At 69.5% G+C, this 56,254-nt stretch carries 50 protein-coding genes (1 of these 50 cut by a window edge); 20 read left to right on the forward strand and 30 right to left on the reverse strand.

The annotated features are described in order from the left end of the window. Positions 1–468: 468 nt before the first annotated feature. The 10 genes from BM393_RS11410 to polA form a co-directional block, all read right to left on the reverse strand. A complete protein-coding gene (locus BM393_RS11410; RefSeq protein ID WP_091725382.1) occupies positions 469–1,977 on the reverse strand; it encodes a tripartite tricarboxylate transporter permease in 1,509 nt (502 codons plus the stop codon). A gap of 10 nt (positions 1,978–1,987) precedes the next feature. Beyond that, complete coding sequence (locus tag BM393_RS11415; protein ID WP_091725385.1) at positions 1,988–2,455, reverse strand: tripartite tricarboxylate transporter TctB family protein; 468 nt, start codon at positions 2,453–2,455, stop codon at positions 1,988–1,990. 204 nt (positions 2,456–2,659) lie between these two features. After that, complete coding sequence (locus tag BM393_RS11420; protein ID WP_091731312.1) at positions 2,660–4,498, reverse strand: GspE/PulE family protein; 1,839 nt, start codon at positions 4,496–4,498, stop codon at positions 2,660–2,662. Positions 4,499–4,575: 77 nt separating this feature from the next. Beyond that, on the reverse strand, positions 4,576–5,412 hold the full coding sequence (locus BM393_RS11425) for a spermidine synthase (protein WP_254783422.1): 837 nt from the start codon (positions 5,410–5,412) through the stop codon (positions 4,576–4,578). 43 nt (positions 5,413–5,455) lie between these two features. Next, the gene (locus BM393_RS11430) at positions 5,456–5,983 is read right to left on the reverse strand and encodes a DNA-deoxyinosine glycosylase (RefSeq protein WP_091731318.1); all 528 of its coding nucleotides are present in this window, start codon (positions 5,981–5,983) and stop codon (positions 5,456–5,458) included. Next, entirely contained in the window at positions 5,976–6,803 is an 828-nt protein-coding gene (locus tag BM393_RS11435) for a TatD family hydrolase (RefSeq protein ID WP_091725388.1), read from the reverse strand. Before BM393_RS11435 ends, BM393_RS11430 begins: the two co-directional genes overlap by 8 nt. 44 nt (positions 6,804–6,847) lie before the next feature. Beyond that, on the reverse strand, positions 6,848–7,738 hold the full coding sequence (gene purU / locus BM393_RS11440) for a formyltetrahydrofolate deformylase (RefSeq protein WP_091731323.1): 891 nt from the start codon (positions 7,736–7,738) through the stop codon (positions 6,848–6,850). 106 nt (positions 7,739–7,844) lie between these two features. Beyond that, complete coding sequence (locus BM393_RS11445) at positions 7,845–8,576, reverse strand: ABC transporter ATP-binding protein (protein ID WP_254783423.1); 732 nt, start codon at positions 8,574–8,576, stop codon at positions 7,845–7,847. A gap of 10 nt (positions 8,577–8,586) precedes the next feature. Further along, on the reverse strand, positions 8,587–9,855 hold the full coding sequence (locus tag BM393_RS11450) for a lipoprotein-releasing ABC transporter permease subunit (RefSeq protein ID WP_091725391.1): 1,269 nt from the start codon (positions 9,853–9,855) through the stop codon (positions 8,587–8,589). A 265-nt stretch (positions 9,856–10,120) separates the two neighbouring features. Beyond that, a complete protein-coding gene (gene polA, locus BM393_RS11455) occupies positions 10,121–12,898 on the reverse strand; it encodes a DNA polymerase I (protein WP_091725393.1) in 2,778 nt (925 codons plus the stop codon). 114 nt (positions 12,899–13,012) lie between these two features. Between polA and BM393_RS11460 the strand changes: the two genes are divergently transcribed. The 4 genes from BM393_RS11460 to BM393_RS11475 all read left to right on the forward strand — a co-directional run bounded on the left by BM393_RS11460 (position 13,013) and on the right by BM393_RS11475 (position 17,574). Next, positions 13,013–13,357: a hypothetical protein gene (locus tag BM393_RS11460; protein ID WP_091725396.1), complete on the forward strand. Its 345-nt coding sequence runs from the start codon at positions 13,013–13,015 to the stop codon at positions 13,355–13,357. Between the two features lie 55 nt (positions 13,358–13,412). Then, complete coding sequence (locus tag BM393_RS11465; RefSeq protein ID WP_091725398.1) at positions 13,413–14,396, forward strand: homoserine kinase; 984 nt, start codon at positions 13,413–13,415, stop codon at positions 14,394–14,396. After that, positions 14,393–15,229, forward strand: a complete 837-nt coding sequence (locus BM393_RS11470; RefSeq protein WP_091725401.1) for a BPSS1780 family membrane protein — start codon at positions 14,393–14,395, stop codon at positions 15,227–15,229. The genes BM393_RS11465 and BM393_RS11470 overlap by 4 nt, the downstream gene beginning before the upstream one ends. Before the next feature lie 125 nt (positions 15,230–15,354). Further along, entirely contained in the window at positions 15,355–17,574 is a 2,220-nt protein-coding gene (locus BM393_RS11475) for a PhoX family phosphatase (RefSeq protein WP_091725404.1), read from the forward strand. 1 nt (position 17,575) lies between these two features. On the opposite strand, the gene BM393_RS11480 is transcribed toward BM393_RS11475, so the two are convergent. The 3 genes from BM393_RS11480 to BM393_RS11490 form a co-directional block, all read right to left on the reverse strand. Continuing rightward, positions 17,576–18,817, reverse strand: a complete 1,242-nt coding sequence (locus tag BM393_RS11480; RefSeq protein WP_175538309.1) for a HipA domain-containing protein — start codon at positions 18,815–18,817, stop codon at positions 17,576–17,578. Between the two features lie 59 nt (positions 18,818–18,876). Then, positions 18,877–19,197, reverse strand: a complete 321-nt coding sequence (locus BM393_RS11485; RefSeq protein ID WP_091725410.1) for a helix-turn-helix domain-containing protein — start codon at positions 19,195–19,197, stop codon at positions 18,877–18,879. A gap of 150 nt (positions 19,198–19,347) precedes the next feature. Then, positions 19,348–21,780, reverse strand: a complete 2,433-nt coding sequence (locus BM393_RS11490; protein WP_091725413.1) for a UvrD-helicase domain-containing protein — start codon at positions 21,778–21,780, stop codon at positions 19,348–19,350. Positions 21,781–21,860: 80 nt separating this feature from the next. Between BM393_RS11490 and BM393_RS11495 the strand changes: the two genes are divergently transcribed. Both BM393_RS11495 and BM393_RS11500 read left to right on the forward strand, forming a co-directional pair. Then, positions 21,861–22,343: a YchJ family protein gene (locus BM393_RS11495; protein WP_091725415.1), complete on the forward strand. Its 483-nt coding sequence runs from the start codon at positions 21,861–21,863 to the stop codon at positions 22,341–22,343. A 291-nt stretch (positions 22,344–22,634) separates the two neighbouring features. Then, positions 22,635–23,363: a pseudouridine synthase gene (locus BM393_RS11500; RefSeq protein ID WP_091725417.1), complete on the forward strand. Its 729-nt coding sequence runs from the start codon at positions 22,635–22,637 to the stop codon at positions 23,361–23,363. A 33-nt stretch (positions 23,364–23,396) separates the two neighbouring features. On the opposite strand, the gene BM393_RS11505 is transcribed toward BM393_RS11500, so the two are convergent. Next, positions 23,397–24,479 carry a sialidase family protein gene (locus BM393_RS11505; protein WP_091725420.1) on the reverse strand — a complete coding sequence of 361 codons (1,083 nt, stop codon included), beginning with the start codon at positions 24,477–24,479 and terminating at the stop codon, positions 23,397–23,399. An 87-nt stretch (positions 24,480–24,566) separates the two neighbouring features. After that, a complete protein-coding gene (locus tag BM393_RS11510) occupies positions 24,567–24,836 on the reverse strand; it encodes a MoaD/ThiS family protein (protein WP_091725423.1) in 270 nt (89 codons plus the stop codon). Positions 24,837–24,969: 133 nt separating this feature from the next. Here BM393_RS11510 and rarD point away from each other — a divergent pair, with 133 nt between their 5' ends. Then, complete coding sequence (gene rarD / locus BM393_RS11515; RefSeq protein ID WP_091725426.1) at positions 24,970–25,875, forward strand: EamA family transporter RarD; 906 nt, start codon at positions 24,970–24,972, stop codon at positions 25,873–25,875. Between the two features lie 79 nt (positions 25,876–25,954). Here rarD and ahpF read toward each other — a convergent pair whose 3' ends face one another. From ahpF to lysA, 3 genes are all read right to left on the reverse strand, one after another. Next, positions 25,955–27,508: an alkyl hydroperoxide reductase subunit F gene (gene ahpF, locus BM393_RS11520; RefSeq protein ID WP_091725428.1), complete on the reverse strand. Its 1,554-nt coding sequence runs from the start codon at positions 27,506–27,508 to the stop codon at positions 25,955–25,957. A 206-nt stretch (positions 27,509–27,714) separates the two neighbouring features. Then, on the reverse strand, positions 27,715–28,278 hold the full coding sequence (gene ahpC, locus BM393_RS11525) for an alkyl hydroperoxide reductase subunit C (protein WP_091725431.1): 564 nt from the start codon (positions 28,276–28,278) through the stop codon (positions 27,715–27,717). A gap of 202 nt (positions 28,279–28,480) precedes the next feature. After that, positions 28,481–29,743: a diaminopimelate decarboxylase gene (gene lysA, locus BM393_RS11530; RefSeq protein ID WP_091725433.1), complete on the reverse strand. Its 1,263-nt coding sequence runs from the start codon at positions 29,741–29,743 to the stop codon at positions 28,481–28,483. 122 nt (positions 29,744–29,865) lie between these two features. Here lysA and BM393_RS11535 point away from each other — a divergent pair, with 122 nt between their 5' ends. After that, positions 29,866–30,804, forward strand: coding sequence for a LysR family transcriptional regulator (locus BM393_RS11535; RefSeq protein WP_091725435.1), 939 nt, complete (start codon positions 29,866–29,868; stop codon positions 30,802–30,804). 83 nt (positions 30,805–30,887) lie between these two features. On the opposite strand, the gene dxs is transcribed toward BM393_RS11535, so the two are convergent. Genes dxs through xseB form a run of 3 tightly spaced genes read right to left on the reverse strand, consistent with a single transcriptional unit; the run spans position 30,888 to position 34,018 of the window. After that, on the reverse strand, positions 30,888–32,846 hold the full coding sequence (gene dxs / locus BM393_RS11540) for a 1-deoxy-D-xylulose-5-phosphate synthase (RefSeq protein ID WP_091725438.1): 1,959 nt from the start codon (positions 32,844–32,846) through the stop codon (positions 30,888–30,890). Between the two features lie 23 nt (positions 32,847–32,869). Next, complete coding sequence (locus BM393_RS11545; protein ID WP_091725440.1) at positions 32,870–33,757, reverse strand: polyprenyl synthetase family protein; 888 nt, start codon at positions 33,755–33,757, stop codon at positions 32,870–32,872. Further along, positions 33,758–34,018 (reverse strand): exodeoxyribonuclease VII small subunit, encoded by a 261-nt coding sequence (gene xseB, locus BM393_RS11550; protein WP_091725443.1) that lies wholly within the window; start codon positions 34,016–34,018, stop codon positions 33,758–33,760. A gap of 390 nt (positions 34,019–34,408) precedes the next feature. Between xseB and BM393_RS11555 the strand changes: the two genes are divergently transcribed. From BM393_RS11555 to BM393_RS11570, 4 genes are all read left to right on the forward strand, one after another. Next, a complete protein-coding gene (locus tag BM393_RS11555) occupies positions 34,409–35,527 on the forward strand; it encodes an aromatic ring-hydroxylating dioxygenase subunit alpha (RefSeq protein WP_091725445.1) in 1,119 nt (372 codons plus the stop codon). Between the two features lie 127 nt (positions 35,528–35,654). Continuing rightward, a complete protein-coding gene (locus BM393_RS11560) occupies positions 35,655–36,551 on the forward strand; it encodes a DMT family transporter (RefSeq protein WP_175538310.1) in 897 nt (298 codons plus the stop codon). Positions 36,552–36,557: 6 nt separating this feature from the next. After that, positions 36,558–37,466, forward strand: coding sequence for a sulfurtransferase (locus BM393_RS11565; protein WP_091725449.1), 909 nt, complete (start codon positions 36,558–36,560; stop codon positions 37,464–37,466). Between the two features lie 131 nt (positions 37,467–37,597). Further along, entirely contained in the window at positions 37,598–38,056 is a 459-nt protein-coding gene (locus BM393_RS11570) for a universal stress protein (protein WP_091725452.1), read from the forward strand. A 57-nt stretch (positions 38,057–38,113) separates the two neighbouring features. Here BM393_RS11570 and BM393_RS11575 read toward each other — a convergent pair whose 3' ends face one another. Beyond that, complete coding sequence (locus tag BM393_RS11575) at positions 38,114–38,890, reverse strand: ZIP family metal transporter (RefSeq protein ID WP_091725455.1); 777 nt, start codon at positions 38,888–38,890, stop codon at positions 38,114–38,116. A gap of 89 nt (positions 38,891–38,979) precedes the next feature. Further along, positions 38,980–39,906, reverse strand: coding sequence for a dienelactone hydrolase family protein (locus tag BM393_RS11580; RefSeq protein WP_091725457.1), 927 nt, complete (start codon positions 39,904–39,906; stop codon positions 38,980–38,982). Positions 39,907–40,074: 168 nt separating this feature from the next. Here BM393_RS11580 and BM393_RS11585 point away from each other — a divergent pair, with 168 nt between their 5' ends. Next, positions 40,075–41,589: a Ppx/GppA phosphatase family protein gene (locus tag BM393_RS11585; protein WP_091725460.1), complete on the forward strand. Its 1,515-nt coding sequence runs from the start codon at positions 40,075–40,077 to the stop codon at positions 41,587–41,589. Positions 41,590–41,815: 226 nt separating this feature from the next. On the opposite strand, the gene ppk1 is transcribed toward BM393_RS11585, so the two are convergent. Both ppk1 and BM393_RS11595 read right to left on the reverse strand, forming a co-directional pair. Then, complete coding sequence (gene ppk1 / locus BM393_RS11590) at positions 41,816–43,876, reverse strand: polyphosphate kinase 1 (RefSeq protein WP_091725462.1); 2,061 nt, start codon at positions 43,874–43,876, stop codon at positions 41,816–41,818. Positions 43,877–44,030: 154 nt separating this feature from the next. Then, a complete protein-coding gene (locus BM393_RS11595; protein ID WP_404932608.1) occupies positions 44,031–44,987 on the reverse strand; it encodes a UDP-2,3-diacylglucosamine diphosphatase in 957 nt (318 codons plus the stop codon). On the opposite strand from BM393_RS11595, the gene BM393_RS11600 reads away from it, so the two are divergent. Together BM393_RS11600 and recJ are read left to right on the forward strand one after the other, a co-directional pair. Then, complete coding sequence (locus BM393_RS11600; protein ID WP_091725467.1) at positions 44,986–45,918, forward strand: hypothetical protein; 933 nt, start codon at positions 44,986–44,988, stop codon at positions 45,916–45,918. The genes BM393_RS11595 and BM393_RS11600 overlap by 2 nt on opposite strands. Then, on the forward strand, positions 45,915–47,663 hold the full coding sequence (gene recJ / locus BM393_RS11605; protein ID WP_091725471.1) for a single-stranded-DNA-specific exonuclease RecJ: 1,749 nt from the start codon (positions 45,915–45,917) through the stop codon (positions 47,661–47,663). Before BM393_RS11600 ends, recJ begins: the two co-directional genes overlap by 4 nt. A 28-nt stretch (positions 47,664–47,691) precedes the next feature. On the opposite strand, the gene trxC is transcribed toward recJ, so the two are convergent. After that, the gene (trxC, locus tag BM393_RS11610; protein ID WP_175538311.1) at positions 47,692–48,150 is read right to left on the reverse strand and encodes a thioredoxin TrxC; all 459 of its coding nucleotides are present in this window, start codon (positions 48,148–48,150) and stop codon (positions 47,692–47,694) included. A gap of 177 nt (positions 48,151–48,327) precedes the next feature. On the opposite strand from trxC, the gene BM393_RS11615 reads away from it, so the two are divergent. From BM393_RS11615 to BM393_RS11630, 4 genes are all read left to right on the forward strand, one after another. Next, complete coding sequence (locus BM393_RS11615; protein ID WP_091725475.1) at positions 48,328–48,789, forward strand: host attachment protein; 462 nt, start codon at positions 48,328–48,330, stop codon at positions 48,787–48,789. A gap of 145 nt (positions 48,790–48,934) precedes the next feature. Beyond that, on the forward strand, positions 48,935–50,773 hold the full coding sequence (locus tag BM393_RS11620) for a bifunctional diguanylate cyclase/phosphodiesterase (protein WP_175538312.1): 1,839 nt from the start codon (positions 48,935–48,937) through the stop codon (positions 50,771–50,773). An 89-nt stretch (positions 50,774–50,862) separates the two neighbouring features. After that, complete coding sequence (locus tag BM393_RS11625) at positions 50,863–51,729, forward strand: 3',5'-nucleoside bisphosphate phosphatase (RefSeq protein ID WP_091731333.1); 867 nt, start codon at positions 50,863–50,865, stop codon at positions 51,727–51,729. A gap of 41 nt (positions 51,730–51,770) precedes the next feature. Next, positions 51,771–52,421: an L-threonylcarbamoyladenylate synthase gene (locus BM393_RS11630; protein WP_091725483.1), complete on the forward strand. Its 651-nt coding sequence runs from the start codon at positions 51,771–51,773 to the stop codon at positions 52,419–52,421. Positions 52,422–52,502: 81 nt separating this feature from the next. On the opposite strand, the gene BM393_RS11635 is transcribed toward BM393_RS11630, so the two are convergent. Genes BM393_RS11635 through BM393_RS11645 form a run of 3 tightly spaced genes read right to left on the reverse strand, consistent with a single transcriptional unit; the run spans position 52,503 to position 54,076 of the window. Further along, complete coding sequence (locus BM393_RS11635; RefSeq protein WP_091725488.1) at positions 52,503–52,853, reverse strand: RidA family protein; 351 nt, start codon at positions 52,851–52,853, stop codon at positions 52,503–52,505. Further along, entirely contained in the window at positions 52,850–53,566 is a 717-nt protein-coding gene (gene plsY, locus BM393_RS11640) for a glycerol-3-phosphate 1-O-acyltransferase PlsY (protein WP_091725492.1), read from the reverse strand. The genes BM393_RS11635 and plsY overlap by 4 nt, the downstream gene beginning before the upstream one ends. A 6-nt stretch (positions 53,567–53,572) precedes the next feature. Then, the gene (locus tag BM393_RS11645) at positions 53,573–54,076 is read right to left on the reverse strand and encodes an aminoacyl-tRNA deacylase (RefSeq protein ID WP_091725496.1); all 504 of its coding nucleotides are present in this window, start codon (positions 54,074–54,076) and stop codon (positions 53,573–53,575) included. A gap of 200 nt (positions 54,077–54,276) precedes the next feature. Between BM393_RS11645 and BM393_RS11650 the strand changes: the two genes are divergently transcribed. Then, positions 54,277–55,389 (forward strand): hypothetical protein, encoded by a 1,113-nt coding sequence (locus BM393_RS11650; RefSeq protein ID WP_091725500.1) that lies wholly within the window; start codon positions 54,277–54,279, stop codon positions 55,387–55,389. Positions 55,390–55,419: 30 nt separating this feature from the next. On the opposite strand, the gene BM393_RS11655 is transcribed toward BM393_RS11650, so the two are convergent. Next, positions 55,420–56,254, reverse strand: partial view of an aldo/keto reductase gene (locus tag BM393_RS11655; protein WP_091725504.1) — the 3' portion only. The gene runs 224 nt beyond the window's last position; 835 of the gene's 1,059 nt are visible here — the last part of the coding sequence; its start codon lies off the right edge, out of view — the gene reads right to left on this strand; its stop codon occupies positions 55,420–55,422.

Consider the following 56,254-nt stretch of genomic DNA (forward strand, 5'->3'; position numbering starts at 1 on the left):
AGGTCGCTCGTTCAGACGCCCACGCTTATCGGCTGTAAATTCTTAAAGAACATCGAAGCCGCTTTCGCCAACTTCGTCGCGTCGCTGATTTGTCGCCAGCAGCGCAGAAGCGAGATTATGAACGATTCTTTTTGAATCCGTCAAGCAGTCTGCGAAATTATTTTCAGCGTCGACTGCGAGAATCTCGCCGCCAAATGAAAACCGGGACAAGCCCGGCCATTCATCCGACATCCCCAGCAGTTCCTCCGGGGGATTCGCTGCGAGACAGATGTCTGTGCAGCGAAGACCGCGACTGTAGCACAGCAAAAGAACGGCTCACAAGGACTACAAAGGAAAGTTGTTGACGATTGGCCGCGTCTCGCACGAATCGCCGCCAAGTCCTTGTCGCACCGTGCCGAGCCCTCACCGCTCAATGAAAAAGACCCGCCGAAGCGGGTCTTTCCAAGGAGGCAATGTCGGAAGCGGAACTCAGTCCGCGTCCTGGAACGCTTCCTCGCGCTTGTTCTTGATGGAAGGCAGCATCACGACGACCACCATCAACGCCGCCGCGATCAGCAGGCCGGCGGACAGCGGCCGGGACAGGAAGGTGCTCCAGTCGCCCCGCGACAGCAGCAGCGCGCGGCGCAGGTTCTCTTCCATCATCGGGCCGAGGATGAAGCCCAGCAGCAGCGGCGCGGGTTCGCAGCTCAGCTTGTAGAAGATGTAGCCCACCACCGCGAAGGCCGCCGTCATGAACACGTCGAAGTTGTTGTTGTTCAGCGTGTAGGTGCCGATGCAGCAGAAAACGACGATGGCCGGGAACAGGAAGCGGTAGGGCACCGTCAGCAGCTTGATCCAGATGCCGATCAGCGGCAGGTTCAGGATCACCAGCATCAGGTTGCCGACCCACATCGAAGCGATCAGGCCCCAGAACAGTTCCGGGTTGCTGGTCATGACCTGCGGGCCGGGCTGGATGCCCTTGATGGTCATCGCGCCCACCATCAGCGCCATCACGGCGTTGGGCGGGATGCCCAGCGTCAGCATGGGGATGAAGGAGGTCTGCGCGCCGGCGTTGTTCGCCGACTCCGGACCCGCCACGCCCTGGATGGCGCCCTTGCCGAACTTCTCCGGGTGCTTGGAAAGCTTCTTCTCCAGCGTGTAGGCCGCGAACGAGGACAGCAGCGCGCCGCCACCGGGCAGCACGCCCAGCACCGAGCCCAGCGTGGTGCCGCGCAGCACCGCCGGCCAGGCGTCGTGGAAGTCCTGCTTGGTGGGCCACAGGCCCTTCACGCTCTTGGTGAAGACCTCGCGATGCTCGGCCGGTTGGCCCAGGTTCGCGATGATCTCGCCGAAGCCGAAGATGCCCATGGCGATCACGACGAAGTTGATGCCGTCGGTCAGCTCGGGGATGTCGAACGAGAAGCGCGGCGTGCCGGAAATGACGTCGGTGTTGATCTGTCCGAGCAGCAGGCCCAGCAGGATCATCGCGATCGCCTTGACCAGCGAGCCCGAAGCCAGCACGACCGCACCGATCAGGCCCAGCACCATCAGCGAGAAGTACTCGGCGGGACCGAACTTGAAGGCCAGCTCGGTCAGCGGCGGCGCGAAGGCCGCGATGACCACCGTGCCCACGCAGCCGGCGAAAAACGACCCCAGGCCGGCGGCCGCCAGCGCGGCGCCCGCCCGGCCCTGGCGGGCCATCTGGTAGCCGTCGATCGCGGTCACCACGGACGACGATTCGCCGGGCACGTTGATCAGGATCGCGGTGGTGGAGCCGCCGTACTGCGCGCCGTAGTAGATGCCGGCAAGCATGATCAGCGCCGGCGTCGCGTCCAGCGAATAGATCGAGGGCAGCAGCATCGCGATCGTCGCGACCGGGCCGAGGCCGGGCAGCACGCCGATCAGCGTGCCCAGCACCGCGCCGCCAAAGGCATAAAGCAGGTTCTGCAGCGTGAACGCGGTGCCGAACCCCAGTATCAGGTTGTTGATCAGATCCATGTGGGTCTCCTCAGCCGCCCAGGAAGGTGGGCCAGACAGGGATCACCAGGTTCAGACCCCAAACAAAGATGCCCCAGCTGCCGATGGTCAGGACCACGCTGCTGAGCAGCGCGTCGCGCCAGTGGAATTCATCGCTGGCCAAGGAGACGCAGGTGATGAGCAGCGGCAGCGTGACGACCATGCCCAGCCGCGGCAGCGCGAAGCCGAACAGCACGATCGAGCCCACCACGATCAGCAGCGGCTTCCAGGCGAAGGCGCCGACCGGCTGGCCGCCCTCCGACTCGATCGTCAGCGCCTTGAACAGCACCACCGCGCCAAGCAGCGCGAGCAGGATGCCCAATCCGAACGGGAAGTAGGCGGGCCCGGGGCGGGCCGAGGAGCCAAAGCTGTAGTTCACTGCCGAGCCCCACGCGAACGCGACGCCAACGACCACGAACATCAGCCCTGACCAGAAGTCGCGTTGACTCTTGATCTTCATCGAGGGAACCTCTAGCGGCATGAATGGCGGCGATTCTAGGAATCGAGCCCCCTCCAGGCTCTGTGGTTATCACGTAATGGACCACACCGCCCCTCGCCCCGCCCATGCGGGGAGCTTCACACCCCCGTAGGCATGGGGCCCGCGCGCTGTCTGCGGGGACTTACCCGCCCCATGAGCGAGGGGCGTCCGCGCGACGTCCGCCGCTCAGTTTTCCCAGGTGGGCGTGCTGCGCAGGACCTCTTCCATCGTGGTGAGGCCTTCCGCGACCTTCATGGCGCCGGCCAGGCGCAGCGGACGCAGGCCTTCCTGGAGCGCCTGCCGGCGCAGCGCCGACATGTCGGTATTGGGGTGCAGATGCTTGCGCACGCTGTCGGACATCAGCAGCAGCTCGTACAGGCCGGCGCGGCCGCGGTAGCCGGTGTTGCGGCAATCCAGGCAGCCGACCGGCCGGTACGGCTTGACGCCGCCGTTCAGGCGCCACGGCTTGAGCATCTCGTTGAGCGACTCCCGCGTGACCTCGGGATCCGGCGCCTTGCAGCTGGGGCACAGGGTACGCACCAGGCGCTGGGCCAGCACGCCGATCACCGTCGCGTCGATCAGGTAGTTCGGCACGCCCAGGTCCACCATCCGGGTGATGGCCGACGCGGAATCGTTGGTGTGCAGCGTCGAGAACACCAGGTGGCCGGTCAGCGAAGCCTGGATCGCCATCTCGGCCGTCTCCAGGTCGCGGATCTCGCCGACCATGATGATGTCCGGATCCTGGCGCATCAGCGCGCGCAGGCCCTCGGCGAAATTGAAATCGATGGCGGGCTGCACCTGCGACTGGTTGAACGCCGGCTCGATCATCTCGATCGGGTCCTCGACGGTGCAGACGTTGACCTCCTCGGTGGCCAGGCGCTTGAGCGTCGAATACAGCGTCGAGGTCTTGCCGCTGCCCGTCGGGCCGGTGACCAGGATGATCCCGTGCGGACGCGCCGTCAGGCGGGTCCAGCGCTCGGCGTCGTGGCCGGAGAACCCGAGCTGGGCCAAATCCTTGACCGCCGTGTCGGGGTCGAAGATCCGCATCACCATCTTTTCGCCGAAGGCGGTGGGCAGGGTCGACAGCCGCATTTCCACTTCCTCGCCGGCCGGATTGCGCGTCTTGATGCGGCCGTCGAGCGGGCGGCGCTTCTCCACCACGTCCATGCGGCCGAGCAGCTTGATGCGCGCGGTCATCGCGCTCATCACCGAGGGCGGCAGCTGGTAGACGGTGTGCAGCACGCCGTCGATGCGGAAGCGGATCACGCCCATCTCGCGGCGCGGTTCCAGGTGGATGTCGCTGGCGCGCTGGTCGAAGGCGTACTGCCAGAGCCAGTCCACCACCTGCACCACGCCCTGGTCGTTGGCGTCGAGCTGGCGATTGCTGCGGCCCAGCTCGACCAACTGCTCGAAGCTGGCCGGCTGGTTGACCTCCCCGCTCTTCGTCGCCGCGCGCACCGACCGGGCCAGCGTGAAGAACTCGGTCGTGAAGCGCGCAATCTCCTGCGGATTGGCCAGCACCAGCTTTACCCGCTTGCGGGTGTGGGACTCGATCTGCGGCACCCAGCCGGCCTCCAGCGGCTCCGCGGTGGCGATGGTCACGTCGGTCAGGCCGACCAGGATGGGCAGGCAGCGCCGGGCCTCGGCGTAGCTGGCGGACATCACGTCGGCGACGCGGCCCACGTCGACCTTGAGCGGGTCGATGCGGACATACGGCAGCTTCAGGCGGCCGGCCAGCCATTCGGTGAGCGCCTCGATGTCCAGCGGCCGGCCGTTGGCCGCGCGGGTCAGGCCGGCGTTGCCCAGCCGGATCAGCGGATGCTGCGCGCTGTGGCTCGCGCCGAAGCGGGCCTCGGTGCGCTGGACCTGCTCGGCGTCGATGACGCCATCCTCCGCGAGCCAGTGCAGCAGCTGGCGCCACTCGAGGCGCTGGCCGCCGCCCTCGGCGGCCTTGGGCTTGGCGGGCCCGGGGGCGCTCGCCGGCGGGCGCGGCACGCTCGTTGGCGCGCTTGTTGTCGCAGTCATTGGCGCGGTGGATGGCGCCGGGCTGGCGGCCGGCGCGCCCTTGTCCTTGGCGCTGGTCGACGGGGTGTGCTTCATGGTCACTCGCCGGAGTCCGCGGCGGCGGAAGCCGCGTGGAGTTGCTGGATCACGTTCATCGGCAGCGGCCGCACCAGCTTCAGCCATTTGCGCGCCGGCAGCTCGTGTCTGGCCTCGATGTGGTCGGCGCGCTGCTCGAGCACCTCGCGGGTCGGCACCTCGACGCCGCGCGCGGCCACGACGATGGTGTTGCCCTCACGGGTCGGCGTCAGGTGCCAGACCTGGTCGGTGCCGAACACCTTGGCGATCCGCGCCGCGCTGCGCGCGAAGCTGGCGCTGCGGCCGAACAGGTTCACCGTCATGAGCCCGCCGTCGGCCAGCACGCGACGGCAGTCCGCGTAGAAGGCTTCATCGTCCAGCACCGGCGCCGCCGCCTCGTGGTCGTAGAGGTCGACGTTCAGCACCTGCGCCATGCCCCAGTTCGCCGCGTCGGCCACCCACTGGCCGGCGTCCTCGTTGAGCACCCGCAGCCGCTCGTCGTCGTCGGGCAGGTGGAACCAGTGCCGGTTGGCGCTGATGACGGTCGGGTTGATCTCGACCGCGGTGGTCTTCATCTTCAGCTGCTTGCGGCAGAAGCGCGTCAGCGCGCCGGCGCCCAGGCCCAGCTGCACCGCCTGGCCCTGGGTCATCTCGCGGGTGTCGCGCCAGAGCATCCAGGCCATCATGCGCTGGACGTATTCCAGCTCCAGCTTCTCCGGCTTCTTGACCCGCATCGCGCCCTGGACCCAGATCGAGTCCAGATGCAGGAAGCGCACGCCGTCGAATTCGCTCAGCGTCGCCTCGACCCACTCGGTCTTTCTGCCGCCCTTGTTGTTCTTCGAGTCCCGGTGCTTGCTCACGGCTGTCGTTCCCATGCCGGGTCCTCGGGGGCCCGCGCTGTGCTCAGGTGTCGTTCGAAGGCCCGGCGAGTTCCCGCCAGGCGCGAAGCTTGTCATCGTAGGGCATCGTGTAGGCGGGGCTGGAGCTGGGCAGCCCCAGAACGCGGTAACGGGCTGCAAGCGGACCGAGCTGCCGGAGCCCGAAACGCAACGCGGTGCCGCCATTGAAGCCGATCGTGCGCAGCGCCGGCAGTTGCGCGATCAGTCGCCCCAGGTCGCTGGCGAAGGGATTGCGGATCGCGCTGTCGAGGCTGCCGGCGCGCTCGGTCTCGGTGATGACGTCCCAGACGGCGATGCGATGCGCGCGCAGCGCGGCCAGGCGTTCCGCGTAGCCCATGGCGACGAGGTCGACGCCGAAGACCTCGCCGACCAGGCGCCAGAACTGGTTGCGCGGATGGCCGTAGTACTGCTGCGCGCGCAGCGAGGCCACGCCGGGAAAGCTGCCCAGCAGCAGCCATTCGGCGTCGGGCGCATGCACCGGCGCCAGGCCCTGCCAGCGTGTCGCGTCGAAGGCGGCGCCCGCGTCAGCCATTGGATGGCAGAAGCGCGGCCAGCCGCGGCAGCGCGGCGTGCGCATTGCGCGTGGTGATCGCGGCGGCCTGCGCGGGCGTCCAGCCGCGCAAGCCGGCCAGGCACGCGCCGATGCGCGGCAGCTCGCCCGGCTCGTTGCGCGAGCTCGCACCGGCGGCGCGCTCCTCGGCGGTGCGATACAGCCAGTGCGGCGGGATGTCGGGCGCGTCGGTCTCGACGACGAGCGCCTCTTCCGGCAGCTCGGCCGCCAGGCGGCGGATCTGCAGCGAGCGGTCGAAGGTCACCGTGCCGCCGAAGCCCAGCTTGAAGCCCAGCGCGAGGAAGGCGTCCGCCTGCTGCCGGCTGCCGTTGAAGGCATGGCCGATGCCGCCGGTCTCCAGGCCGATGCGGCGCAAGCCGGCAAGCAGCGGGTCCGCGCTGCGGCGCACATGCAGGATGACCGGCAGCCCGTGGCGCTTCGCGAGCTTCAGCTGCTCCAGGTAGAAGAACCGCTGCCTGGCCTCGTCCAGGTCCTTGACGAAGAAGTCCAGCCCGATCTCGCCGATGCCGACCAGCCGCGGATCGTCGCGGCACTCGGCGAGCATCCGGTCGAGCCGCCCGAGGTCGTCCTCGCGCGCCTGCATCACGTAGAGCGGATGGATCCCGAGCGCGTAGCTGAACCCCTGCGCGTGCGCCAACGCCCTCACCCGCTCGAAGTTGCCGGCGACCACCGCCGGGATCACGATCTGCGACACCCCGGCCGCGCGGGCGCGCGCCACGACGGCGTCACGATCCGCGTCGAACTCCGACGCGTCGAGGTGGCAATGGGTGTCGGTCCACATGGGTCCGCGGGGCTCCACCGACGGCGGCGCGGTCCGGGGACCGCTCAGCGGAAGACCACCGTGCGGTGGCCGTTGAGCAGCACGCGGTGTTCGGCATGCCACTGGATCGCTCGGGCGAGCGTCACGCATTCGGTGTCGCGGCCGATGGCCACCAGCTGGTCCGGCGTCATCGAGTGGTCGATGCGGGCCACGTCCTGCTCGATGATCGGGCCCTCGTCGAGGTCGGAGGTCACGTAGTGCGCGGTCGCGCCGATCAGCTTGACGCCGCGCTCATGGGCCTGGTGGTACGGGCGCGCGCCCTTGAAGCTGGGCAGGAAGCTGTGATGGATGTTGATCGCCCGGCCTTCCAGGAAGCGGCACATCTCCGGCGACAGGATCTGCATGTAGCGCGCCAGCACGACCAGGTCGATCTGCTGCTCCTCGATCAGATCGCGGATCTTGCGCTCCTGGGCCTGCTTCTGCTCGTCGGTCGCGTGCAGCAGCGGCAGGTGGTGGAAGGGGATGTCGTGCGAGGCGGCCAGCTGATAGAAGTCGCGATGGTTGGAGACGATGGCCGGGATCTCGATCGCCAGGTGGCCGGTCTGCACGCGGAACAGCAGGTCGTTCAGGCAGTGTCCGAGCTTGGACACCAGCAGCAGCACGCGCGTCTTGCGCTGCGCGTCGACCAGTTCCCAGTCCATCGCCAGCCGGCCGGCCAGCGGGGCGAAGGCCTCGCGCAGGGCGGCGGCGGGACGGGGCGTGGCGCACTCGAACTCGATCCGCATGAAGAAGCGGCGGTGGTCGGCGTCGCCGTGCTGGGCCGAGGTCAGGATGTTGGCGCCCTGCTCCAGCAGGACGCCGGTGACGGCGTGGACGATGCCGGCCTGGTCGGGGCAACTGAGCTTCAGGATGAAGCGGGTGGACGGGGCGTCAGGGGAATGCGTCGAGGCGGTCATGATGCCGCGCATCGTAATCCAGCGGCCGCCGCGGCCCGGGGCGGCCCCGGGCCGCATGCCTCGCGATCGGGCAACCCAGCCTCGATGCCGGGCTGCGTCGCCCGGCTCAGGTTGTCGTCGGCTGCAGCGGCTGCAGCGCGCCGCCCACCAGGCGGCGCTGGTGCTCGCAGCGCATCGCCAGGTCCTGGTCGTGCGTGACCATCACGAAGGCGGTGCCCAGCTCACGGGCCATCTCCAGCATCAGGTCGAAGACCGTCGCCGCGGTGCTGCGGTCCAGGTTGCCGGTGGGCTCGTCGGCCAGCACGCAGGCCGGGCCGGTGACCAGCGCGCGGGCGATGGCCACGCGCTGGCGCTCGCCGCCGGACAGTTCGCCGGGCCGGTGCTGCACCCGCGCGCCCAGGCCGACGCGCGACAGCACCCGGGCCGCCTGCTCCCGCGCCTGCTCCTGCGGCACCCGGCGGATGCGCAGCGGCATCGCGACGTTGTCCAGCGCGCTGAATTCCGGCAGCAGGTGGTGGAACTGGTAGATGAATCCCAGGTGCTGGTTGCGCCACTCGCCGCGCGCCTGCTCGCCGAGCGAGCCCAGGTCCCTCCCCATCAGCTCGACCCGGCCGGCGGACGGCTTGTCCAGCCCGCCGAGCAGGTGCAGCAGCGTGCTCTTGCCGGAGCCCGACGCGCCCAGCACCGCCAGCGTCTCGCCGGCCTTCACCGTGAGATCCAGGCCGTGGAAGACCTGCACGTCGAGCGGTCCCTCGACGAAGCGCTTGCCCAGGCCCAGGCCCTGCAGCACCACCTGCCCGGCGGGGATCCGCGCGGCGGCGGCCGCTGCCGGCTTCATGTCCTTCCCCTCATTCATAACGCAGCGCCTCCGCCGGTTGGACGCGGCTGGCGCGCCAGCTCGGGTACAGCGTCGCGACGAACGCCAGGATCAGCGAGGTCACGGTGATCGGCACGATGTCCGACCACTGCGGATCGCTCGGCATGTGGCTGATCACGTAGATGCTGGCCGGCAGGAAGGTGGTGTGCAGCAGCCGCTCGATGAAGGGGACGATCACGTCCAGGTTGTGCGCGACCACCAGGCCCAGGCCCAGGCCGCCCAGCGTGCCGATCACGCCGGCCAGCGCGCCCTGGATCATGAACACGCCCATGATCGAGCGCGGACTCGCGCCCAGCGTGCGCAGGATCGCGATGTCAGCCTGCTTGTCGGTCACCGTCATCACCAGCGTCGACACCAGGTTGAAGGCCGCGACCGCCACGATCAGGGTCAGGATGATGCCCATCATCCGCTTCTCGACCTGGACCGCGTCGTACCAGTTCGCGTTGGTGCGGGTCCAGTCGCGCACGTAGATGGCGCGGCCGTCCTGCAGCATCTGGCGCTGCAACTGGGCGCCGACCTCGCGCGCCTGCTGGACGTCGCGCAGCTTCAGCTGCACGCCGCTCGGCGTGCCGGTGCGGAAGACCTTGGCGGCGTCGGCCACATGGATCAGCGCCAGGCCGCTGTCGTACTCGTAGTGACCCGCCTCGAAGACACCCACCAGCGTGAACTGGCGCAGCGTCGGCTGCACGCCCAGCGGCGTCACCTGGCCCGAAGGAATCGCCAGCGTGATCTTGTCGCCCCGCTGCACGCCCAATTGACGCGCGAGTTCCACGCCCAGGATCACGTTCCACTGGCCAGGCACCAGGCGCGCCAGCAAACCCTCCTTCGCCAGCTCCGCCGCGATCGGCGTCACCCCCGGCTCGAAGGCCGGGTCGATGCCACGCACGATCGTCCCGCGCATGTCGGAACCGCGCGCAATCAACGCCTGGCCCGCGACGAACGGCGCGGCGGCAACCACCTCGGGATTCTTCTTTGCAGCGTCGGCGACGGAGCGCCAGTCCGGCAAACCCTCGCCGCTGTCGTTCAGCAACTCCACGTGCGCGATCACCGACAACATCCGCGAACGCACCTCCTTCTGGAAGCCGTTCATCACCGAGAGCACGATGATCAACGCAGCAACACCCAGCGCGATGCCAAACATCGACACGCCAGAAATGAAGGAGATGAAGCGGTTGCGGCGCCCCCCTCGCCCAGCTCGCGTGTAGCGCCAGCCGATCTGCAACTCATAGGGCCAATTCATAGGGGGTGGATGCTAACCGCTCCCTTTCGGCTGAGCGCTTAGGGGAGGCTGATGAGCGACGGCTTGCGGAACAGGCCCGAGGCCGTCGGCGCCGCTCGCAGGGCGCCAACTCGCTCCGCTCACCTGCGGTTCGCTTTGCTCGGACAGACGGCGCCCCAGTCAGTTCTGGAAGCTCGCAGCACCAACGGCCTCGGGCCTGTTCCGCAACCCGCGATGCACCGAGCCGCCCCCCTGCGTCGGCAGGGCGCGTCGTCAGCGCTCCCCGTCAGTGCGCCTCGTCCCAGTTGGCGCCGACACCCACTTCGGCCAGCAGCGGCACCTTCAGCGCCGCGACGCCAGCCATCAACGTCGGCACCTCGGACTTCACCCAGTCCAGTTCCTCGTCCGGCACCTCGAAGACCAGCTCGTCATGCACCTGCATCACGATGCGCGTCTTCTTCGCCTGCTCATCCAGCGCCTGCTGCACCGCGATCATCGCCAGCTTGATCAGATCCGCCGCCGTGCCCTGCATCGGCGCGTTGATCGCCTGGCGCTCGGCGCCGCTGCGCCGCGGTCCGTTGCCTGAATTGATCTCCGGCAGCCACAGCCGGCGACCGAAGACCGTCTCCACATAGCCCTTCGCCTTGGCGAATTGCTTGGTGTCGTCCATGTACTGGCGCACGCCGGCGAAACGGGTGAAGTAGCGGTCGATGTAATCCTTCGCGGCCTTCTGCTCGATGCCCAGCGATTGCGCCAGCCCGAAGGCGCCCATGCCGTAGATCAGGCCGAAATTGATCGTCTTGGCATAACGGCGCTGCTCCGGCGTGACCCCGTCCAGCCCGCCCCCGAAGACCTCCGCCGCCGTCGCCCGGTGCACGTCCTGGCCCTCCTGGAAAGCCTTGAGCAGGCCCGGGTCCTCGCTCATGTGCGCCATGATCCGCAGCTCGATCTGCGAGTAGTCCGCCGACACGATCACATGGCCCGGCGGCGCGATGAAGGCCTCGCGCACGCGACGGCCGTCCGCCGTGCGGATCGGAATGTTCTGCAGGTTGGGCTCGTTGCTCGACAGCCGCCCCGTCACCGCCACTGCCTGCGAGTAGGTCGTGTGCACCCGCCCCGTCTTCGCGTTGACCATCAGCGGCAGCTTGTCGGTGTAGGTGCTCTTGAGCTTGGACAGCGCGCGGTACTCGAGGATCTTGGCCGGCAGCGGGAAGTCCGCCGACAGCTTCTCCAGCACCTCCTCGTCGGTGGACGGCGCGCCAGTGGCGGTGCGCTTGACCACCGGCAGGCCCAGGCGGTTGAACAGGATCTCGCCGATCTGCTTGGGCGAGCCGATGTTGAAGGGCTGGCCGGCGATCTCGTAGGCCGCCTGCTCGGCGGCCACCATGCGCTGGCCCAGGTCGGCGCTCTGCGCCTGCAGCTTGGCCGCGTCGATCAGCACGCCGGTGCGCTCGATGCGCGCCAGCAGCGCCGACACCGGCATCTCGACCTGCTCGTAGATGAACTTCAGTCCCGCATCCGCCTCCAGCCGCGGCAGCAGCGTCTGGTGCACATGCAGGCACATCTCGGAGTCCTCGCAGGAATACTCCGAGGCCTTCGCCACCTCGACCTGCGCGAACGGGATCTGGTGCGCGCCCTTGCCGCACAGGTCCTCGTAGCTCAGCCCCTTGCGACCCAGCACGCGGTCGGCCAGCGCCTCCAGGCCGTGGCTGCGATGCGCCTCCAGCACATAGCTCTCGAGCATCGTGTCGTAGGCCGTGCCCTGCACGGCGATGCCGTGGTTGGCCAGCACGTGGGTGTCGTACTTGACGTTCTGGGCGACCTTCTTCTTCAGCGGATCCTCGAACCACGGCTTCAGGCGGGCGAGCACCTCGTCCATCGGCAGCTGCTCGGGCGCGTCGGGGCCTTCGTGGCGCAGCGGGATGTAGGCCGCCTCGCCCGGCTTGACGCTGAAGCTGATGCCGACGATGCGCGCCTGCATCGGGTCGAGCGAATCGGTCTCGGTGTCGAAAGCGGCCAGCTCCGCCGCGTTCAGCTGCTCGATCCAGGCGTCCAGGCGCGACAGGTCGACGATGGTCTCGTAGCGCTTGTCCACGGGGATCGCGGGATGAGCATGCTGCGCGAACGCGTCGGCCGCGGGCGCGCCGCCGAGGTCCGCCTCGGGCGCGACGCGCTTGGGCGCCTCGCCGCCGAGACGGGCTTCCAGGTCGCGCTTCCAGGTCTTGAAGCCGTTGCGCGCGTAGAACTCCAGCAGGCCCGCCTCGTCGACCGGGTTGAAGGCGAGCGCCTCCAGCGCCGGCCAGCCGGTCACGTGCAGGCACAGGTCGCAATCGACCTTGACGGTCACCAGCTTGCGGCCCATCGGCAGCCAGTCCAGCGCCTTGCGCAGGTTGTCGCCGGCCACGCCCTTGATCTTGTCGGCGTTGGCGATGACGCCGTCCAGCGAGCCATGCTCGCCGATCCACTTGGCCGCGGTCTTGGGGCCGACCTTCTCGACGCCGGGCACGTTGTCGACCGTGTCGCCCATCAGCGTCAGGTAGTCGATGATCCGGTCCGGCGGGACGCCGAACTTGGCCACGACGCCGGCCTCGTCCAGCTTCTCGTTGCTCATCGTGTTGATCAGCGAGACATCCGGCGTCACCAGCTGCGCCAGGTCCTTGTCGCCGGTCGAGATCACCACCTGGTGACCCGCCTGCGCCGCCACCCGCGACAGCGTGCCGATGCAGTCGTCCGCCTCGATGCCGGGCACGGTCAGCACCGGCCAGCCCAGCAGCTTCACCACTTCATGGATCGGGTCGATCTGCGCCCGCAGGTCGTCGGGCATCGGGGCGCGCTGGGCCTTGTACTCGGGGTACCACTCGTCGCGGAAGGTCGGGCCGGAGGCGTCGAAGACGCAGGCAGCGTGCTCGGCGCCGTAGTCGTCGCGCAGCTTCTTCAGCATCGCCACCATGCCGTGGATGGCGCCGGTGGGCTGGCCCTCGGGCCCGCGCAGGTCGGGCATGGCGTGATAGGCGCGATAGAGGTAGCTGGAACCGTCGACCAGCAGCATCAGAGGTTTGCTCATCCCGCCATTGTTGCAGGCGCGCGCCATCCGCCGTGTCAGCAGCCTGCGCCTGACGCGGCCCCTCGCCCAGGGGAACAGGGTTTTCGAGGAGGCGGGCATAGAATCGGCGCCACCATGAAAACCACCCGCCTCGCCGCCCTGTTCGCCCTCCTGGCCGCCACCGCGCTCCAGGTCCACGCGGCCGACGCGCCGCCCCCGGCCCCGGCGCCCGCCGAAACGGTGAAGTTCCGCGACGTGCCCGAGGTGAAGGTCGAGCAGCTCGTCAACGAGGACGACAAGGTCCGCATCGAGGAGACCCGGGTGCGGGGCCTGACCCAAAAGGTCGTGGTCAAGAACAAGGACAGCAAGGCGCCCGAGTACGAGATCCTGCTCGGCGACGGCGGTCGCGACATCCCCACCCGCCAGGGCGCCGACCGCGGCAACGCGGGCTCGCGGGTCTGGCGCCTCTTCAATTTCTGACCGCCCCGGCGCGACCCGCGCGGGTCGGCCCCCGGTCCGTTCCCTTTCCCCCTTCATGGCCGTATTCACCGACGTCTCGACCGAGCAGGCGCAAGCGCTGCTGGACACCCTGGCCCTGGGCGAGCTGCAGGCGCTCAAGGGCATCACCGCCGGCATCGAGAACACCAACTACTTCGTCACCACCGTCCGCGGTGGCGAGTCGCACGAGTACGTGCTGACGATCTTCGAGCGCCTGAGCTTCGAGCAGTTGCCCTTCTACCTGGAGCTGATGCGGCACCTGGCGCGCAAGGGGGTGCCGGTGCCCGCGCCGCAGCCCGACGCGCAGGACCGCATCCTGCACACGATCGCCGGCAAGCCGGCCGCGGTCGTGGACAAGCTGCGCGGCGGCCACCAGCTCGCGCCGGACCAGTTCCACTGCGAGCAGGTCGGCGCCGGCCTGGCCCGGATGCACCTGGCCGGCCAGGATTTCCCGCTGCACCAGGACAACCTGCGCGGCCTGCCCTGGTGGCGCGAGACCGTGCCGCTGGTGCTGCCGCACCTGGCGCCGGACCAGGCCGCGCTGCTCAAGGCCGAGCTCGCCTTCCAGGAACAGCTCGCGCCCAGCGCCGCGGCGCTGCCGCGCGGCCCCATCCATGCCGACCTGTTCCGCGACAACGTCATGTTCGACGGCCTGCCCGGCCGGGAGATGCTCAGCGGCTTCTTCGACTTCTACTTCGCCGGCGTCGACATCTTCCTGTTCGACCTGTGCGTCTGCCTGAACGACTGGTGCATCGACCTGGACAGCGGCCGCCTGGACGAGCAGCGCGCCACCGCCTTCGTCAAGGCCTACGAGTCGGTGCGCCCGCTGAGCGGCGCCGAGCACCGCCTGCTGCCGGGCCTGCTGCGCGCCGCCGCGCTGCGCTTCTGGATCTCCCGCCTGTGGGACTTCCATTTGCCCCGCGAGGCCAGCCTGCTCAAGCCCCACGATCCCACCCATTTCGAGCGCGTCCTGCGCGAGCGCATCGCCAAGCCGTGGCATGCGCTGGAGTCCCTCCCATGATCCTGCACCTCCAATCGGTCCCGCCGCGCAACGGCCTGCTGTGGGTGCGCCATGGACTGAAGGTGCTGCAGCGCAAGCCGATCGCGCTGATCGGCCTGTTCGGCCTGTTCGCGCTGTTCAACATCGCCATCAACTTCGTGCCGCTGATCGGGCAGGTGCTGTCGGCGGGCTCGCTGCCGCTGATGTCGCTGGGCTTCATGCTGGCCGCCCACCAGGTGCTGCAGGCGCAGACGCCCACTGCCTCGGTGTTCCTGCAGCCGCTGCGGCTCACGCCCGAGCGGCGGCGCGCCCAGCTGCTGCTGGGCCTGGCCTGCGCGCTGTCCCTGATGGCCGCCGGCGCGCTGTCGCTGCTGGTGGACGGCGGCGCGCTGCTGACGCTGCTCGAGATGCGCCAGAGCGGCCAGAGCGACGCCGCGATCGAGGCCGCCATGGCCGCCAATCCGATGCTCTTCTTCGGCGGGCTGCTGCGCATGGTCCTGCTGATGGCGGTGCTGGTGCCCTTCACCCTGGCCCCGGCGCTGATCCACTGGGGCGGCCAGGGCGTCATGCAGTCGCTGTTCTCGTCGGTGCTGGGCCTGTGGCGCAACAAGGGCGCCTATGCGCTGTTCGGCGTGGCCTGGATCGGGCTGAGCTTCGCCGGCCTGATCGTGCTGACCCTGTTCGCCGTGCTGCTGGGACAGCCCGGCCTGGCGCAGGTGCTGGCGGTGCCGCTGGTGATGGCGCTGGCCACGGCCCAGTTCTGCTCCATGTATTTCGTGTTCATCGACTGCTTCATGTTCGGCGCGCCCCGCGACCTGCCGGAGTCTCCCGGTACCCCGGGCACGCCCGGCTGACCCCCCGCCGGGCGCCCTGCGCCCGCGCGTTCCCCCGGACAGCGTCCTCACGACGATTTCACAGCATCGTCACTTGCTCTTCGCAGAATCCGCCCGCCTTTTCATTTGCAGCGGAGCCTTCAAGAATGAGCAAGCAGCACGACCTCGTGGCCAGCCAGTCCGACGTCAACGAGTACGACGAGGATGCCGTCCTCAACCCGTCCGCCAATCCCCATTTCGAGGACATCCTCGCCGCGCGCCTGTCGCGCCGCGTCGCCCTGAAGGGTGGCATCAGCACCACCGCGGCGGCGCTGCTCGGCGGCTCGCTCCTGAGCGCCTGCGGCAGCGACGATGACAGCACCCCGGCTCCTGCGCCCGCCCCGGCACCCGCTCCGGCCGCGCTGAAGATCGGCTTCACCGCGGTCGCCAAGAACAAGAACGACCTGGTGACGGTGCCCGAGGGCTACAACGTCAGCATCCTGCACGCGCTGGGCGATCCGATGCACTTCGGCGACGAGTCCTGGAAGGACGACGGCTCCGAGGCCGCCGACTCCTACAACCGCCGCATCGGTGACGGCCACGACGGCATGTACTGGTTCGGCATGAGCGACGCCGGCGCCTTCGACGCCAAACGCTCGGACCGCGGCCTGCTGGCGGTGAACCACGAGTACGTCGTCGCGCCCTACGGCCTGCACCCCGCCGGCCGCGCCGCGGGCGCCACGCGCAACGCCACCGAGGTCGAGAAGGAGATCTACGCGCACGGCGTCAGCGTCGTCGAGGTCAAGCGCGACGGCGCCAACACGACGATGGTGCGCGGCTCGCGCTACAACCGCCGCGTGACCTCGGCCACGACGATGGACATCACCGGCCCGGCCAAGGGCCACCTGCTGCTGCAGACGCTGTTCAGCCCGACCGGCGTGCAGACCCGCGGCACCAACAACAACTGCGCCAATGGCTACACGCCGTGGGGGACCTACCTGACCTGCGAGGAGAACTACCTCAACGTGATCAGCCGGGCCGCCGGCGATGACGCGCTGCGGGCGGGCGGCGCCAAGGAGGTGTCCAGCCTCAACCGCTACGGCCTGCCGCAAAACCGCAAGAGCCCCTACCTGTGGGACACCGCGGGCACGGCCGACCTGTTTGCGCGCTGGAACTCGTCGGTGACCGGCGCCTCCGCCGCGGCCGACTACCGCAACACGATCAACACCTTCGGCTGGGTGGTGGAGATCGACCCGTTCGCGCCGGACTCGACGCCGGCCAAGCGCACCGCGCTGGGCCGCTTCAACCATGAAGGCGCCTGGCCGGCGGAAGCCGTCGCCGGCAAGCCGATCGTGATCTACATGGGCGACGACTCGCGCAACGAGTACATCTACAAGTTCGTCTCCAAGGCCAACTGGGACGCGGCCGACATCGGCAAGGGCATGGCCGCCGGCGCCAAGTACCTGGACGAAGGCACGCTGTACGTCGCCAAGTTCAATGCCGACGGCACCGGCAGCTGGGTGGAACTGAGCTTCGGCAAGAACGGCCTGGACGGGACCAACGCGACCTACGCCTTCGCCGACCAGGGCGACGTGCTGATCAACGCGCGCCTGGCGGGCGACGTCGTCGGCGCCACGAAGATGGACCGGCCGGAATGGGGCGCGGTGCATCCGACCAACGGCGAGGTCTACATGACCCTGACCAACAACAGCAACCGCGTGGCCAACACCGCGACGCCGACTGGCAGCCAGCTCAAGCCGGACGCCGCGAACCCGCGCTACTACGAGGACCTGAAGGGCGCCAGCTCGCAGAAGGGCAACCCGAACGGCCACATCATCCGCTGGAAGGAAGACGCGGCCGACGTGACCAAGATGACCTGGGACGTCTACCTGTTCGGCGCGCAGGCCGATGCGGCGGCGGACATCAACCTGTCCTCGCTCACCGATGTCAACGACTTCTCCAGCCCCGACGGCCTGTACTTCGACAAGCGCGGCATGCTGTGGATCCAGACCGACGACGGCGCCTACACCGACGTGACCAACTGCATGATGCTGGCGGCGCTGCCGGGCAAGGTCGGCGACGGCGGCGTGGCCACGGCCGCGGGCGGCACGCAGACCCGCGCCGGCGCCAAGGCCTCGGCCGACACGCTGCGCCGCTTCCTGGTCGGCCCGAAGGAGTGCGAGATCACCGGCATCGCGATGACGCCGGACCACAAGACGCTGTTCTTCAACGTGCAGCATCCGGGCGAGGAAACGACGCCGGACTGGGCGGCCAAGACCTTCGGCAGCTACTGGCCGGCCAACCAGGCCGACGCCACGGTGAAGAAGCGCCCCCGCTCCGCGACGGTCGTGATCACCCGCAAGGACGGCGGCGAGATCGGCATCTGAGCTAGCGCGCGATGTCCGGCGCGAGGGCGGCCTGGCGGTCGCCCTGCGCTTGCACCACGGCCAGGACGCTGTCGATCGCCGATCGCGACAGATCCCCGGCCGGTTCCCCGGCGAACTCCCGCGTCATCTCTTCCGCGAGGCCCTGCGCATGCACGCGCAGGGCCTCGCTCATTCGCTTGAGCTCCAGCGCGAGCGCGCGGGGGGCGATGTCGGCGTCGCGGGCGAGCGCGGCCCACTCGTCGGCGCCGAAGGCCTGGGCGTCCGGCGCCCCGCCGGTGAGCCCGTGCGCCGGCGCCAGGCGCAGCCCGCCGTGGTCGACGAGGAAGCACACGTTGTCCAGCGAGGCCGGGCCGCTGCCGATGAGCTGACGGAACACGACCCAGCGCAGCAGCGAGCGGCTGTCGACCAGCGGCGTCGGGCTGTGCCGCAGCAGCGAGAACAGCGCCGGCAAGGACACCGCCGGCTGGTCCAGCGCCTGCCGGGCGTCGATCGCGTGCAGCCGCCGCACCCGGCCGTCGTCCAGCCGCTGGCGGTCGAAGCGCTCGACCAGCAGGAGCGGCTCCGGCACGCGGTGCAGCTGCACGGCGGCAACGTCCAGGCCCGCGCGCGCGGCCAGGCGCATGCAGAAATATTCGTTGAACGGCCGATCGGGCTCGTCAGGCGGCGCCGGCTTGAGCACATGCGTCGACGCCATCTGCGGCCCATCGACGAGGTACCAGCCGCCATCCGGCTCGACGTACACCCCGAGCTTGTCGCGGCACCCCGGCAGCGCGCCGCGCACCTGCCCGTCCCACGCGGCCAGCGGCGACGCGTCCGGGTGGCGCAGGCGTTCGGACAGCTCCTCGCGCGCGATGAGCCGCTGCGATGGACCGGCGCTGCGCTCGCGCTGCGTGTCGACCAATCGGACCGCGCCCGCCAGGTCGTGCCCGAGCCGCCGCAGCGCGCCGACCCGGTCGTCCGCCGCCAGGCCGAGCGCCGTGAAGGTGGCGCGCCGGAGCGCCCCGTCCGGCAGCAGGCGGTCGAAGCAGCGCAGCACGGCGTCGTCCTGCGACTCGCTGCCCGGCCCGCCGCGCGCCGGCAAGGGCAGCGACGGCGCCAGCGGATACGCCAGGACCTCGGCGGTCCAGCGCGCCAGGTAGGCGAAGGACAAGCCCTGCGGCGAGCCCGGCTCGTCCGTTCCGACCGGGCGCAGCCACCCGATCTCATGCTCGTCGAGCCAGACCTCCAGCCCAGCCCGCCGCATGCCGACTCCCTCTCCCGCTTGCGGGAGAGGGAAGGGGTGAGGGCCAGCAGCCGTCGCGGTCATGCTCCCTCGTCAAGGTCGGAGAACTTCGAGTCGCGCGCGGTGCGGATCGCGCGCCGCACGACTTCCCGCTGCTGCGAGGGCACGGCGAAGAGGCTCACGCCCAGCGCTCTGGCGGCCTTGAGCACGGTGGACAGACTCACGCCGCCCTGGCCGGTCTCGATGTTGATCAGCGTCTGGCGCGACATGCCCAGCGCCTCGGCGGCCTCGACCAGCGGCAGGCGTGCCGTGGTCCGCGCGGCGCGCACGGCATTGCCGAGCGCGACCGCGTCTTCAATCATCGGATCGTCCGGGGGATCGATCGGTACGACAGTACGCATGGAGATTCCAGAATCAAAAACACAGTCATCGGATCTCCCTCCCGGCAATCGTGATTCCTGTTTGCTGGAATCTTTGATGCCCCGCGCATTCTGCGCTCATCCGGACAGCACGGCATCCCGCAGGGCATGCCGGCCGCCGGACGCCCCCGTTCAATCGATCGGCGTCAGCTTGGCCACGCTGAGCGCCAGCCACTTCGTGCCATGGCGGCCGAAGTTGACCTGCGCCCGCGCGTCGGGCCCGCTGCCCTCGAGCGTCAGCAGCACGCCCTCGCCGAACTTGGTGTGGAACACGCCCTTGCCCACGCGCAGGCCGCCGTGCTCGTCGCCGGTCTTCTCGGCGGCGGACTGCTTCATCGCGCTGGGCACCGGCGCCTGGGGGAAACCGCCCGGATCGACGCGGCCCGCGCCCACCATGGATTTCAGTCCTGAGCCGCGCTGCCAGGCCTGCTGATAGTCCCGCGCGAAGCCCGAACCGAAGCCCTGGTTGCGGGGCGTCAGCCACTTCAGCGTTTCCTCGGGCAGCTCCTCCATGAAGCGGCTCTTGATGTTGTAGCGGGTCTGGCCGTGCAGCATGCGCGTCTGGCAGAAGCTGATGTACAGCCGCTGCCGCGCGCGGGTGATGGCCACGTACATCAGCCGGCGCTCTTCCTCGAGACCATCCGCGTCGGACAGCGAGTTCTCATGCGGGAACAGACCCTCCTCCAGGCCGGTGATGAACACCGCGTCGAACTCCAGGCCCTTGGCCGAGTGGACCGTCATCAGCTGGATCGCGTCCTGCCCGGCCTGGGCCTGGTTGTCGCCCGCCTCCAGCGAGGCATGCGTCAGGAAGGCCGCCAGCGGCGAGATGATCTCGCCAGTCTCGGCGTCGGGCGTGGCCGGCGCGGCCGGCGCCACGGCGGCCGGCAGCCCGTCGGCGATGGCGCCCGGGGAATGCTCGTCCACCGGCAGCGCCACCGCGTCCTTGCCGAAGCCCTCCTGCGTCACGAAGGCCTCGGCGGCGTTGACCAGTTCGCCCAGGTTCTCCAGCCGCTCCTCGCCTTCCTTCTCGGCGCGATAGAACTCGGCCAGGCCGGAATGCTCGATGACGTGCTCGATGATCTCGCGCAGCGTCAGCCCGGTGGTGGCCTCGCGCAGCGCGTCGATCAGCGCGACGAAGTTGCCCAGGCTCGCGCCGCCGCGGCCGCCGACGGCGCCCACGCTCTGCACCAGCGAGCGCCCGCTCGGCCGCGCGGCGTCCTGCAGCTGCTCGATGGTGCGCGCGCCGATGCCGCGCGCCGGGAAGTTGACGACGCGCAGGAAGCTGGTGTCGTCGTTCGGGTTCTCGAGCAGGCGCAGGTAGGCCAGCGCGTGCTTGACCTCGGCGCGCTCGAAGAAGCGCAGGCCGCCATAGACGCGGTACGGGATGCCCGCGTTGAACAGCGCCGACTCGATCACCCGCGACTGCGCGTTGCTGCGGTAGAGCACCGCGATCTCGCTGCGCGGCAGGCCCTGGCGGTGCAGCGCCTGCGCCTCCTCGAGCAGCCACTGGGCCTCGGCGAAGTCGCTGCTGGCCTCGTGGACGCGCACCGGCTCGCCGGGGCCGGCCTCGGTGCGCAGGTTCTTGCCCAGGCGCCGGCTGTTGTTGCTGATCAGCGCATTCGCGGCGTCCAGGATGTTGCCGAAGCTGCGGTAGTTCTGCTCCAGCTTGACGACCTGGCGCACGCGGTACTCGCGCTCGAAGTCGGCCATGTTGCCGACCCGCGCGCCGCGGAAGGCGTAGATGCTCTGGTCGTCGTCGCCGACGGCGAACACGCCCTGCCCGCGCCCCGGCGGCGCGAACATCTTCAGCCAGGCGTACTGCAGCTTGTTGGTGTCCTGGAACTCGTCGACCAGGACGTACTGGAAGCGGCGCTGGTAATGCTCGCGCACCGCCTGGTTGTCGCGCATCAGCTCGTAGGAGCGCAGCATCAGCTCGGCGAAGTCGACCACGCCTTCGCGGGTGCACTGGTCCTGGTAGGCCTGGTAGATGTCCACCAGCTTGCGGGTCTGCTCGTCGCGCAGGTCGATGTCCTTGGGCCGCAGGCCGTCTTCCTTGGCGCCGGCGATGAACCACGACACCTGCTTCGGAACGAAGCGCTCCTCGTCCAGGTTCATCGCCTTGATCACGCGCTTGATGGCGGAGACGGTGTCGCCCGCGTCCAGGATCTGGAAGCCCTGCGGCAGGCCGGCCAGCTTCCAGTGCGCGCGCAGGAAGCGGTTGCACAGGCCGTGGAAGGTGCCGATCCACATGCCGCGCACGTTCACCGGCAGCATCGCGGACAGGCGGGTGACCATCTCCTTGGCGGCCTTGTTGGTGAAGGTCACCGCCATCACGCCAGCGGGCGTGGTGTAGCCCTGGCTCATCAGCCAGGCGATGCGCGTGGTCAGCACGCGGGTCTTGCCCGAGCCGGCGCCCGCCAGGATCAGCGCGGGCTCCTGGCCCAGCGTCACCGCGGCGTACTGTTCGGGGTTGAGGTTGTCCAGCAGCCCGCGCGGCACGCGCGGCGTGAACAGGTCGTCTTGCGGCGGGGTCGGCCGGCCGTCGCCGAAATCCTGGGAATTCATCCAGCCATTGTAAGTTCCGGGCCGCACCGGCCGGTGACAGGAGACCGGTCCGGCCCGGAGGCTGGCATGATGCCGCCCCCATGAAGCCCGAAAAGACCAAGACCGCGGCCACCAGCGCGGCCACCAGCGCGGCCAACAGCGCGGCGATCAAGGCGGCCAGCGGCGGGATCGCCGCTACCCCGTGCCCCTGCGGCAGCGGCCGCGGCTACGACGCCTGCTGCGGCGCGCTGCACCGCACCTTCGCCGAGACCGGCGCGCTCACCGCGCCGGATGCGCAGGCGCTGATGCGCTCGCGTTACACCGCCTACACGCTCGACCTGATCGAGTACCTGCTGGCGACCTGGCACCCGGACACGCGGCCCGAGACCCTGGAGCGCGGCGAGCGCGACCTGAAGTGGCTGGGCCTGGAAGTGCGGCGGCACAGCCGCCAGGACGCGGACCACGAGACGGTGGAGTTCGTCGCGCGCAGCAAGGTCGGCGGCCGCGCGCACCGGATGCACGAGATCAGCCGTTTCGTGCGGGTGCACGGCGCCTGGCTCTACCTGGACGGGCAGATCGACTGACGACCCGGACCGCCGGCGCGCGACGCACCACGCCGCCCAGCGCCAGCAGCAACCGGTCCAGGAGGGAACGGTGACCGACGTGAAACTCCTGGGGCATGGTGGACTCCTGCTGGCTGCTGCTGACCGGATGGAAGCGCGCCGACGGGGCCGGCGACGCGAAATGCCTGCTGCGATGATGGGCAGGCGGCGTGACAGGATTTTGGCCAAGCCGCCTGTTGCCAGCCGCTCCCCCGAAACGGGGAACAGCGGGCAAAAACGGCTCCATGCGTGCGCGTGCCGTCCCCTTCAGCCATGACATCCCCTGATTCCCCCCTCCCCTCGCCGCCCACCGCGCCGCTGCGGCTCCTCCATCTGGACGACCACCTCGCGGTGATCGACAAACCCGCCGGGCTGCTGGTGCATCGCACCGCGATCGACGCGCACGAGGAGGACGCCGCGCTGCAGCGCCTGCGCGACCAGCTCGGCCGACCGGTGTGGCCGGCGCACCGGCTCGATCGAGGCACCTCGGGCGTGCTCGTCTTCGCGCTCAGCGCCGCGGTGGCCAGCGCGCTGGGCCAGGCGCTCACGGAACGCCTCACGAGCAAGCGCTACCTCGCGCTGGTGCGCGGCTGGCCGACCGGCGACGCCGGCGTCGTCGACCACCCGCTCGCGCGCGATCCGGAATTGCCGTCCGCAGGCCAGCCGCACCTGGAAGCGCAGACCGCCTGGTCCTGCGAGCGCCGCCTCGAGCTGCCGGTCGCCACCGACGCCCGCTTCCCCACCACGCGCCTGGCGCTGATGGCCTGCGAGCCGGTCCAGGGCCGGCGCCACCAGATCCGGCGCCACCTGAAGCACCTCGCGCATCCGATCGTCGGCGATGCCAACCACGGCAAGGGGCCGCTGAATCGCGCGCTGGCGGCCCACTTCGGCCTGCAGCGGCTGTGGCTGCATGCGCAGCGCCTGGCGCTGACGCACCCGGTCAGCGGCGAGACGCTTCAACTGGAAGCCGAGCCCGGCCCGGAGTGGGCACCGTTCCTCTGAGGGGCGCCCAGGCGTGGGGCGCCGACTCCCCGCTCAGCCGAAGCGCACCGCGTAGATCGGCGGCAGGTGCGCCGACACCAGCTGCCAGCGGTCGCCGGCGTCCTCGGTCGCCCAGAGGTTGCCGGTCGTGCTGCCCATCAGCAGCCGCTGGCCGTCGTCATGCGCGGCCAGCCCGTGGCGGTAGATCAGGTCGTAGCAATGCGATTGCGGCAAGCCTTGCCGCAGCGTCTCGAAAGTCTTTCCGCCATCGCGCGTGCGATTGACCACCAGCGCGCCGTCCACCGGCAACCGCTTCTCATCCTTCACGCCGGGCACGAACCACGCAGTGTCGGCATCGCCCGCGTGGGCGGCGACCGCGAAGCCGAAGCCGGACAGCGGCGGCTTGATCTCCCCCCAATGCGCGCCCCCGTCCACCGAGCGCCACACCCCGTTGTGGTGCTGGCACCAGAGCACGTCCGGGTCCGCCGCGCTGGCGACGATGCGATGCGGATCCTGCGTGTTCTCCTCGCCCTGCTGCTCCGGCGGCATGAAGTCGGCGCGCATGCCCTTGGCGCTGATGCGCCAGGTCGCGCCGCCGTCCTCGCTGCGCCAGGCGCCGCCGCAGGAGATGCCCAGCAGCAGCCGCCTGGGATCGCGCGGATCGACGTTGATCGAATGGATGCCCGGTGCGTCGTAGCCGCCGCCGAACCAGCCCAGCCGCTCGGGCATGTGCCAGAGCGCGTCGATCAGTCGCCAGGTTTCGCCCTGGTCGTCGCTGACGAACAGCGCGCCCGGGATCGTGCCGGCCCAAAGCCGGCCGTCGCCGCCGCGCTCCAGCGCCCAGATCTGCTGCAGCTTCCAGGCCGGCCCCTCGGCGCCCTCGGGCTGCTCGGGAAAGGCCGGCGCGGCCAGTTCCCGCCAGGTGGCGCCGCCGTCGTCCGACGCCTGCAGCTTGCAGCCGAAATGGCCGAGGTTCAGCGCCGCGAACATGCGTCCTCCCCCGACCGGCGGGGGCAACACCATGCTGACGGGATCCCCCACGAAGCTGTGGCGCCCGATCGACCAACCGCCCAAGGCGGGGTCGTGCCGAAGTTCGAACAGGCCCTTACGCGTGGCGGCCCAGGCGGTGGTGATCATCGGTGTCTCCTTGCAATGGCTGGCGTCACCCGTGACGACGTTCGAGCGGCGCGGTTCTCGACAGCGCCGCATCCGCGGCCCCTGGGGCTATCCCCCGGACAGGGCCTGCAGCACATAGACCTTGGACTGCGCGGTCAGCGCGTCCGTCAGCCCGAGGCGGTCCTGGGCGCGGTGGCCATCGATGAAGACGGCCACATGGGTGCGCAGATGGCCCTGGTCGTCCAGGATGTAGCCGCGCAGGCGGGGATTCCGGTCGAAGGCCCGGGCCAGCGCCTCGCCCAGTGTGCGGGCGTCGCAGTCCAGCTTCGGCGTATCGACGTAGCGGTGCAGTTGGGCGGTGAATTCGACGTGGGCCATGGTCGGCGATCCTGCGACGAAGCGGGTCGCAAGAAAAGAGGGGCGACCAGGGACGACGAACGGGCGCTCGTCCCTTCGACAACGCGGGCCGGTCGGCTTGGGCAGAATCGCGGGCCCTCCCGGCCAGCCCGCCATGACCAACGACACCTCGACCGCCACCGACCGCGCCCATGCCCGCACCGGCATGCTCTACGCCGCGCTCGCCTACATCGCCTGGGGCCTGTTCCCGCTGTACTTCAAGCGCCTGAGCGAGGTGAACGCGCTCGAGGTCATCGCGCATCGGACGGTCTGGTCGCTGGTGTTCGTGGCGCTGGTGCTGGCCGGCCTGCGGCGCTGGGCATGGCTGCGACCGGTGCTGCGATCGCCGCGGCTGCTCGCGACCTGCGCGCTGTCGGCGCTGCTGCTGTCGAGCAACTGGCTGGTGTACGTGTGGGCGGTGCAGCACGGCCATGTGGTCGAGGCCAGCCTGGGCTACTTCATCAACCCGCTGGTCAACGTGATGTTGGGATTCGTGTTCCTGCGCGAGCGGCTGCGGCCGGTGCAATGGCTGGCGATCGGCCTGGCCGCGGCCGGCGTGGTCTGGCTGACGGTGACCGCAGGGCGGCTGCCGTGGATTGCGCTGGTGCTCGCGCTGAGCTTCGGTTTCTACGGGCTGATGCGCAAGACGGCGCAGCTGGGCGCGCTGGAGGGGCTGACGCTGGAGACGCTGATCCTGTCGCCCTTCGCCGCCGGGGCGCTGATCTACTGGACGGTGCAGGGCAGCAGCGCCTTTGCCAGCGGCGATGCCGGCCAGGCGGCCTGGCTGCTGCTGGCCGGACCGCTCACCGCCATCCCGCTGCTGCTGTTCGCCGCCGGCGCGCGGCGCATCACGCTGACGACCCTCGGACTGGTGCAATACCTGTCGCCGACGATCCAGTTCCTGCTGGGCGTGTGGCTCTATCACGAGCCGCTCGCGGGCGCGCGGCTGGCGGGCTTCGCGTTGATCTGGTCGGCGCTCGCGGTCTACAGCGCGGAGAGTCTGTGGCGGAGTCGGCGCTAGGCCACGGTTACTGGCTGGCTCACCCCCAAACGACTGACGCCCCGTCAGGGGCGTCAGCAGAGAGACAGCGGCTCTCTCGTCAGTTGCGGATCAGATGGTCGAACGCGCTGAGCGCGGCCTTCGCGCCGTCGCCGGCGGCGATGATGATCTGCTTGTACGGCACCGTCGTCGCATCACCCGCCGCGAACACGCCCGGCACCGAGGTCTGGCCCTTGGCGTCGACGATGATCTCGCCGTGCTTGGACAGCTCCACCGTGCCGCGCAGCCATTCGGTGTTGGGCACCAGGCCGATCTGCACGAACACGCCTTCCAGTTCGATGCGCCGGGCTTCGCCGGTGGCGCGATCGGTGTAGTTCAGGCCGTCGAGCTTGCCGGCCGTGCCGGTGAACTCGGTCGTCTGCGCCTGCGTCAGGATCACCACGTTGGGCAGGCTTTCCAGCTTCTTGACCAGCACCGCATCGGCGCGCAGCGCGTCGCCGAATTCCAGCAGCGTCACGTGGGACACGATGCCGGCCAGGTCGATCGCCGCCTCGACGCCGGAGTTGCCGCCGCCGATCACCGCCACCCGCTTGCCCTTGAACAGCGGACCGTCACAGTGCGGGCAGTAGGCCACGCCCTTGTTCTTGTATTCCTGCTCGCCGGGCACGTTGACATTGCGCCAGCGGGCGCCCGTGGAAATGATGACCGTCCTGCTCTTGAGCGACCCGCCATTGGCCAGCTGCACCTCGACCAGGCCGCCCGGCGTCGTCGCCGGCACCAGCTTGTCGGCGCGCTGCAGGTTCATCACGTCGACGCCGTAATCCTTGACGTGCGACTCCAGCGCCATCGAGAACTTCGGGCCGTCGGTCGACAGCACGGAGATGTAGTTTTCGATCGCCAGCGTGTCGTTGACCTGGCCGCCGAAGCGCTCGGCCGCGATACCGGTACGGATGCCCTTGCGGGCGGCATACACCGCCGCCGCGGCGCCAGCGGGGCCGCCGCCGACGATCAGCACGTCGTACGGGTCCTTGGCCGACAGCTTGGCGGCGTCCTTGGCCGCCGCACCGGTGTCCAGCTTCGCGGCGATCTCCTCGACCGTCATGCGGCCCGAGCCGAACTCCTGGCCGTTCAGGTAGACCGTCGGGACAGCCATGATCTCGCGGGCATTGACCTCGTCCTGGAACAGCGCGCCGTCGACGATCACCGTCTTGATGCGCGGATTCAGCACCGACATCAGCGACAGCGCCTGCACGACGTCCGGGCAGTTGTGGCAGGTCAGGGACATGTAGACCTCGAAGGCGTAGTCGCCGTCCAGGCCCTGGATCTGGTCGATCACGGACTGCTCGACCTTGGGCGGATGGCCGCCGGTCCACAGCAGCGCCAGCACCAGCGAGGTGAACTCATGGCCCAGCGGGATGCCGGCGAAACGCAGGCTCTGCTCGGTGCCCGTGCGCTTGAGGCTGAACGAGGGCTTGCGCGCATCGTTGCCGTCCAGGCGCAGCGTGATCTTGTCGGACATCGCGGCGATGTCCTGAAGCAGTTGCTTCAGCTCGGCGGAGCTCGCGAAGTCGCTCAAGGAGGCTTCGATCTCGAACGGCAGCGTCACCCGCTCCAGGTAGGCCTTGAGCTGCGCCTTCAGGTTGTCGTCCAACATCGTTGCTTCCTTTCAAATTGCTTCAAGCGACTTCGAGAACTGGCCCCCCTTGCAGGTTGAAGGGGCGGCCGAACGCCGTCCCGCGGACCGACGGGGTCCACGAGCGACGCTTCTGCAGTGAGGGGGAGAGGAAAGTCCTCATCCGGGTCACCGGTCGGGGGAAGGTCCTTCCTTGGAAGGACGCTTCACCCCTGTGGGCGAGATCCTCAGATCTTGCCGACCAGGTCCAGCGACGGGGCGATGGTCTTGTCGCCTTCGTTCCACTTGGCCGGGCAGACCTGGCCCGGGTTCTTGGCGACGTACTGGGCAGCCTTGAGCTTGCGCAGGGTCTCCTTGACGTCGCGGGCGATGGCGTTGTCATGCACTTCCAGGGTCTTGATCACGCCTTCCGGGTTGATCACGAAGGTGCCGCGCAGCGCCAGGCCTTCTTCCGGGATGTGCACGCCGAAGGCGTTGGTCAGCGCGTGGGTCGGGTCGCCGACCAGCGGGAACTTGGCCTTGCCGACGGCCGGCGAGGTCTCGTGCCACACCTTGTGCGAGAAGTGCGTGTCGGTGGTGACGATGTAGACCTCGGCGCCCAGCTTCTGGAACTCGCCATAGTTGTCGGCGGCGTCTTCGACTTCGGTCGGGCAGTTGAAGGTGAAGGCGGCCGGCATGAAGATCAGCACGGACCACTTGCCCTTGAGCGACTCTTCCGTGACCTCGATGAACTTGCCGTTGTGGAACGCTTGGGCCTTGAAGGGTTGGACTTGGGTGTTGATCAGGGACATTGCTTGGTCTCTCGAGTCAGGGTTGATGGGATGGACGGAATGATAGGGGGCTGCTGCTATCGACGGGGTTGAATTCCCCAATGCAGCCTATTGCCAATCCCTATTGAGCCAAACTATCAAAACAGCTTTATGCGATAGCAAAAGCGTCACACGGCAGTCACGCGGCAGTGGCCGCGTCTGCCGATCCTGTCGACCGATTGGCTTACAGCGCCTCGAGCGCCAGCAGTTCCTCCACCGTCTGGCGGCGGCGGATCAGGCGGTCGGAGTCGCCGTCCACCAGCACCTCGGCGATCAGCGGCCGGCTGTTGTAGTTGCTGGACATCGACGCGCCGTACGCGCCGGTGTCGTGGATGACCAGCAGGTCGCCGACCTGCGCTTGCGGCAATTCCCGCGCCAGCACCACCCCGCCCTCGGCCTGGGTGAAGACGTCACCCGACTCGCACAGCGGTCCGGCGACGACCGTCGGTCGCACCGGCCGCTCCTGGCCATCCGCGGCAAGCAGGCTCATCGCGTGGTAGCTGCCGTACATCGCCGGGCGCATCAGTTCATTGAAGCCGGCATCCACCAGCAGGAAGTGCTGGCGGCCCTGGGCCTTCACGGCGCGCACTTCGGCGAGCAGCACCCCCGATTCGGCGACCAGGTAGCGGCCCGGTTCCAGTTCGAGCGCCAGGCGATGGCCGATGACGCTTTCGGCTTCCTTGCGGGCGGCATCCCAGAGGCTGAAGTAATGGGCGGTATCGATCGGCTCGCCACCCGCCTGATAGGGGATGGAAAGCCCGCCTCCGGCGGAGATCGCCTGCAGGTCCTGGCCGGCGCCCTGGACGACCCGCACCAGCTCGACCATGGCGCCGCACACGCGGCCCAGATGCGCGTAGTCCACACCGGAGCCGATGTGCATGTGCAGCCCGATCAGCGTGAGCCCGCGCCGCGCGATGACGGCCAGTGCGTCGCCTAGCTGCTCATGCCAGATGCCGTGCTTGCTGTGCTCGCCGCCGGTGTTGGTCTTGTTGCTGTGGCCATGGCCGAAGCCCGGATTCAGGCGAAGCCACACCGGGTGACCGGGCGAGGCTTCGCCAAGCTGCTCCAGCATGTCGATCGAACCGGCATTGACCGGGACGCGATGCGCCACGACGGTCGCGAGCGTCTCGCGGTCGAGCAGGTCGGCGGTGAACACGATGTCGGAGTGGACCGCGTCCGCGCCGGTGCCCACGGTGTAGCCGGCGGCCAGCGCGCGCAGCACCTCGCCGCGCGACACCGAATCCACCTTCACGCCCTGCTCCCGCATCAACCGCAGGATGTGGGTGTTGGAACAGGCCTTCTGCGCGAAGCGGACGGTGTCGAAGCCCTTCAGCGCGGCGATGCGCTCACGGATGACCGCCGCGTCGTACACCCAAAGCGGCGTGCCATGGCGGGCGGCGAGCGCGCGCAGCTGTTGTTCGCGGGCGGGGGTGAGGACTTGCGGCATCTCGACGTTCCTTTGGGGGATGTATTCAGGTTGCCGCAAGCATCGTCGCCTCGGATCATTCAATCAAATGCTTTGTTTTCCTTGGTGGATTCATTGCTGATATGGACTGATATGCTGGGCCGATGCCGCTCCCGATCACGCATCGCCATATCGAAGTCTTCCGCGCCGTCATGACCGCCGGCAGCGTCACGGGCGCGGCGCAACTGCTCTTCACCTCCCAACCCACGGTGAGCCGCGACCTGGCGCGCATGGAGTCGCTGCTGGGTTACGTCCTCTTCCACCGCGCGCCCGGCCGACTGCGGCCCACCGCGCGAGCGATGGCGCTGTTCGACGAAGTCCAGCGCGCCTATCAGGGCCTGGACCAGGTGGTGGCGCGCGCGCAGGCGCTGGGACGGGCCGAGGACGAACGGCTGCAGGTGCTGACGCTCCCGGCGCTGGCGCATGCGCTGCTGCCCGCCGCGAGCGCCGACTGGGCGGGTCGCCATCCGCAGGCCGGCTTGACGCTGACGCCGCAGGAGTCCCCGCTGCTCGAGGAATGGATGGCGGCGCAGCGCTTCGACATCGGCCTGAGCGAGGTCTCAGCGACCGTGCCCGGCACGCGCAGCGAGACGCTGGCGGAACTCGACGAGGTCTGCGTGCTGCCGGCGGGCCATCGCCTGCTCGAACGCGCCGTGCTGACGCCGCGGGACTTCGACGGCGAGCGCTTCGTCAGCCTGTCGTCGGAGGATCCCTATCGCCGCCAGTTCGACGCGATCTTCGCGGCCGCCGGCGTCCAGCGCCGGCTGCAACTGGAGACGCACAGCGCGATCGCCGTCTGCGCGCTGGTCCAGGAGAACCTGGGGATCGCGCTCGTGAATCCGTTGACGGCGCGCGCCTGCGCCGGACCGGGACTGCATATCCGACCGCTGTCGGTGTCGGTGCCCTTCCGCATCCAGGCCCTGTGGGCGCTGCACCGTCCCGGCCACGCGCTGGCGCAGGATTTCATCGACGCGGTGAAGCGCGCCCTCGCGCCCGCCATCGCCGCGCAGGCCGCGGACGGCGCCAAACGACAACGGCGCTGACCGCGAGGCCAGCGCCGTTCAGGGGGATGGGTTCGACATGGTCAGCCGGTCCACTCGAAGGACCGGGCGGCCTCAGCGGCGGATCACTGATTGGCGACGGACCGCAGCACCGGCGCGGCGGCCGGCACCGACAGGAAACGCGCGCGGATCGCCTGCTCGATGCCCGCCGCGTCGAGGCCGCACTGGGCCATCAGCTTGCCGGGCTCGCCGTGCTCCACGTACTCGTCGGGCAGGCCCAGCTGCAGCACCGGCACCGCCAGGCCTTCCGCCTGCAGCGCTTCCAGCACCGCGCTGCCGGCACCGCCCATGACGCAACCGTCCTCGACGGTCACCAGGGCATCGTGCGTGCGGGCCAGTTCCTTGACGAGCTGGACGTCCAGCGGCTTCACGAAGCGCATGTTGGCGACGCTCGCGTCCAGCGCCTCGGCCGCCTTCAGCGCCGGGTGCAGCAGCGTGCCGAAAGCCAGGATCGCCACGCGCGGCGCGGCGCGGCCGGCGGTCTGCGGCAGCGACGACTGACGACGCATCTCGCCCTTGCCCCAGGGCAAGGCGACCATGTCCTTCTTGATCTCGGCGCCGATGCCGGCACCGCGCGGGTAGCGGACCGTCACCGGGCCGTCGTGCAGGTGACCGGTGTACAAGGCCTGGCGGCACTCGTTCTCATCCGACGGCGTGATCACGCTCATGTTCGGAATGCAGCGCGTGAAGGCGATGTCGTAGTTGCCGGCATGCGTCGCGCCGTCGGCGCCGACCAGGCCAGCGCGGTCGAGCGCGAACAGCACCGGCAGGTTCTGCAGCGCCACGTCGTGGACCAGTTGGTCGTAGCCGCGCTGCAGGAAGGTCGAGTAGATCGCCACCACCGGCCGCAGGCCCTCACAGGCCAGGCCACCGGCGAAGGTGATCGCGTGCTGCTCGGCGATGCCGACGTCGTAGTAGCGCGTCGGGAAGCGCTTGTGGAACTCGACCATGCCCGAGCCCTCGCGCATCGCCGGCGTGATGCCGACCAGCGTCGGATCGGCCTCGGCCATGTCGCAGAGCCAGTCGCCGAAGACCTGGGTGAAGGTCTTCTTCGCCGGCGTGGTGGACGGCTTGATGCCTTCGGCCGGGTTGAAGGGCGTGGGGCCGTGGTACTTGACCGGGTCGGCCTCGGCCAGCTTGTAGCCCTGGCCCTTGCGCGTGACCAGGTGCAGGAATTGCGGGCCCTTCTTGTCGCGCAGGTTCTCCAGCGTGGGGATCAGCGCGTCCAGGTCGTGGCCGTCGATCGGGCCGACGTAGTTGAAGCCGAATTCCTCGAAGATCGTGCCGGGCACGAACATGCCCTTGGTGTGCTCCTCGAAGCGGCGCGCGAATTCATACAGCGGCGTGTGCTTGAGCACCGACTTCGCGCCTTCGCGCGCGGCGGCGTAGAACTTGCCGCTCATCAGCCGGGTGAAGTACTTGTTGAGCGCGCCCACCGGAGGGCTGATCGACATGTCGTTGTCGTTCAGGATCACCAGCACGTCGCCCAGCAGGCCGCCATGGGCGACGCCGGCGTTGTTCAGCGCCTCGAAGGCCATGCCGGCGGTCATCGCGCCGTCGCCGATGATCGCGACCACGCGGCGCGATTCACCCTTGAGCTTGGCGCCCATCGCCATGCCGTGCGCGGCCGAGATCGAGGTGCTCGAGTGCGCCGTGCCGAAGGTGTCGTACTCGCTCTCGTCGCGGCGCGGGAAACCGGAAATGCCGCCTTGCTGGCGCAGCGTGGCCATCGCGTCACGGCGGCCGGTGAGGATCTTGTGCGGATAGGTCTGGTGACCCACGTCCCACACCAGCCGGTCGCGCGGCGTGTCGTAGACGTAATGCAGCGCGATCGTCATCTCGACGGTGCCGAGGTTCGACGACAGGTGGCCGCCGGTCTTGGACACGCTGTTCAGGATGTGCGCGCGGACCTCGTCCGCCAGTTGCGGCAACTGGCTGCGCGACAGGCGCCGCAGGTCCGCGGGGCTGTCGATCGCGCCGAGCAGCGTCTGCGAAGCCGTCGCGGTGGTGGTGTTCTCGCTCATGGCCTGGCCTCTCTCTCGCCGGTTCAGTTGTCGCGCTCGACCACCTTGTCAGCCAGCAGGCTGAGCCAGGCGGTGTCGGCCAGGCCGCTGGCGGCGAGGGCCTGATGGGCCTCGTCGCGCAGGCGCAGCGCGTAGGCGCGGGCGGGCTCCAGGCCCAGCACGCTGACGTAGGTCGGCTTGTTGTTGTCCTGATCCTTGCCGGCGGTCTTGCCGAGCACGTCGCTGTCCTGGGTGACGTCCAGGATGTCGTCGACCACCTGGAAGGCCAGGCCGATCGCGGCGCCGTAGCGGCTCAGCGCCTCCCAGGCGGCGGGGGGCAGGTCGCCGCTCGCCGCGCCCATCAGGACGCTGGCCTGCAGCAGGACGCCGGTCTTGCGCCGGTGCATGTCGCGCAGCGCGGCCTCGTCCAGCGGCTTGCCGATGCTGGCCAGGTCGATCGCCTGGCCGCCGGCCATGCCGTCATAGCCGCTGGCGCGCGCCAGCAGGCGGCAGAGCTTGGCCTGCAGCGCGGGCGGGAGGCCCTCGTCCGGCGTCAGCACGTCGAAGGCCAGCGCCTGCATCGCGTCGCCGGCCAGCATGGCCTGCGCCTCGCCGTACTGCACGTGCAGCGTCGGCTTGCCGCGGCGCAGCACGTCGTTGTCCATGCAGGGCATGTCGTCGTGCGCCAGCGAATAGGCATGGATCAGTTCCACCGCGCAGGCCGCGCGCAACGCCGCCTCGCGCTGCCCGCCGACGGCTTCCGCCGCGGCCAGCACCAGCAGCGGACGCAGGCGCTTGCCGGCGCCCAGCACCGCGTAGCGCATGGCCTCACCGAGGCCGGCCGGGGCGCCCGCGGGCACCCAGGCCTCCAGCGCCTGCTCGACTTCCTCAAGCGACTGCTTCACCCAACGTTCGAAGACACCGGCATCCAATTACTCTTCTCCCCAAGCCTGCGCGCCGCCACCTTCGATGACCTGTACTTGTTGTTCGACGGCCTGGAGCCGCGCGCGGCAGTAGTTGAGCAATGCGGCCCCCCGCTGGTAACTGGCCAGTAACTGGTCCAGCGGCAGTTGACCGGCCTCCATGGCCTGCACCAGACGTTCCAACTCCTCGACCGCCAATTCATAACTGGCGGGCTCCTGCTCCTGGGACGTGGGCGGCGCCGACTTGGCGCTGGCGGAAGGCTTGCTCATTTCAAAACGCGAAAAGGCCGATTGTAAGCACCGGCACTCCCCCGCCTGGGGTCCGACTGTCGGGGGATGTGAATCGAGCGCCACAGGCGTCAGCGGGTGTTTCCGGGTGACGGACCGCTTCGTCGGCCTCCTGCCTCCCCCTGAAGGGGCGGTCCGGGTACAATCACCGGTTCCTTTGCCTGCTCCGTTGTCCCCCAAAGGGCCCGGCAGTCATCGGGGCGACTTCCCGGCCGGGGCCCCAACCGCGTTCGCTCGCGGCGCCGCGCGGCCATCGCCCCCGAGCTCCGGCAGCGTCCGGCGTTGTTTCACTCAGTCCCACATGCCGGCCCGTCCAATCTGGGGGGCGGCCGGTCACGGTTGACATTGGTGTCTTGGAGACCCTCTTGGATCATGTCCGACCTGAGCATCCCTCTCAGCCCGCTTGAACGCAGCACGGCCCCCAGCCACCTCCAGCTGCCTGTCACCTCCTACTTCGACGAGGACCTGTTCCGCCGCGAACAGGAACTGATCTTCCAGCACGGTCCCCGCTACCTCGGCCATGCGCTGGCCGTGCCCGAGGTCGGCGACTACTACGCCCTGCCGCAGGAAGGCGAAGGTCGGGCGATCGTGCGCGGCCCGCAGGGCCTGGAGCTGATCTCCAACGTCTGCCGCCACCGCCAGGCGGTGATGCTGCGGGGCCGCGGCAACACGCGCAGCCACATCGTCTGCCCGCTGCACCGCTGGACCTACGACCTCAAGGGCGAGCTCGTCGGCGCGCCCCACTTCAAGCAGGACCCCTGCCTGCACCTGAACCGCTACAAGATCCGCGAGTGGAACGGCCTGCTGTTCGAGGACAACGGCCGCGACATCGCCGCCGACCTGGCCCGGCTGGGCCCGCGCGGCGCGCTGGACTTCAGCGGCTACCAGCTCGACAAGGTCCATGTCCACGAGTGCGACTACAACTGGAAGACCTTCATCGAGGTCTACCTGGAGGACTACCACGTCGGCCCGTTCCACCCGGGGCTGGGCCAGTTCGTCGCCTGCGACGACCTGGCGTGGGAGTTCGGTCGCGACTATTCGGTGCAGACGGTCGGCGTCAACAAGGCGCTGGAAAAGCCGGGCTCCGCGGTCTACGCCAAGTGGCATGAGCAGGTGCTGGGCTTCTCGGGCGGGCAGTCGCCCGACCAGGGCGCGATCTGGCTGACCTACTACCCCAACATCATGGTGGAGTGGTACCCCAACGTGCTGGTGGTCTCGACGCTGTTCCCCAAGGGCGCGCAGAAGACCACCAACATCGTGGAGTTCTATTACCCCGAGGAAATCGTCGCCTTCGAGCGTGACTTCGTCGAAGCCCAGCAGGCGGCCTACATGGAAACCTGTGTCGAGGACGACGAGATCGCGCTGCGCATGGACGCCGGCCGCAAGGCGCTGATGGAGCGGGGCGACAACGAGGTCGGCCCGTACCAGACGCCGATGGAGGACGGCATGAAGCACTTCCACGAGTGGTACCGGGCGCTGATGAAGCGCTGATCCGGTCCCCGCCCCGTCCCCACCCGCATCGCCCTCCGGTGCGCACAACGCCCCGCTCTTGCGGGGCGTTCGCTTTTGCGGGTCCCCACAACAGGGCGGGCCGGCCTTCGGCGCGAGAATCCCCCGCATGTCTGCACCCCTTCTGATGGTGTTGGCGACCTTGCTGTTCGCCACCATGGGCGTCTGCGTCAAGCTGGCCTCGGCCTACTACGGCGCCGGCGAGATCGTCATGTACCGCGGCCTGGTCGGCACGCTGTTCCTGTTCGCGATGACGCGGGTGAAGGGGCTGTCGCTGAAGACCACCGTGCCGGCGATGCACTTCTGGCGCAGCCTGTCGGGGGTGATCGCGCTGTCGCTGTGGTTCTTCGCAATCAGCAAGCTGCCGCTGGCCACCGCGATGACGCTCAACTACATGTCGTCGGTGTGGATGGCGCTGTTCCTGATCGGCGGGGCGGTGCTGATGGGCGCGGCCAAGGTCGATCCCCGGCTGATCATCACGGTGCTGCTGGGCTTCCTCGGCGTCGGCCTGGTGCTGCAGCCGGCGATGGAAGACCAGCAGGTCTGGCACGGCCTGGCGGGCCTGGCGTCCGGCATGCTGTCGGCGATGGCCTACCTGCAGGTGACGTCGCTGGGCCGCGCCGGCGAGCCCGAGTACCGCATCGTCTTCTACTTCTCGATGGGCGGCGTGGTCGCCGGCGCGCTGACGACCATCGCCTCGCACGGCGGCTGGCATGGCCACACCTGGACCGGCGCGGCACTGCTGCTGGCCGTCGGCGTGCTGGCCACGGCGGCCCAACTGCTGATGACGCGCGCCTACGGCACCGGCAAGCCGCTGGTGAACGCGTCGCTCCAATACCTGGGCATCGTGTTCTCGGCGTTGTATGGTGTGCTCCTTTTCGGCGACCGGCTGGGCCTGGCCTCCTGGATCGGCATCCTGCTGATCGTGGGCGCGGGCCTGGGGGCGACGCTGTTGCGCGCCCGGAACACCCCCAAGGACGCCCAGCACTCGGTCCAGGAATCCTGAAGCGCCATGACGACCTCCGCGACGACCCCGACCAGCTCCACAGTCTCCGCCCCCACTCCCCCCCGCCTTGATGGCCTGATCTCCGTCGGGCAGTTGCAGGCGCTGCTGGCGTCCGACGCACCGCCGCTGGTCGTCGATGTCCGCTTCGACCTGACCGACACCTCGGCCGGCGAGCGCGCCTACGCCGCCGGCCACATTCCTGGCGCCTTCTACCTCCACCTGGACCGCGACCTCAGCGGCGCGAAGCAGGACGCCTTCGGCGTTTTCCGCGGCCGCCATCCGCTGCCGGACCGGGCCGCCTTCGCCGCCCTGCTGGGGGAACTGGGCCTGCGTTCGGGCCGAACCCTGGTGGCCTACGACGCGGCCGACGGCATGTACGGCGCGCGGGTCTGGTGGATGCTGCGCTGGCTGGGCCATGCGGACGTCGCGGTGCTGGACGGGGGCTTCGCGGCCTGGCAACAGGCGGGGGGCGCGGTGAGCACCGACCTGCCCACCGCCACGGCCGGCGCCTTCACGCCGGGCGCTCCGCTCGAGGAACCGCTCAGCGCGCAGGAGCTGCTCGGCCAGCTCGGCAAGGTCCGGCTGATCGATGCCCGTGCCGGTGAGCGCTTTCGCGGCGAAGTCGAGCCGCTCGATGCCCAGGCCGGCCACATCCCGGGCGCGACGAACCGCTTCTTCAAGTCCAACCTGAGCGCCGACGGCCGGTTCAAGGCGCCGGCGCTGCTGCGCGAGGAGTTCGCGGCGCTGCTCGGCCCCCAAGGGGCGGACGCGACCGTGCACCAGTGCGGGTCGGGCGTGACGGCCTGCCACAACCTGCTGGCGATGCACCATGCCGGACTGTCCGGCAGCCGGCTCTATCCCGGCTCCTGGAGCGAATGGAGCGCCAACCCGCGTTTCCCGCTGGCGAAAGGCTGACGGACGGCCCTTATTGACAACGCGCATGGTGCGAGCACCATGGGAAGCTCAGACTGCGACGGCAAGCCCTGACCCCACCTCGGTGGGGGCCGGCCCACCCAGCCCACCCGCTCGTTTGAAGGAGGCTCGCCATGTTCCAGCGCATCCTGATCCCCACCGACGGCTCCGACATCACCGCCAAGGCGATCGATACCGCCGTCAAGCTCGCGAAGTTCCACGGCGCCAAGCTGTTCGCCATCAGCGTCAAGGAACCCTTCCCCTACAGCGCCGTGTCGGAGATGCAGCCGACGCCGCCCCAGGAGTTCTTCGACGCCCAGGAGCGCATCGCGCAGGAACGCCTCGGACAGGTGCTGGCGCTGGCGCGCGGCCAGGGCCTGGAGATCGAAGCCCACAGCGTGGAGGCGCTGCATCCCTGGGAAGCCATCATCGAGCACGCCAAGCGCGTCGATGCCGACCTGCTGGTGATGGCCACGCACGGGCGGCGCGGGCTGCAGGCGCTGCTGCTCGGCAGCGAAACGCAGAAGGTGCTGACCCACTGCGCCTTCCCGGTACTGGTGGTGCACGGCGAGGGAGCGTCGCCGTCCCAATAAGGCACTCCCCGGCACGCCACATGACCGCAGCGCCCTCCCGGGCGCTGCCGGCCGGCTTCAGTGGGAGTGCTTCCCGCCCACGACGATCAGCACGAAGACGATGCCCACGCCCAGCCACAGCAGCTGCAGCGCGGTGTCCTTCCAGGGCAGCCGGCGCTGAAGCTGCGGGATCAGATCGGCGACCGAGACATAAACGAAGCTGCTGGACGCCGCCACCAGCAGGTAGGGGAACAGCTGCTGCCACGGCCCCACGATGTAGTAGCCGACCAGCCCGCCGACCACCGCCGCCATGCCGGACACCGCATTGAAGAACAGCGCCTTCTTGCGCGAGAACCCCGCGTTCAGCAGCACGATGTAGTCGCCGACCTCCTGCGGGATCTCATGCGCCACGATCGCCATCGCGGTGACCCAGCCCAGATGATGATCCGCGAGGAACGCGGCCGCGATGATGATCCCGTCGCAGAAGTTGTGGATCGAATCCCCCACCAGCACCGACAACCCACCCCGCCCGGCCTGTTCCCGGTCGAAATGGTGATGGTGGTGGTGCCCGTCCCCCTCGTGGTGGTGGGTGTGGCGGTAGAGCTCGGCCTTCTCCAGCAGGAAGAAGAACATCAGCCCGCCCAGCAACGCCAGGAAGAGGTTGTGCGGATCGGCGCCGCTCTCGAAGGCCTCCGGCAGCACATGCAGCAGCGCGGTCGACAGGAGCACGCCGGTGGACAGGCTCACCAGGTGCTTCACGATGCGGCTCAGCAGGCCGACCGTCAGCATCGCCGCGATCGTCACGGAGGCCAGACCGCCAGCGAAGGTCACCAGCAGGATGTAGGTCAGGGTCATGGATAAAAAAGGCGCACCACGTGGGGTGCGCCGGATGGGGTTCCGAAAATTGTCTCAGAGTCGTCAAGCCCCCCTTGCGCCGGGGACGTTCACATCCCGTGCTGCTTGAACCAGGCCTGGCAGCGCGCCCATCCGTCCTTGGCGGGATCGGGCCGGTAGCTGGGGCGGTAATCGGCATGGAAGGCGTGGCCGGCGTCAGGGTAGACGACAAACTCGCTGGCCTTGGCCGCCGCGCTGCCTTGTTTGAGCGCCTCCTGCATCGCGGCGACGGTCGAGACCGGGATGCCGTTGTCCTGCGCACCGTACAAGCCCAGCACCGGGGCGTTCAGCTGGGCCGCGACGTCGATCGGGTGCTTCGGCGTCATCGCATTGGTCTGGCCCTGCAGGCGGCCGTACCACGCCACGCCGACCTTCAGCTCGCGGCTGTGGGCGGCGTACAGCCAGACGATCCGGCCGCCCCAGCAAAAGCCGGTGATCCCCAGCTTGGAGGTGTTGCCGCCCATTCCCTTCGCCCAGGCCACCGCCGCGTCCAGGTCGTTCAGGACCTGCGCGTCAGGTGTGCGTTGGATGATCTCGGTCTGCAGCTTGGCGATGTCCGAATAGACCTTCGCATCGCCTTGACGCGCGAACAGGTCGGGCGCGACTGCCAGGTAGCCCAGCTTGGCGAAGCGGCGCGCGACATCGGCGATGTGCTCGTGCACGCCGAAGATCTCGCTGACCACCAGCACCACCGGCGCCTGCTTCTTGCCCGCCGGCTGCGCGACATAGGCCGGCATCTTGAAGTCGCCGACCGGGATGCTGACCGGACCGGCATCCAGGCCCTGCGCGTCGGTGGTGACCGTCTGCGCCGTCACCGGCAGCACCGCCGCGGCGAAGCCGCTGCCCACCGCGGTACCGACGAAGGCGCGGCGACTGAAGCCCCGGCCCGGCGCCAGCGTGTCGATGTCGTCGCGGATCGCGTCGGCCAGTTCAGGGGACAGGCCGGCGGCATCGGCGCGGGAATCGGAATTCGTCATCTGCAGCTCCTCGTGGGGAATGCGGGGTGGAATGGATCCGAAGGTTCCGGACGGAACGCCGGATGCTATCCCGGTCGGCCGCCGGGCACCGGACCACGGCGTCGCGACAGCACGATGAAAGCACTTGGTTCCCGGCGGGCGGGCCAAAGACCGCGACAATCGCGCCCCATGACGCAAGCGCAAGTTCCTCCGATCCTGGCCGCCATCGACATGGGCTCCAACAGCTTCCGGCTCGAGCTGGCCCAGCTGCAGCACGGGCACTACCGCCGGCTGGACTACCTGAAGGAAACGGTGCGGCTGGGCGCGGGCCTGGATGCGATGAGCATGCTGACCGAAGAGGCAGCCCAGCGCGGCCTGGACTGCCTGCGGCGCTTCGCCGAGCGGCTCGCCGACCTGCCCGGCCGCCAGGTGCGCGCGGTGGCGACGCAGACGCTGCGTGAGGCGCGCAACCGCAACGCCTTCCTGGCGCGGGCGCAGGAGGTGCTGGGCCATCCGATCGAAGTCATCTCGGGCCGAGAGGAAGCGCGCCTGATCTACGCGGGCGTGGCGCGGCTGCAGACCGCGGAAGACCCCCGCCTGGTCATCGACATCGGCGGCCGATCCACCGAGATGATCCTGGGCCGCGGGCCGCAGCCGCTGGCCGCCGAGTCCTTCCAGATCGGCAGCGTCAGCCTCTCGATGCGCTTCTTCCCCGACGGCCGCTTCACCGCCGAGGCCTTCCGCGCCGCGCAGGTCGCCGCAGGCGCCGAGCTCGAGGAAGCCATCACCCAGTTCTCCCGCCAAGCCGCGCAGCCGCGCTGGAAGCAGGCCCTGGGCTCGTCGGGCACCGTCGGCGCGGTGGCCCAGATCCTCGCGGCGAACAACGTCAGCCCCGACGGCTCCATCACCCTCGACGGCCTGCGCTGGTGCATCGAGCAGTGCCTGCTCGCCGGGCGCATCGACGCGCTCAAGCTGCCCGGCCTCAAGGACGACCGGCGCGCCGTCGTCGGCGGCGGACTCTGCATCCTCTACACGCTGCTCACCCACTTCGACATCGAGCGCCTCCACCCCGCCAAGGGCGCGCTGCGCCAAGGCGTCATCTTCGACCTCGCCGAGCGCCTCGACCCCCGCCTGCTCGCCGCCGGGCGCGACATGCGCGAACAGTCCGTCGCCGAACTCCAGCGCCGCTTCGCCGTCGACCGCGATCAGGCCGGCCGCGTCCAGCAGATCGCCCAGCGGCTTCATGCGCAGCTCGCGCCGAAAGCCGAGGAAGAACATCGCCGCGAACTCGGCTGGGCCGCCGCGCTGCATGAGATCGGCATGATGGTCTCCCACCATGACCACCATCGCCACAGCGCCTACCTGCTCTCCCACGTCGACGCGCCAGGCTTCTCCCAAAATCAGCTCCGGCGCCTCGGAGACCTCGCGCTCGGTCAGCGGGGAGGACTCCGCAAGCTCGAAGAACAGCTCCAGGAAGAACCCATGATCTGGCAGCTGCTGGCGTTGCGACTCGCCGCCATCAAATGCCACGCGCGCAGCGAGGTCGACGCGACAGCCATCAAGCTGCGGCGCGAAGGGATGAACGTCATCATCGAAATGCGCAAGGGCTGGGCCGAAGCACATCCGCGGGCGCATTACCTGCTGCGCGAAGAATTGGACGCGTGGGGCAAGGTCGGGCGTGTGCAGTTGGCGTTGGAGGCTTGAAGGCAATGCGCTGACTGCAGGCGGGTGAGCGCGACAGGCATGGCCTGGGCCGGCGACTCGCGTCGGGCGGACGCCAACTCGCTCTGCTCACCTGCGGTTCGCGACGCTCAGACAGACGGCGTCCAAGTCAGTCATCCAGCCCGACACGAGTCGCCGGCCCAGGCCATGCCCGTCCAGGAACAGAGGTGGACGGCGTGGGGGTGGCGTGAACCTCGCGGGGACTTGGTCAGGGGTCCTCGTGGTACAGGCGCATCAGGGCTTGTTGCGCGCTGACGTGCAGCGGGGAATCCTCGGTGCCAATGCGCTGCGAGGTGCCGTCCGGGCCCAGTTGCCACGCGTCCAGACTGTCGTGCAGGTAGGGGGTCAGGCCCTCGTCGATGACGCGCTGGCGCAGCTTCGGATCAGTGATCGGCCAGGCCACCTCGATGCGACGCAACATGTTGCGCGCCATCCAGTCCGCGCTCGACAGGTACAAGGCCTCCTGCTCCTCCTTGCCCCAGCGGAAATAAAAGATCCGCGAGTGCTCGAGGAAGCGGCCCACCACCGAGCGCACCAGGATGTTGTCCGTCTCGCCCGGCAGGCCCGGCGGCAACATGCACGCGCCGCGCACGATCAGGTCCACCTTCGCGCCCGCGCGGCCCGCCCGCACGATCCCGTTGATGAGCTCCGCATCAGTCAGCGCATTGATCTTCAGCACCACCCGCGCCGGCTCGCCACGCCGCGCGGCCTCCTCCACCTGCGACAGCAGCTCGACCATCGTCCGGTGCAGGTTGAACGGCGCGAGCAGCAGCTTCTTCGGCGCCTTGAACTTCGACAGGGACGCCAACTGGCGGAACACCAGATCCATGTCCGCCGTCATCTCGGCATCGGCCGTCAGGTAGCCGAGGTCCGTGTAGAAACGCGCCGTCTTCGGGTTGTAGTTGCCGGTCGACAGGTGGCCGTAACGCCGCAGCTTGCCGCCCTCCCGGCGGGTGATCAGCATCAGCTTGGCATGCGTCTTCAGGCCGACGATGCCGTACACCACCTGTGCACCGACCGCCTCCAGCCGCTCCGCCCAGTTGATGTTGGCCTCCTCGTCGAAGCGCGCTTTCAGCTCGACGACCGCGAGGACCTCCTTGCCGCGGCGCGCCGCCTCGATCAGCAGGTCCGCCAGCACCGACTGGCTGCCGGTGCGGTAGATCGTCTGCTTGATGGCCAGGACGTCCGGATCCTCGACCGCCTCGCGCAGCAGCTGCACCACCGGCTCGAAGCTCTCGAACGGGTGATGCAGCATCACGTCGCCCTTGGTCCGCAGCTTGTCCAGGATCGACTTGCCCCGTGGCAGCCGCCCGGTCGGCCAACTCGGTTCATAGGGCCGGAAACGCAGGTCCTCGGCATCAGTCTGGTCGATCAGCTCGTTCAGGCGCACCAGGTTGACCGGCCCGTTGACCCGGTACAGCGCCGCCTCCGGCAGGTCGAATTGCTCCAGCAGGAAGCGCGAGAGTTCCTCGGGGCAGGTGTTGACCACCTCGAGCCGCACCGCGCGCCCGAAGTGACGCGTCGTGAGGCCCGAGCGCAGCGCATGCCGCAGGTTGGCGATCTCTTCCTCGTCGACCTCCAGGTCCGAATCCCGCGTGACGCGGAACTGCGAGAACGCCTCGACATGCCGGCCGGGGAACAGCTCCTCGAGGTGGGCGCGGATGACGCTGGTGAGCAGGACGAAGCTCTGCTTGCCGCCGCTGATCGCCGCCGGCACCTTGATCACGCGCGGCAGCACGCGCGGGACCTTGACGATGGCAATGCGGTTGTCGCGTCCGAGCGCGTCCTTGCCCGACAGCCGCGCGATGAAGTGCAGCGACTTGTTGGCCACCTGCGGGAACGGATGCGCCGGGTCCAGGCCCACCGGCACCAGCAGCGGCCGCACTTCCCGCTCGAAGAACCTGCTGACCCACGCGCGGATCTCGTCGGTGCGGTCGGCGTGGTTGAGGATCTGGATGTTGTGCTCGCGCAGGGCGGGCATGACCTGGTCGTTGAAGATCGCGTACTGCTGGTCGATCAGGTCATGGGCCGCGCGCCCGACGCGCTCCACGTCGCGCGGCGTCACCAGACCGCTGCCGTCCCGCTGCGCATCGAGCATGTCGGCGAAGCGCACCTCGAAGAACTCGTCGAGGTTGCTGGACACGATGCAGATGTAGCGCAGCCGCTCCAGCAGCGGCACGTCGACGCGCTGGGCCTGCGCCAGGACACGCCGGTTGAACTCGAGGATCGCGTTTTCGCGGTTGAGCAGCGGGACATCGGGCAAAGTCATGAACTCATTCTATGAAGCTGGTATGACAAGCCAGTGACCCTCTTTGGAGCCAGTCCGCAGGCGATGCGCGGCCCCGATGACCGACGCCGCGAGTCGTCTGGCGCCGCCCGGAGTTGGCGATGCGGGGGGGCGGGTCGCCCGAAGAGGGGACCCCTCAGGCGGGTTGGCGCATGGCGGCGGCGAGCGCCTGCGCCGCGTCCTGCTCGGCGCCGGAGCGCTGCCGCTCCGCCCAGTCCAGGATTTCCAGGTGCCCGTCCGCATGCTCGACCAGCGCCGTGAGGCTCTCGACCCAGTCGCCGTCGTTGGCGTAGGTGATGCCGTCGATGTCGCGCAACTCGGCGTGGTGGATATGGCCGCAGATCACGCCGTTGACGCCGCGCTTGCGGGCTTCGCGCGCCAGCGCTTCCTCGAACTCGCTGATGAAGGAGACGGCGCGCTTGACCTTGAGCTTCAGGTACTTGCTCAGGCTCCAGTACGGCAGCCCCAGGCGCGCGCGCATCGAGTTGAGGTGGCGGTTCAGCTTGAGCGTGAATTCATAGAGGCTGTCGCCGACGTAGGCCAGCCACTTGGCGTGCTGGATGACGCCGTCGAAGAGATCGCCGTGGGTGATCCAGAACTTGCGACCGTCGGCGGTCTCGTGGATCCACTCGTGCGCCACCTCGATGCCGCCGAAGCTGTGCTGCAGGTACTTGCGCGCGAATTCGTCATGGTTGCCCGGCACGTAGATCACCCGAGTGCCCTTGCGGGCCTTGCGCAGCAGCTTCTGCACCACGTCGTTGTGGGCCTGCGGCCAGTACCAGCTGCGGCGCAGCTGCCAGCCATCGACGATGTCGCCAACCAGGAAGAGCTGCTCGCACTCGACCTCGCGCAGGAAGTCCAGCAGGGCCCGCGCCTGGCAGCCGGGCGTGCCCAGGTGCAGGTCGGAGATCCACACCGTGCGCACCCGGATCGAGCCGCCCTCTTCCGCCTCGGCCCCAGGCGGTTCTTGCGAGACAGCGGCGGCCATGAGCGTGTCGGTCAGCATGGCCCCACAGGTTGCCGGGGCCGGATGAAAGCTTGATGACCGCCCGACGGGGGGCCTTCCGGGGGAACGCCGATAATCCGCCGCCATGCACCTGATGATCCCCTTCGCCAGTGCGCTGGATCCTCATTTCGAGGGTGCCCTGCGCGAGCTGGAGCTGCCGAACCTGAGCCACCTGCTCGGGCTGCTGGCGCCGGCCGGCGAGGTCGGCGACGCCGACGAGACCACCCCGATCCCTCCCCACGAACGTTTCCTGGCGCAAGCCCGCGGCATCACCGACGACCACCCGCCGCTGGCCGCCTGGCGCCTGCGCGCGGCCGGCCACGAGCCCGGCGACGCCGCCTGGGCGCTGCTGACGCCCGCCCACTTCGCCGTCGGCACCGAAGGGGTGACCGCGCTGGGCCCCGCCACGCTGGACCTGTCCGAGGACGAATCCCGCGCCTTCCTCGAGGCGCTCGCCACCGCGCTGTTCCCCGCCGACCAGGGCTGGCGCAGCGCCTGGTTGTCGCCGGGCGAATGGGCGGTCGCGCATGACGACCTGGACGGTCTCGAGGCCGCCAGCGTCGACCGCGTCCTGAATCGCGGCGTCGAGACCTGGTACCCGCGGGCGCGCCGCCTGCGCACGCTGCTCAACGAGGTCCAGATGCTGCTGCATGAGCACCCGCTCAACCAGGCCCGCGAGGAGCGCCGGCAACGCCCGCTGAACGCGGTGTGGATCAGCGGCTGCGGCCGCGATCGCGGCACCGCGCCGCCGGCGGACCTGGTGGTCGACGACCGCCTGCGCGGCCCGATGACCAGCGGCGACCTCTACGCCTGGAGCGAGGCCTGGAAGGCCCTCGACGCCGGCCCCATCGCGCAGGCGCTGGCCGCCGTGCGCGATGGCCGCCGCGTCTCGCTGACACTGGGCGGCGAGCGCCTGGCCCGCACCTGGACGCGCAAGGACGCGGGCAGCTGGCAGCGGCTCAAGGAGCGCTTCGCCCCGCCCCGGCTCAGCGTCGCCACCGCGCTGGAGAACCTGTGAGCAGCCCCCGCCTCCTGATCCGCGACGTCCCGCCGGACTCCGCCCATGCGCTGCAGCAGGCCGGCTTCTCGCCGCTGCTGTCGCGACTCTTCGCCGCGCGCGGCGTGTTGTCGCACGACGAGCTCGACCCGGACCTGAAACACCTGCTGCCGCCCGAAGGCCCTCAAGGCCTGCTGGGCATCGACAAGGCCGCCACGCTGCTGGCCGACGCGATCACGGCGGGCGAGCGCGTGTGCATCGTGGCCGATTACGACTGCGACGGCGCCACGGCCTGCGCGGTGATGCTGCGCGGGTTGGCGCTGCTGGGCGCGCGGCCGGGCACCCTCGGCTACGTGGTGCCCGATCGCGCGGTGCACGGCTACGGCCTGACGCCGACCATCGTGGAGCTCGCGCTCAAGCAGGAACCCCAGCTGCTGGTGACCGTCGACAACGGCATCGCGAGCCACGCCGGCGTCGCCTTCGCGCGCGCGCTCGGCCTGAAGGTGCTGGTCACCGACCATCACCTGCCCGCGGTCGGCCCCGACGGCGCGCCCACCATCCCCGACGCCGACGCGCTCGTGAACCCCAACCAGCCGGGCTGCCCCTTCCCGAGCAAGAGCCTCGCGGGCGTGGGCGTCGCGTTCTACGTGCTGACCGTGCTGCGCGGCGAATTGCGCCGGCGCGGCGCCTTCGGCGACGGCCCGCCGCCGCGGCTGGACGGCCTGCTGGACCTCGTCGCGCTCGGGACCGTGGCCGACGTGGTGCGGCTCGACGCCAACAACCGGCGGCTGGTCGCGCAGGGTCTGCGCCGCATGCGCGCGGGCCGCATGCAACCCGGCGTGCAGGCGCTGTTCACCGCGGCCGGACGCGACGCCACGCGCGCCAACAGCTTCGACCTGGGTTTCGCGCTCGGGCCCCGCATCAATGCGGCGGGCCGGCTCGAGGACATGACGCTGGGCATCACCTGCCTGACGACCGACGACACTGGCCAGGCGCTGGAGCTCGGCCGCGAGCTGGACCGCATCAACCGCGAGCGCCGCGAGATCGAGGCCGGCATGCAGGAGCAGGCGCTCGCGCTGCTGGAACGGTTGATGACCGACCCGCGCCTGAACGGCGCGCCGCCGCCGGCGCTCGCGCTCTTCGACGCGGACTTCCATGAAGGCGTCGTCGGCATCGTCGCCTCGCGGATCAAGGACCGGCTGCACCGGCCGGTGTTCGTCTTCGCCGAGGGCGCCGACGGACAGCTCAAGGGCTCGGGACGATCGATCCCCGGCTTCCACCTGCGCGACGCGCTGGACCTGGTGTCCAAGCGCCATCCGGAGCTGCTGCGCAAGTTCGGCGGCCACGCGATGGCGGCCGGCTGCACGCTCGCGCCGGGCGGTGTCGAGGCTTTCGCCGCCGCCTTCGAGGCGGTCGCGCGCGAGTGGCTGGACGAGTCCGCGTTGACCCGCACGCTGCGCACCGACGGCCCCTTGCCGCCGGAGGCGTTCTGCGCCGAGACGGTGCAGGAACTCGAGGCGCAGGTCTGGGGCCAGGCCTTCGAGGCACCGCTGTTCTGCGACCGCGTGCAAGTGGTGCACCAACGCCTGGTCGGCGAGCGCCACTTGAAGCTGCGGCTGCGCCAGGGCGCGATGCTGCGCGACGCGATCTGGTTCGGCCGGACCGAGCAGCTACCGGAGCAGGTCACCCTCGCCTACCGGCTCAGCCTCGACGAGTACCAGGGGCAGCAGCGCGTGCAGATGGTGGTGGAGGCGATGGCGGACTGAGCGGAGAAGGGCGACCGAGAAAGAAGGGCTAGGCCCCGAGCTCCCGCCGCACCCAGTCGACGATCGCCGCGGCCGGCATGGCGCCGGCCTGCCGCGCGATCTCCTGTCCATCGAGGAACAGCAGCAGCGTCGGAATGCTGCGGATGCCGTAGCGCGCGCTCTGCTGCGGCGCGGCCTCGGTGTCGAGCTTGACGAAGCGCAGTTCCGGCAGCATCGCCGCGGCCTGCTCGAACTGCGGCGCCATCATCTTGCAGGGCCCGCACCAGTCGGCCCAGCAGTCCACGACGACCGGCAACTCGGTGCCCGCGATGAACCGGTCGAAGACCTCCGGCTTGAGGTCCGCCGGCCTGGGCAGCATCAGCGGCGTGCCGCAGCGGCCGCAGTCGGGCGACTCGGCCAGCCGCTCGCGCGGCACGCGATTCTTCGCCGCGCACGACGGGCAGACGATGTGCAGGTGGGTCGCGGCGGCAGGCGTGTCGGTGTCCATGGCGGTCTCGGGTGAAGCGCCGGCGGGGCGCGGTAAGGCGGTGAAGAGGCCCCAGCGCCTCTTCCAGGGGGCAAATCATGTGCCCTCGCGCGCGGGCGCGCCTCCGCCGGACGGGGCGGTCCAAGGTACGGCATTTGCCGCCACTCGCTCAACGGGAACTCTGTTGAAGGAATCGAGATGGCTGCATACAAGGACGACGGCAAGCTGTGGGTGCTGGTGGCGGACGAGGGCGTGGCCCGCCTGCTCAAGCTGCCGGAGGAAGGCGGCGACCTGGAAGACGTCACCACGCTCACCGATGCCGCGGCGCACGCGGACAAGGCCGACCTGCGCCGCGACGCCGAAGGCCGGCGCGGCAACAACGTGACCTCCTCGGCCGGCGTGGACGAGCTGCACCAGGAGGCCATCGGCTTCGCCACCCGCGTGGCGCGGACGCTGGACGACGGCTTCAACAACGGCGAGGTGACGCAGCTGCGCATCGTCGCCGCGCCGCGCTTCCTCGGGTTGCTGCGCAAGGCGCTCAGCCCGCAGGTCGCCAAGCTGGTGATCGACGAGACCAACGTCGACGTCGTCCACGAGAGCCTGGGCGAGCTGACCACCCGGCTCTTCCCCGAGCGCGACTTCAGCAAGCAACGGCCTTGAGCGATCAGGAATCGGGCGCCGGACAGGCCGCAATCGCGGCGGATTTCACGCGCAGGTCATGCTGTAACTGTTTGTCAAAGCGATGACATAGAGGCCGCCCAGAATGGGGACACCGCGCGACGCCCCGCTCGCCGCGGTCCTCCCCATGCCCACCACCCACCTGCAGCCGCCCGACCCGTTGAGCATCGCCCTGTCCGCCTTGATCCGCGACGGCGCGCTGGACATCCATTTCCAGCCGCTCGTCGAAGTGGAGCGGGCCCAGATCCTCGGCTACGAGGCCCTGACGCGCGGGCCGGCGGACACGCCGCTGCATTCGCCGCTGGTGCTGTTCGAGGCCGCGGCCCGGCTCGGCCGGCTGGTGGAGCTGGAACGGCTGGTGGTGCGCCGCGCGCTGCGCCGCTTCAAGGAACTCAAGCTGCCCGGCCAGCTCTTCCTCAACCTGACCGCCGACACGCTGCTGGCCACCAGCGACCGCGGCGCGCTGATCGCCCGCGAGTTCGCGCAGCTCGACCTGCCGGCGTCGCGCGTGGTCATCGAGCTGACCGAGACCCGCCCCATCCTCGAGCCCGAACGGCTGCAGGACAGCATGCGCAGCCTGCGCGAGCTGGGATTCGTCGTCGCGCTGGACGACCTGGGCGAGGGCTTCGCCAGCCTGAAGCGCTGGATGGACATCCGTCCCGACTTCGTCAAGATCGACCGCCACTTCATCGATGGCATCGCGCAGGAGCCGCTCAAGCAGCAGTTCGTGCGCTCGATCCTGGAGATGGCGGCCAGCTCCGGCTGCACCGTCGTGGCCGAAGGCCTGGAGCAGCTCAGCGACCTGACCGTGCTGCGTCGCCTGGGCGTGCCGGTCTGCCAGGGCTACCTGCTCGCACGCCCGAGCGCCGCACCGCGGGCCGCGCTGCGCGCCGAGGTCGACGCGCTGTTGGCCCCCGAGCACCGGCGCCGCAACGCCGACTGGATGCGGCTGCCGCCCGACGCCATCACCACCGCCGCGCAACTGGCCCGGCGCAGCCACACCGTCACGCCCAAGCTCAACTGCCAGGCCGTCGCCGACATGTTCCAGCGCGACGAGCAGCTGTTCTCGATGCCGGTGCTGGACGAGGCCAACCGGCCCATCGGCATCCTGCGCTCGCTGCAGGTGCTCAAGCGCAGCGCCGAGCGCTACTTCATGGACATCCACGAGAAGCGCTCCTGCACCGCGCTGATGGATGCGCAGCCGCTGATCTTCGACGCCGGCACCTCGCTGCGCGAGATGAGCGACGCGATCTCCAGCCTGGACGACCGCCTGATGGTGGACGGCTTCATCGTCACCCGCGGCGGCGAGTATTTCGGCACCGGCCGCAGCACCGACCTGCTCAAGGCCGTCTCCGACCTGCAGGTCCACAGCGCCCGCTACGCCAACCCGCTGACGCTGCTGCCCGGCAACGTGCCCACCGACCAGCACCTGGACGCGCTGCTGCACGAGGGCCGGGAGTTCGTCGTCGTCGCCTGGGACATCGACCACTTCAAGCCCTTCAACGACGTCTACGGCTACGCGGCCGGCGACGACATCATCAAGCTCTGCGCCCAGATCCTGCAGACCGCCGCCGATCCGGTGCTGGACTTCGTCGGCCACATCGGCGGGGACGACTTCGTGATGGTGCTGGGCTCGCCCGACTGGACCGCGCGCATCACCCGCGTCTGCCGCGAGTTCGACCGCCAGATCCGTCCCTTCTTCTCCGCCGAGCACCAGGCGCTGGGCGGCTACGTCACGCTGAACCGGCAGAACCAGGAGTCCTTCAACCCGCTGCCCACGCTCAGCGCCGGCGTGATCCAGGTGCAGCCCGGCGCCTTCGACAGCGTCCGCGCGCTGTCCGCCGCGCTGACCGAACCCAAGCACGTCGCCAAGTGCGGCACCGGCCCGAGCCGCTACTTCGTCGACCGCCGCCGTTCCAGTGCTGCCATCCCGGACATGGCGCCGCTCCTAGAATCGACCGGGTGAACACCCCGCCCCTCGCGACCACCGCCCTTCCCGCCGATCCGACGCCCGCGCCAGGTTTCGCGCCCGCGCACGTGCCGGCCCGGATCGCGCTGCACCCGCAGACCAACGCGGACCTGCACTGCCACTCGACCGTCTCCGACGGCACCCTGTCGCCGCAGGCGCTGGCCGCGCGCGCCAAGGCCAACGGGGTCGAGCTCTGGGCGCTGACCGACCATGACGAGGTCGGCGGCCAGCAGCAGGCGCTGGAGGCCGCGCGCGCGCTGGGGCTGGCCTACCTGACCGGCGTGGAGATCTCGGTGACCTTCGCCGGCAAGGTGGTGCACATCGTCGGCCTGGGCTTCGACCACCACGATCCCCGCATCGTCGAGGGCCTGCGCGCCACGCGCGGCGGTCGCGGCGCGCGGGCGCGGGAGATGTCGGAGGGGCTGGCGAAGGTCGGCATCCATGGCGCCTACGAGGGCGCGCTCAGGCACGCCGGCAATCCGGAGCTGATCTCGCGCACGCACTTCGCGCGCTTCCTGGTCGAGACCGGCCAGTGCGGCGACGTGCCGGAGGTCTTCCGCCGCTTCCTGACCGAGGGCAAGCCCGGCTACGTGCCGCACCGCTGGGCGGCGCTGCGCGACGCGGTGGGCTGGATCGTCGACGCCGGCGGCATCGCGGTCATCGCGCATCCGGGGCGCTACGGCTTCACGCCGACCGAGGAATATGCGCTGATCACCGAGTTCATGGCCCATGGCGGCCGCGGCATCGAGGTCGTCACCGGCAGCCACACGGCGGCGGAGATGGTCCAGTACGCCGACACCGCGCTCGAATTCGACCTGCTCGCTTCGCGCGGCTCCGACTTCCACAGTCCGGAGGAAAGCCGCGTCGACCTGGGCCGGCTCGAGCAGCACCTCTCGGGCAAACTCAAGCCGGTGTGGAATGCGCTCGAGTACCGCATCCACTGGCCGGCCTGATACCGGCCCGGCCCGCACACCGATTGCCCCAGGCGAGGACCATGGCCCAGATCTTTGAAGTCCATCCCGACAACCCGCAGGCCCGCTTCCTGCGCCAGGCGGCGCAGATCCTGAGCCAGGGCGGCATCGGCGCGATCCCGACGGACTCGAGCTACGCCCTGGTGTGCCAGCTCGACGACAAGGCCGCCGCCGAGGCACTGCGCCGCATCCGCGGCGTCGACGACAAGCACCACATGACGCTGCTGTGCCGCGACCTCAGCGAGCTGGGCAGCTACGCGCGCGTCGACAACAAGCAGTACCGGATGATCAAGACGGCCACGCCGGGCCCCTTCACCTTCATCCTGGAGGCGACGAAGGAAGTGCCGCGGCGGCTGTCGCATCCCTCGCGCCGCACCATCGGCCTGCGCGTCCCGGACCACCGCGTCACGCAGGAGCTGCTCGCGCTGGTGGGCGGGCCGCTGCTGGCGACCACGCTGATCCCGCCTGGGGAGCACGAGCCGCTCAACGATCCGGAGCAGATCACCGCGCGCTACGACAAGCAGATCCAGCTGATCATCGACGCGGGCGCCTGCCCGATGAAGCCGACCACCGTCGTCGACCTCACCGCGGAACCGCCGGTGCTGGTGCGCCGCGGCTGCGGCGATCCGGCATGCCTGGGCCTGGAACTCGAGGAGGCGGAGGCCGAGGACTGACGGCGCTTCAAACGCGCCAAGCAAAACGCCGGCGCGAAGCCGGCGTTTTTCATGGGGCGGTGCGTCTCGCACCGTCGAGGGTCAGACCGCGGCGGTGATCACGATTTCGATCTTCCACTCGGGCTTGGCCAGCTTGGCCTCGACCGTGGCGCGCGGCGGCGTGTGGCCGGCCGGCACCCAGGCGTCCCAGGCGGCGTTCATGCCGGCCAGGTCCTTGACGTCGGCGATGTACAGCTGCGCGCGCAGGATCTTGGTCTTGTCGCTGCCGGCACGGGCCAGCAGCTGGTCGATCATCGCCAGGACCTGCTCGGTCTGGCCCTGGATGTCGGCGCTGGCGTCCGACGGCACCTGGCCGGCCAGATAGACCACGCCGTTGTGGATGGCCATCTCGGAGAGACGCGGGCCGACGTCGAAGCGTTCGATGCTGCTCATTTGCTGTGCTGCTTGGGTTTGTGGGAAGACTTGTGATCGCGCTTCTCGCGCGACTGCTCGTGGCGATGGGACTTCACGGCCGGCGCGGCGGCCGCGGGCGCGGCCTTCTGGCCGAGCTTGCTTTCGGTGCCCGCCATCAGCTTCTTGATGTTGGCCGCATGGCGCCAGACCAGCAGCAGGCTCATCAGCGCGATGGCCGGCAGCTCGGGACCGACGTCCCAGACCAGCATCTGCAGCAGCGGCGCTGCCACGGCGGCGCTCAGCGATGCCAGCGACGAATAGCGGAACACCACCGCCATCGCGATCCACACGCCCAGCACCGCCAGGCCCAGCCAGGGGTTGATCGCGAGCAGCACGCCGGCCGCGGTGGCGACGCCCTTGCCGCCCACGAACTTGAAGAAGACCGGCCACAGGTGGCCGATGAAGGCCGCCAGGCCGACCAGCGCGGCGGTGCCCTCCTCCAGCCCGTACGGCGCGCCGAACTTCAGCACCAGCAGCACCGGCACGTAGCCCTTGAGCGCGTCGAAGACCAGCGTGAGGATGGCCGCGGCCTTGTTGCCCGAGCGCAGCACGTTGGTCGCGCCCGGATTGCCGCTGCCGTAGCTGCGCGGATCGGACAGGCCCATCAGCCGGCTGACGATCACCGCGAAGGACAGCGAACCGATCAGGTACCCAGCCACGACGGCCAACAAGGGGAACAGGACACTTTGCATGGGGCGCTATTCTGCCCCGGACTTCAGCGCGCACTCGACCGGGCGGGCCGCCAGCAGCTCCGTCAAAACCCGGGGTTCGATGCTGACCAGATAACCGCGCCGCCCGCCGTTGATCAGGATGCGCGGCAACGCGAGCACGCTGGCCTCGACGAACACCGGCATCGCCTTGCGGGTGCCGAACGGCGAGGTGCCGCCGACCAGGTAACCGCTGTGGCGCTGGGCGACGTCCGGCTTGCAGGGCTCGACCTTCTTGCAGGGGATCTGCCGCGCGAGTTCCTTGAGGCTGACGGTGCAGTCGCCATGCATCAGCACGATCAGCGGCTGCGCCTTCTCGTCCTGCATCACCAGCGTCTTGACCACCTCGTGCTCAGGCACGCCGAGCTGCTTGGAGGACTCGCCGGTGCCGCCGTGATCGACGTAGTCGTAGACATGCTCGCCAAACGCGACCCCGTGCTGCCGCAGCATCTGTGTCGCGAGCGTCTCGCTGACGTGGACGGATTTCTTGCTCATGGGCGCGGATTGTCGGGGCTGGCGGCGAAGGCCCGCTTGTACGAGCTTGCTGCGCCGGCATCGGCATCGGCGTCGGCGTCGCCTTCCCCCCGATGCTTTGCTGCTGACAGCGCGTGGCAATGCGCGCGCGTAACGTGCGCCCGCAATGAACAGCGCCCGCTGCCGCGCGGGCATCACCGACTGCCACGATCCGGACCGCCATGACCGCTTCCACGGATGCCACCGCGAGCTACAACCTCAAGGACCTGATCTCCCCGGCGACGTTGCACGCGCTGGCCGAGGTCTTCACCGACACCGCGCCCGGCTTCCAGCACAAGCGCTTCCTGGCGGTGGCCACGGACGGCCTGGACGCGCTGTCCATCATGCAGCGCGTGCACCGCGTGGCCCAGGCGCTGGACGCCGCGCTGCCCGGCAGCTTCGGCGCCAAGCTCGACGCGGTCGTGGCCGCCGCGCCGCGCGCCGGCGGCTCCTTCATGAACATGGGCCTGTGCGATTTCGTCGCGAGCTTCGGCCTGCACGATCCGGCCGCATCGCTCGCGGCGCTCCAGCGCCTGACGCCGCACGGCACCGCCGAATTCGCGATCCGCCCCTTCCTGCGCCAGGACCTCGCCGGCACGCTACGGACGATGGCGCGCTGGACTGCCGATGGCGACGAGCATGTGCGCCGGCTGGCCAGCGAGGGCTGCCGGCCGCGGCTGCCGTGGTCCTTCCGCCTGGACGCGCTGGTGGCCGATCCCACGCCCGCGGCGGAGATCCTGCGGGCACTGCGCGCCGACGACGCACTCTACGTGCGGCGCTCCGTCGCCAACCACCTCAACGACATCACGAAGGACCATGCGGACTGGGTCTTCGCCCATGTCGCCGACTGGGACCTGGACGACGCGCGCAGCGCCTGGATCGTCAAGCACGCACTGCGCTCACGCATCAAGCAAGGCGACGCGCGGGCGCTGAAGCTGATCGGCGCCAGCGACGGCGCGCGGGCGGCCGTCGAGCAACTGGCGATCGCACCGGCGCGCCTGGCGATCGGCGGCGCGATCGAGATCGCCTTCGAGCTGCGCTCCAGCGCCGACGTCACCCAGCGGCTGGTCGTGGACTACGCGATCCACTACGTCAAAAAGAACGGGCGCGCCTCGCCGAAGGTCTTCAAGCTCAAGACGGTGGAGCTGGCGGCCGGCGCCTCGACGCCGATCCGCATCCAGCGCGCGCTGCGCGACTTCACGACCCGCACGCATTACCCGGGCACGCATCGCGTCGAGATTCTGGTCAACGGCCAGCGACTGGCCGAGGGCACCTTCGAGCTGCTGGCGCCTTGAGCGCGCGGCGTCCGGTCGACCGCCGCGCGTTCACTGCGCCGGGTCGCGGATCTCCCAGCGGATGCGGTCGATGCGCGCGTGGACCTCGGCATCGAGCGGGCGGCCGAGCGCCGCGAGGTTCTCATCGAGCTGCGCCGCGTTCGTGATGCCGATCAGCGCGCTGCCGGTCTGCCAGCGCGAAGTGACCCAGGCCATCGCCAGCGTCGCCGGCGTCATGCCCAGTTCCGCCGCGAGCGCGTTGTAGCGGCGCGCGGCTTCGAGCGTCTCGGGCCGCGCCCAGCGCTGCTTCTTCATGCTGTCGAAGATCGCCAGCCGGCCCGGCCTGGCGGGATCGCCCAGCCCATGCGCGTCGTACTTGCCGGTGAGCGTGCCGAAGCCCAGCGGCGAATACGCCAGCAGGCCGACCTGGTGGCGGTAGAGCGCCTCGTCCAGGCCGTTCTCGACGACGCGGTTCACCAGGCTGTAGGGGTTCTGCACGCTGACGATGCGCGGCAGGCCATGGACCTGCGCCAGATGCACGAATTCACCGACGCCGTAGGCGGTCTCGTTGGACAGGCCGACGTGGCGGATCTTGCCCGCGCGTCGCAGCTGGTCCAGCGCCTGCAACTGCTCCAGCATCGACGCCACCGGCTTGTCCTTGGACGGCTCGAAGTAGACGCCTCCGAACATCGGCACGTGCCGCGCGGGCCAGTGGATCTGGAACAGGTCGATGGTGTCGATGCGCAGCCGCCGCAGACTGTCCTCGCAGGCCTGAATGATCTGCGCGCCGGTCAGGTCCTGGCTGCCGTCGCGGATCCAGTCATAACCGCGCGAGGGGCCGGCGACCTTGGTCGCGATGACCAGACGCTCGCGCAGTCCCGGCCGC

Source organism: Mitsuaria sp. PDC51 (assembly GCF_900113225.1).
GTDB lineage: Bacteria > Pseudomonadota > Gammaproteobacteria > Burkholderiales > Burkholderiaceae_C > Roseateles.

Coding starts and splice junctions, on each gene's coding strand:
- BM393_RS11645 (WP_091725496.1), bottom strand. CDS start 54,076: ATGAGCAAGAAATCCGTCCACGTCAGCGAGACGCTCGCGACACAGATG.
- plsY (WP_091725492.1), bottom strand. CDS start 53,566: ATGCAAAGTGTCCTGTTCCCCTTGTTGGCCGTCGTGGCTGGGTACCTG.
- ppk1 (WP_091725462.1), bottom strand. CDS start 43,876: ATGACTTTGCCCGATGTCCCGCTGCTCAACCGCGAAAACGCGATCCTC.
- BM393_RS11565 (WP_091725449.1), top strand. CDS start 36,558: ATGACGACCTCCGCGACGACCCCGACCAGCTCCACAGTCTCCGCCCCC.
- BM393_RS11495 (WP_091725415.1), top strand. CDS start 21,861: ATGAAGCCCGAAAAGACCAAGACCGCGGCCACCAGCGCGGCCACCAGC.
- ahpF (WP_091725428.1), bottom strand. CDS start 27,508: ATGTTGGACGACAACCTGAAGGCGCAGCTCAAGGCCTACCTGGAGCGG.
- rarD (WP_091725426.1), top strand. CDS start 24,970: ATGACCAACGACACCTCGACCGCCACCGACCGCGCCCATGCCCGCACC.
- BM393_RS11570 (WP_091725452.1), top strand. CDS start 37,598: ATGTTCCAGCGCATCCTGATCCCCACCGACGGCTCCGACATCACCGCC.
- BM393_RS11555 (WP_091725445.1), top strand. CDS start 34,409: ATGTCCGACCTGAGCATCCCTCTCAGCCCGCTTGAACGCAGCACGGCC.
- BM393_RS11580 (WP_091725457.1), bottom strand. CDS start 39,906: ATGACGAATTCCGATTCCCGCGCCGATGCCGCCGGCCTGTCCCCTGAA.
- BM393_RS11475 (WP_091725404.1), top strand. CDS start 15,355: ATGAGCAAGCAGCACGACCTCGTGGCCAGCCAGTCCGACGTCAACGAG.
- BM393_RS11490 (WP_091725413.1), bottom strand. CDS start 21,780: ATGAATTCCCAGGATTTCGGCGACGGCCGGCCGACCCCGCCGCAAGAC.
- BM393_RS11445 (WP_254783423.1), bottom strand. CDS start 8,576: ATGAAGCCGGCAGCGGCCGCCGCCGCGCGGATCCCCGCCGGGCAGGTG.
- BM393_RS11635 (WP_091725488.1), bottom strand. CDS start 52,853: ATGAGCAGCATCGAACGCTTCGACGTCGGCCCGCGTCTCTCCGAGATG.
- trxC (WP_175538311.1), bottom strand. CDS start 48,150: ATGGACACCGACACGCCTGCCGCCGCGACCCACCTGCACATCGTCTGC.
- BM393_RS11505 (WP_091725420.1), bottom strand. CDS start 24,479: ATGATCACCACCGCCTGGGCCGCCACGCGTAAGGGCCTGTTCGAACTT.
- ahpC (WP_091725431.1), bottom strand. CDS start 28,278: ATGTCCCTGATCAACACCCAAGTCCAACCCTTCAAGGCCCAAGCGTTC.
- BM393_RS11460 (WP_091725396.1), top strand. CDS start 13,013: ATGAAAACCACCCGCCTCGCCGCCCTGTTCGCCCTCCTGGCCGCCACC.
- BM393_RS11510 (WP_091725423.1), bottom strand. CDS start 24,836: ATGGCCCACGTCGAATTCACCGCCCAACTGCACCGCTACGTCGATACG.
- BM393_RS11620 (WP_175538312.1), top strand. CDS start 48,935: ATGCCCACCACCCACCTGCAGCCGCCCGACCCGTTGAGCATCGCCCTG.
- BM393_RS11595 (WP_404932608.1), bottom strand. CDS start 44,987: ATGGCGGCGGATTATCGGCGTTCCCCCGGAAGGCCCCCCGTCGGGCGG.
- BM393_RS11630 (WP_091725483.1), top strand. CDS start 51,771: ATGGCCCAGATCTTTGAAGTCCATCCCGACAACCCGCAGGCCCGCTTC.
- lysA (WP_091725433.1), bottom strand. CDS start 29,743: ATGCCGCAAGTCCTCACCCCCGCCCGCGAACAACAGCTGCGCGCGCTC.
- BM393_RS11465 (WP_091725398.1), top strand. CDS start 13,413: ATGGCCGTATTCACCGACGTCTCGACCGAGCAGGCGCAAGCGCTGCTG.
- BM393_RS11560 (WP_175538310.1), top strand. CDS start 35,655: ATGTCTGCACCCCTTCTGATGGTGTTGGCGACCTTGCTGTTCGCCACC.
- BM393_RS11410 (WP_091725382.1), bottom strand. CDS start 1,977: ATGGATCTGATCAACAACCTGATACTGGGGTTCGGCACCGCGTTCACG.
- BM393_RS11420 (WP_091731312.1), bottom strand. CDS start 4,498: ATGACTGCGACAACAAGCGCGCCAACGAGCGTGCCGCGCCCGCCGGCG.
- polA (WP_091725393.1), bottom strand. CDS start 12,898: ATGAGCAAACCTCTGATGCTGCTGGTCGACGGTTCCAGCTACCTCTAT.
- BM393_RS11600 (WP_091725467.1), top strand. CDS start 44,986: ATGCACCTGATGATCCCCTTCGCCAGTGCGCTGGATCCTCATTTCGAG.
- BM393_RS11535 (WP_091725435.1), top strand. CDS start 29,866: ATGCCGCTCCCGATCACGCATCGCCATATCGAAGTCTTCCGCGCCGTC.
- BM393_RS11585 (WP_091725460.1), top strand. CDS start 40,075: ATGACGCAAGCGCAAGTTCCTCCGATCCTGGCCGCCATCGACATGGGC.
- purU (WP_091731323.1), bottom strand. CDS start 7,738: ATGACCGCCTCGACGCATTCCCCTGACGCCCCGTCCACCCGCTTCATC.
- BM393_RS11485 (WP_091725410.1), bottom strand. CDS start 19,197: ATGCGTACTGTCGTACCGATCGATCCCCCGGACGATCCGATGATTGAA.
- BM393_RS11500 (WP_091725417.1), top strand. CDS start 22,635: ATGACATCCCCTGATTCCCCCCTCCCCTCGCCGCCCACCGCGCCGCTG.
- BM393_RS11615 (WP_091725475.1), top strand. CDS start 48,328: ATGGCTGCATACAAGGACGACGGCAAGCTGTGGGTGCTGGTGGCGGAC.
- BM393_RS11470 (WP_091725401.1), top strand. CDS start 14,393: ATGATCCTGCACCTCCAATCGGTCCCGCCGCGCAACGGCCTGCTGTGG.
- BM393_RS11435 (WP_091725388.1), bottom strand. CDS start 6,803: ATGTGGACCGACACCCATTGCCACCTCGACGCGTCGGAGTTCGACGCG.
- BM393_RS11650 (WP_091725500.1), top strand. CDS start 54,277: ATGACCGCTTCCACGGATGCCACCGCGAGCTACAACCTCAAGGACCTG.
- BM393_RS11480 (WP_175538309.1), bottom strand. CDS start 18,817: ATGCGGCGGGCTGGGCTGGAGGTCTGGCTCGACGAGCATGAGATCGGG.
- dxs (WP_091725438.1), bottom strand. CDS start 32,846: ATGAGCGAGAACACCACCACCGCGACGGCTTCGCAGACGCTGCTCGGC.
- xseB (WP_091725443.1), bottom strand. CDS start 34,018: ATGAGCAAGCCTTCCGCCAGCGCCAAGTCGGCGCCGCCCACGTCCCAG.
- BM393_RS11575 (WP_091725455.1), bottom strand. CDS start 38,890: ATGACCCTGACCTACATCCTGCTGGTGACCTTCGCTGGCGGTCTGGCC.
- BM393_RS11450 (WP_091725391.1), bottom strand. CDS start 9,855: ATGAATTGGCCCTATGAGTTGCAGATCGGCTGGCGCTACACGCGAGCT.
- BM393_RS11430 (WP_091731318.1), bottom strand. CDS start 5,983: ATGGCTGACGCGGGCGCCGCCTTCGACGCGACACGCTGGCAGGGCCTG.
- BM393_RS11415 (WP_091725385.1), bottom strand. CDS start 2,455: ATGAAGATCAAGAGTCAACGCGACTTCTGGTCAGGGCTGATGTTCGTG.